The 57,671-nt window shown below is 67.7% G+C and carries 39 protein-coding genes (2 of these 39 cut by a window edge); 30 read left to right on the forward strand and 9 right to left on the reverse strand.

The window, feature by feature from the left end:
• Both AC1DCT_RS12580 and AC1DCT_RS12585 read left to right on the forward strand, forming a co-directional pair.
• Positions 1-197, forward strand: the 3' end of a protein-coding gene (locus AC1DCT_RS12580; RefSeq protein ID WP_441977435.1) for a sensor histidine kinase. Its footprint begins 814 nt before the window's first position; the window shows 197 of its 1,011 coding nt (coding positions 815-1,011); its start codon lies beyond the left edge, outside the window; the stop codon is at positions 195-197.
• On the forward strand, positions 194-853 hold the full coding sequence (locus AC1DCT_RS12585; RefSeq protein ID WP_440733001.1) for a response regulator transcription factor: 660 nt from the start codon (positions 194-196) through the stop codon (positions 851-853). The genes AC1DCT_RS12580 and AC1DCT_RS12585 overlap by 4 nt, the downstream gene beginning before the upstream one ends.
• A 26-nt stretch (positions 854-879) precedes the next feature.
• Here AC1DCT_RS12585 and AC1DCT_RS12590 read toward each other — a convergent pair whose 3' ends face one another.
• The 3 genes from AC1DCT_RS12590 to AC1DCT_RS12600 form a co-directional block, all read right to left on the reverse strand.
• The gene (locus tag AC1DCT_RS12590) at positions 880-2,169 is read right to left on the reverse strand and encodes a COG4705 family protein (RefSeq protein ID WP_441977434.1); all 1,290 of its coding nucleotides are present in this window, start codon (positions 2,167-2,169) and stop codon (positions 880-882) included.
• 58 nt (positions 2,170-2,227) lie between these two features.
• A complete protein-coding gene (locus AC1DCT_RS12595; protein WP_477429561.1) occupies positions 2,228-6,943 on the reverse strand; it encodes an NAD-glutamate dehydrogenase in 4,716 nt (1,571 codons plus the stop codon).
• 98 nt (positions 6,944-7,041) lie between these two features.
• Positions 7,042-9,123 (reverse strand): APC family permease, encoded by a 2,082-nt coding sequence (locus AC1DCT_RS12600; protein WP_441977432.1) that lies wholly within the window; start codon positions 9,121-9,123, stop codon positions 7,042-7,044.
• A 309-nt stretch (positions 9,124-9,432) separates the two neighbouring features.
• Here AC1DCT_RS12600 and AC1DCT_RS12605 point away from each other — a divergent pair, with 309 nt between their 5' ends.
• On the forward strand, positions 9,433-11,865 hold the full coding sequence (locus AC1DCT_RS12605; protein ID WP_477429563.1) for a discoidin domain-containing protein: 2,433 nt from the start codon (positions 9,433-9,435) through the stop codon (positions 11,863-11,865).
• 51 nt (positions 11,866-11,916) lie between these two features.
• On the opposite strand, the gene AC1DCT_RS12610 is transcribed toward AC1DCT_RS12605, so the two are convergent.
• Positions 11,917-13,083, reverse strand: coding sequence for an ROK family transcriptional regulator (locus tag AC1DCT_RS12610; protein ID WP_441977430.1), 1,167 nt, complete (start codon positions 13,081-13,083; stop codon positions 11,917-11,919).
• A gap of 71 nt (positions 13,084-13,154) precedes the next feature.
• On the opposite strand from AC1DCT_RS12610, the gene AC1DCT_RS12615 reads away from it, so the two are divergent.
• The 13 genes from AC1DCT_RS12615 (at position 13,155) to AC1DCT_RS12675 (ending at position 32,954) form a co-directional block, all read left to right on the forward strand.
• Positions 13,155-14,399, forward strand: a complete 1,245-nt coding sequence (locus tag AC1DCT_RS12615; RefSeq protein WP_477229793.1) for a Gfo/Idh/MocA family protein — start codon at positions 13,155-13,157, stop codon at positions 14,397-14,399.
• A complete protein-coding gene (locus AC1DCT_RS12620) occupies positions 14,396-16,174 on the forward strand; it encodes a glycoside hydrolase family 35 protein (protein ID WP_477429565.1) in 1,779 nt (592 codons plus the stop codon). Before AC1DCT_RS12615 ends, AC1DCT_RS12620 begins: the two co-directional genes overlap by 4 nt.
• A 108-nt stretch (positions 16,175-16,282) precedes the next feature.
• Entirely contained in the window at positions 16,283-17,593 is a 1,311-nt protein-coding gene (locus AC1DCT_RS12625; protein ID WP_440733009.1) for an ABC transporter substrate-binding protein, read from the forward strand.
• A 71-nt stretch (positions 17,594-17,664) separates the two neighbouring features.
• Positions 17,665-18,474, forward strand: a complete 810-nt coding sequence (locus tag AC1DCT_RS12630) for a carbohydrate ABC transporter permease (RefSeq protein ID WP_477229791.1) — start codon at positions 17,665-17,667, stop codon at positions 18,472-18,474.
• An 83-nt stretch (positions 18,475-18,557) separates the two neighbouring features.
• Entirely contained in the window at positions 18,558-19,397 is an 840-nt protein-coding gene (locus AC1DCT_RS12635) for a carbohydrate ABC transporter permease (protein ID WP_440733011.1), read from the forward strand.
• A 202-nt stretch (positions 19,398-19,599) separates the two neighbouring features.
• A complete protein-coding gene (locus AC1DCT_RS12640; protein ID WP_477429567.1) occupies positions 19,600-21,777 on the forward strand; it encodes an alpha-N-acetylglucosaminidase in 2,178 nt (725 codons plus the stop codon).
• Between the two features lie 796 nt (positions 21,778-22,573).
• On the forward strand, positions 22,574-23,869 hold the full coding sequence (locus AC1DCT_RS12645; RefSeq protein WP_477229789.1) for an ABC transporter substrate-binding protein: 1,296 nt from the start codon (positions 22,574-22,576) through the stop codon (positions 23,867-23,869).
• Entirely contained in the window at positions 23,866-24,822 is a 957-nt protein-coding gene (locus AC1DCT_RS12650) for a carbohydrate ABC transporter permease (RefSeq protein ID WP_441977424.1), read from the forward strand. The genes AC1DCT_RS12645 and AC1DCT_RS12650 overlap by 4 nt, the downstream gene beginning before the upstream one ends.
• Positions 24,823-24,923: 101 nt before the next feature.
• Positions 24,924-25,736, forward strand: a complete 813-nt coding sequence (locus AC1DCT_RS12655) for a carbohydrate ABC transporter permease (protein ID WP_441977423.1) — start codon at positions 24,924-24,926, stop codon at positions 25,734-25,736.
• On the forward strand, positions 25,733-27,037 hold the full coding sequence (locus AC1DCT_RS12660; protein ID WP_441977422.1) for an alpha-L-fucosidase: 1,305 nt from the start codon (positions 25,733-25,735) through the stop codon (positions 27,035-27,037). Before AC1DCT_RS12655 ends, AC1DCT_RS12660 begins: the two co-directional genes overlap by 4 nt.
• Positions 27,038-27,236: 199 nt before the next feature.
• Positions 27,237-29,774, forward strand: a complete 2,538-nt coding sequence (locus tag AC1DCT_RS12665; RefSeq protein WP_441977421.1) for a ricin-type beta-trefoil lectin domain protein — start codon at positions 27,237-27,239, stop codon at positions 29,772-29,774.
• A gap of 290 nt (positions 29,775-30,064) precedes the next feature.
• Positions 30,065-31,204 carry an ROK family transcriptional regulator gene (locus AC1DCT_RS12670; protein ID WP_477229787.1) on the forward strand — a complete coding sequence of 380 codons (1,140 nt, stop codon included), beginning with the start codon at positions 30,065-30,067 and terminating at the stop codon, positions 31,202-31,204.
• A gap of 88 nt (positions 31,205-31,292) precedes the next feature.
• Positions 31,293-32,954, forward strand: coding sequence for a beta-N-acetylhexosaminidase (locus AC1DCT_RS12675; RefSeq protein ID WP_477429569.1), 1,662 nt, complete (start codon positions 31,293-31,295; stop codon positions 32,952-32,954).
• Positions 32,955-33,120: 166 nt separating this feature from the next.
• On the opposite strand, the gene AC1DCT_RS12680 is transcribed toward AC1DCT_RS12675, so the two are convergent.
• The gene (locus tag AC1DCT_RS12680; protein ID WP_477429571.1) at positions 33,121-34,308 is read right to left on the reverse strand and encodes an RICIN domain-containing protein; all 1,188 of its coding nucleotides are present in this window, start codon (positions 34,306-34,308) and stop codon (positions 33,121-33,123) included.
• A 325-nt stretch (positions 34,309-34,633) separates the two neighbouring features.
• Between AC1DCT_RS12680 and AC1DCT_RS12685 the strand changes: the two genes are divergently transcribed.
• The 6 genes from AC1DCT_RS12685 (at position 34,634) to AC1DCT_RS12710 (ending at position 42,941) form a co-directional block, all read left to right on the forward strand.
• The gene (locus AC1DCT_RS12685; protein ID WP_477429572.1) at positions 34,634-35,278 is read left to right on the forward strand and encodes an MBL fold metallo-hydrolase; all 645 of its coding nucleotides are present in this window, start codon (positions 34,634-34,636) and stop codon (positions 35,276-35,278) included.
• A gap of 208 nt (positions 35,279-35,486) precedes the next feature.
• Positions 35,487-36,746, forward strand: a complete 1,260-nt coding sequence (locus tag AC1DCT_RS12690) for an MFS transporter (protein WP_440733021.1) — start codon at positions 35,487-35,489, stop codon at positions 36,744-36,746.
• Between the two features lie 97 nt (positions 36,747-36,843).
• Positions 36,844-37,536 (forward strand): GTP pyrophosphokinase, encoded by a 693-nt coding sequence (locus AC1DCT_RS12695; protein ID WP_477429574.1) that lies wholly within the window; start codon positions 36,844-36,846, stop codon positions 37,534-37,536.
• Between the two features lie 406 nt (positions 37,537-37,942).
• Positions 37,943-40,318 (forward strand): SpaA isopeptide-forming pilin-related protein, encoded by a 2,376-nt coding sequence (locus tag AC1DCT_RS12700; RefSeq protein ID WP_477429576.1) that lies wholly within the window; start codon positions 37,943-37,945, stop codon positions 40,316-40,318.
• A gap of 84 nt (positions 40,319-40,402) precedes the next feature.
• Positions 40,403-41,809: a SpaH/EbpB family LPXTG-anchored major pilin gene (locus tag AC1DCT_RS12705; protein WP_477229782.1), complete on the forward strand. Its 1,407-nt coding sequence runs from the start codon at positions 40,403-40,405 to the stop codon at positions 41,807-41,809.
• Between the two features lie 169 nt (positions 41,810-41,978).
• Complete coding sequence (locus tag AC1DCT_RS12710) at positions 41,979-42,941, forward strand: class C sortase (RefSeq protein ID WP_441977413.1); 963 nt, start codon at positions 41,979-41,981, stop codon at positions 42,939-42,941.
• Here the strand turns inward: AC1DCT_RS12710 and AC1DCT_RS12715 are convergent.
• Together AC1DCT_RS12715 and AC1DCT_RS12720 are read right to left on the reverse strand one after the other, a co-directional pair.
• A complete protein-coding gene (locus AC1DCT_RS12715) occupies positions 42,910-44,124 on the reverse strand; it encodes an amidohydrolase (RefSeq protein ID WP_441977412.1) in 1,215 nt (404 codons plus the stop codon). The two genes, AC1DCT_RS12710 and AC1DCT_RS12715, sit on opposite strands and share 32 nt — an antisense overlap.
• Positions 44,125-44,167: 43 nt before the next feature.
• A complete protein-coding gene (locus AC1DCT_RS12720) occupies positions 44,168-44,815 on the reverse strand; it encodes a TetR/AcrR family transcriptional regulator (protein WP_441977411.1) in 648 nt (215 codons plus the stop codon).
• A gap of 143 nt (positions 44,816-44,958) precedes the next feature.
• Between AC1DCT_RS12720 and AC1DCT_RS12725 the strand changes: the two genes are divergently transcribed.
• From AC1DCT_RS12725 to AC1DCT_RS12755, 7 genes are all read left to right on the forward strand, one after another.
• Entirely contained in the window at positions 44,959-46,632 is a 1,674-nt protein-coding gene (locus AC1DCT_RS12725; protein WP_477429578.1) for an ABC transporter substrate-binding protein, read from the forward strand.
• A 154-nt stretch (positions 46,633-46,786) separates the two neighbouring features.
• Positions 46,787-47,611: an ABC transporter ATP-binding protein gene (locus tag AC1DCT_RS12730; protein WP_441977409.1), complete on the forward strand. Its 825-nt coding sequence runs from the start codon at positions 46,787-46,789 to the stop codon at positions 47,609-47,611.
• Positions 47,608-48,420, forward strand: coding sequence for an ABC transporter ATP-binding protein (locus tag AC1DCT_RS12735; protein WP_441977408.1), 813 nt, complete (start codon positions 47,608-47,610; stop codon positions 48,418-48,420). Before AC1DCT_RS12730 ends, AC1DCT_RS12735 begins: the two co-directional genes overlap by 4 nt.
• Before the next feature lie 104 nt (positions 48,421-48,524).
• Positions 48,525-49,520: an ABC transporter permease gene (locus AC1DCT_RS12740; protein WP_477230349.1), complete on the forward strand. Its 996-nt coding sequence runs from the start codon at positions 48,525-48,527 to the stop codon at positions 49,518-49,520.
• A gap of 2 nt (positions 49,521-49,522) precedes the next feature.
• The gene (locus tag AC1DCT_RS12745) at positions 49,523-50,605 is read left to right on the forward strand and encodes an ABC transporter permease (protein ID WP_441977407.1); all 1,083 of its coding nucleotides are present in this window, start codon (positions 49,523-49,525) and stop codon (positions 50,603-50,605) included.
• On the forward strand, positions 50,602-52,854 hold the full coding sequence (locus tag AC1DCT_RS12750) for an exo-beta-d-1,3/1,6-glucosidase (protein ID WP_477429580.1): 2,253 nt from the start codon (positions 50,602-50,604) through the stop codon (positions 52,852-52,854). Before AC1DCT_RS12745 ends, AC1DCT_RS12750 begins: the two co-directional genes overlap by 4 nt.
• Positions 52,855-52,930: 76 nt before the next feature.
• A complete protein-coding gene (locus tag AC1DCT_RS12755) occupies positions 52,931-54,202 on the forward strand; it encodes an MFS transporter (protein WP_477429582.1) in 1,272 nt (423 codons plus the stop codon).
• A 194-nt stretch (positions 54,203-54,396) separates the two neighbouring features.
• On the opposite strand, the gene AC1DCT_RS12760 is transcribed toward AC1DCT_RS12755, so the two are convergent.
• Positions 54,397-56,058 carry a glycoside hydrolase family 13 protein gene (locus tag AC1DCT_RS12760; protein ID WP_477429584.1) on the reverse strand — a complete coding sequence of 554 codons (1,662 nt, stop codon included), beginning with the start codon at positions 56,056-56,058 and terminating at the stop codon, positions 54,397-54,399.
• Positions 56,059-56,340: 282 nt separating this feature from the next.
• The gene (locus tag AC1DCT_RS12765) at positions 56,341-57,270 is read right to left on the reverse strand and encodes an NAD(P)-dependent oxidoreductase (protein WP_477429586.1); all 930 of its coding nucleotides are present in this window, start codon (positions 57,268-57,270) and stop codon (positions 56,341-56,343) included.
• 268 nt (positions 57,271-57,538) lie between these two features.
• Here AC1DCT_RS12765 and AC1DCT_RS12770 point away from each other — a divergent pair, with 268 nt between their 5' ends.
• Positions 57,539-57,671: the beginning of an ABC transporter substrate-binding protein gene (locus AC1DCT_RS12770; RefSeq protein WP_441977402.1), read on the forward strand. It continues 1,175 nt past the right edge of the window; only the first 133 of its 1,308 coding nucleotides appear in the window; its start codon is at positions 57,539-57,541; its stop codon lies beyond the right edge, outside the window.

Here is a 57,671-nt window from a genome sequence, read left to right on the forward strand (position 1 = left end):
GCATCTTCGACCGCTTCGCTCATGGCGCGGCGACGGCGCGGGAATCCGACGACGTCGCACGCACACGGTCCGGCATCGGACTTTCGCTGGTGAAGGAGGTCGTCGAGCGCCACGGCGGAGACGTGCGGGTCGTGCGCACCGGGCCCGAGGGCACCGCGTTCGCGCTGAGGGTGCCGCTCGCGGAGGGTGCGCGATGACGGGGCGGCTGCTGCTGGTCGAGGACGATCCGCGTCTCGGGCCGATCATGGGTGACGTGCTCGGATCCGAATGGCGCGTCGATCTGAAGGGGACCGCCGAGGAGGGGCTGGCGGCGGCGCTCGCCGCGCGCTACGACGTGATCGTCACGGATCGGCGGCTGCCCGGCATGAGCGGCGAGGAGCTGGTGCGCGAGCTGCGCCGGCGCCGGGTGGCGACGCCGATCCTGATGCTCACAGCGCTGGGCGAGGTGCGTGACCGGGTCGATGGCCTCGACGCCGGCGCCAACGACTACCTCGTCAAGCCCTTCGAGTTCGAGGAGCTGAGCGCGCGGCTGCGGGCGCTGACCCGCGACTACGGCGGACCGGAGGAGGGCCTCGCGATCGGCAGCTGGGTCTTCCACCCCGACGATCAGAGCATCGAGTCGCCGTACGCGGGGCGGATCCTGCTCACCGAGGCCGAGAGCGCGTTCCTGCACGTGCTGGCCGCCGAACCGGAGCGGACGTTCTCCCGCGAGTATCTGCTGCAGGCCGTGTTCGCCCGCGGCGAGAGCCTCACCACGGTGGAGACCTACGTGCACTACCTGCGACGCAAGACCGATCGCGACCTCATCCAGACCGTCCGCGGCGCCGGCTACCGCCTCGGCACACCGGCCTGATCGACGGCGACCCAGACGATCCCGGCTCAGGCGCCGAGATCCTTCAGCAGGGTCGCGAGCTCGGCCTGCTGCGCGGCGGGCGCCGCGGCTTTCACCCCCGGATGATCGATCGCGTAGGTCTTGAGGATCGCGTCCATCTGCTGATCCAGGAACGTCCAGGCGGTCTGGTCGGCGGCCTGCAGCGCGTTCGCGTCGGCGTCCCACGCGTCGCGCATCTTCTGAACGGTGGCATGCGATGCGGACGTATCGCCCGCCGCATCCTGCTTCGTCGCGGTCTGCGCGAGCGCGATGTACTTGGCGACCGCCTCCTTCGGCAGATGCGCGGTGACCTGCTGCGGCGAGAGAGAGGCGACCGGACCGGTCGAAGCGCCGTCGTCGGCTGCCGCGGCCGCCTGGTGGGGCGCGAGTGAGGCGACGGTGAGGATCACGGCGGTGGCGACGCCGAGGGCGACGAATCCGATCAGGCCGATCCGTTCGCGCTGCGGGCTGGTGAACACTCGGGAGACGTGGGTCGCGTCGTAGGTCTCCACCACGTCGCGGCGGCTGATCGCGAGGTAGATCACGGTGGCCAGGATCAGCCCGAGGAAGATGATGCTCGTGGCGAAGGTGCCGAGGCCCAGGCCGACCGGCTCGCCCGGGTTCGCGGCCTGCGTCGGGGAGCCGAGGAAGTCGCCGATGTTGGCGCCGAGCGGCCGCGTCAGGATGTAGGCCAGCCAGAACGACAGCACGGGGTTCGCTCCACCACGCCACAGCGCGGTGATCGCGAGGATCAGTCCGAGCGGCAGCAGCACGGCGACCCCGGGGCTCCAGCCGGTCAGCTCCAGCGTCCAGTCCCCGGTCGCGGTGCCGAGTGCGAACGTCACGAGCACGGTGAGCCAGTAGAACGCCTCGCGCGGGCGGGTGTCGATGGAATGGATCGACAGCGTGCGCTCCCGGGCCCACCAGATCCCGAACACGGCCGCCAGCAGCACCGAGAACACGGCGGAGGAGACCCACAGGGGCACGCCCAGCTGGTCGGTCAGGATGTCGGTGTACAGGGTGCCGGTGATCGAGATGACCACGACCGTCAGCCAGTACGGGAACGGCGAATACCGCTTGAGGCTCAGCTGCACCGCGAGGACCACGACGAGCACGCCCGTGAAGATCCACGCAGTGTTGCCCAGGCCGACGCCGAGTGTGAGGTTGATCCAGTCCGCGAAGCTCTCGCCGACCGTGGTGCACAGGATCTTGATGATCCAGAACCAGATCGTGACCTCGGGGACCTTGTTCAGCAGGCGTCCCGCGGTCGCCGCTCTCGCAGTGCTCGTCGTCGTCATGCTTCGACGCTAGGAGCGAGGCACCAAGGACCCGCCAAGGATCCGATGACGCCCCGGGTCAGCGCACGAGCGAGCGCAGTCGACGCAGGGCGACCGAGAGCACGGCGATCCCCGGCCGGGGGACTGCGGAGGCAGCGGCGAGGGCTGACGCGGCACGCTGCGCCGTGCTGCCGCCGCCCTCGAGCCACCGGGCGTACCGCTGGTCGAGCTCGACGTCGCCCGCATGGGTCTGCACCGACGCGGTCAGGTCCACGAGCACGGCGTACAGGTCGTCGCGCAGGGACGCGCGGGCCATCGACTGCCAGCTGTCGTCCTGCGGCAGCCCCGAGACGCTGGTCAGCAGATCGTCGAAGCGGATCTCCCCGGAGAGCAGGAAGTAGGTGCGCGCGACGTCTTCGAGATCCCAGCCTCTGGCCTGGGCGAGCTCGATCACGTCGAGCAGTCGCAGCGCCTCGAGCAGCCGGGCGCCGCGGTGCGCGAGATCCTCGGGCACTCCCGCGTCGGAGAGTGCCGCCTGCCGTGCGGCGAACTGAGCCGCCTCGTCGCCGTGGAAGAAGTCGGGGAGCCGCTCGGAGAGGATCCGCACCGGCTCTGCGAACCGGGCGATCTCCGCGCCGATGTCGACGCCTTCGGAGCGATGCTGCACGAACCAGCGCGCCGCGCGGTCGAGCAGGCGCCGGAAATCCAGATACAGCCGAGTCTGAGTGCCGGTGTCGACGAGGTTGTCGGTGGCCTCGACCGCGACGACGAAGCCGCGCAGGTCGAAGATCTCCCGCGCCGCGACATAGGCCCGGGCGATCTGCTCGGCGGTGGCCCCGGTCTCCGCGGCCGCGCGGTCGGCGAACGTGATCCCGCCGCGGTTGACCATCGAGTTCACGACCGTGTTCACGATGATCTCCCGGCGCAGCGGATGCTCGGCCAGGCGCTCGCCGAACCGCTCGCGCAGCGCGCTCGGGAAGTACTCCGCGAGGGTCTCCGCGAACCAGGGGTCGTCGGCGAGGTCGGTCGCGGCCAAGTCGGTCTTGAGGGCGAGCTTCGCGTACGCGACGAGCACGGCGAACTCCGGTCGGGTCAGCCCCTCGCCGGCCTCCACGCGCTCCTGCACCGTGAGCCGGTCGGGCAGGAACTCGATGTCGCGGTCGAGCTCGTCGCGCGCCTCCAGGGTCTCCATCAGCCGCTCGTGCACGGGCAGCATGATCGCGGCGTTGGCGCGGGAGTTGCCGAGGAGCACGTTCTGCTCGTAGTTGTCGCGCAGCACCTGCACGGCCACCTCGTCCGTCATCGACGCGAGCAGGGCGTTGCGGTCCTCGATGCTCAGCACGCCCTCGCGCACGAGCGCGCCGAGCAGGATCTTGATGTTGACCTCGCGGTCGGAGGTGCCCACGCCGGCGGAGTTGTCGATGGCGTCGGTGTTGATCTGCACGCCCGCGTGCGCCGCCTCGATGCGGCCGCGCTGACTGACCCCGAGGTTGCCGCCCTCGCCGACGACGCGCACCCGGAGGCTGCGCCCGTCGACGCGGATCGCGTCGTTGGCGCGATCGCCGATCTCGGCGTGCGACTCGGTCGACGCCTTCACGTAGGTGCCGATGCCGCCGTTCCAGAGCAGGTCGACGGGGGCGAGCAGCACCGCGCGCTTGAGCTCGTTCGGAGTGAGCGCCGTCACCGCGTCGTCGAGTCCGAGCGCCGCCCGCATCTGCGGCGACACCGGGATCGACTTCGCGCTGAGCGGGAAGGCGCCGCCGCCCGCGGAGATCAGCGCCGGGTCGTAATCGCCCCAGGACGAGCCGGGCAGGCGGAACAGCCGCAGTCGCTCCGCGAAGGACACGGCGGGATCCGGATCCGGATCGATGAAGACGTGACGGTGGTCGAACGCGGCGATCAGCCGGATGTGCTCGGACAGCAGCATCCCGTTGCCGAACACGTCGCCGGACATGTCGCCGATGCCGACGACGGTGAAGTCCTCGGTCTGGGTGTCCGTGCCCAGCTCACGGAAGTGCCGCTTGACCGACTCCCACGCGCCGCGCGCCGTGATACCCATCGCCTTGTGGTCGTAGCCGACGGAGCCGCCCGAGGCGAAGGCGTCGTCGAGCCAGAAGCCGTACTCCTGGGAGATTCCGTTCGCGATGTCCGAGAACGTGGCGGTGCCCTTGTCGGCGGCCACGACGAGGTACGGGTCGTCGCCATCACGTCGCACCACGCGATCGGGCGGCAGGATCCCGTCGGCCGTGCGGTTGTCGGTGAGGTCGAGCAGCCCGCGGATGAACGTCCGATAGGCGGCCTTGCCCGCCTCCAGCCACGCACCGCGATCGGCGGCGGAGTCGGGCAGCCGCTTGCCGACGAACCCGCCTTTCGAGCCGGTCGGCACGATCACGGCGTTCTTCACCATCTGCGCCTTGACCAGCCCGAGCACCTCGGTGCGGAAGTCCTCGCGCCGGTCGCTCCAGCGCAGGCCGCCGCGGGCGACCGCGCCGAAGCGCAGATGCACGCCCTCGACCTCGGGGGAGTAGACCCAGATCTCGACCATCGGCCGGGGCGCGGGAAGATCCGGCACCCGCTTGCTGTCCAGCTTCATCGACACCCACGGCTTCGGCTGCCCGTCGGCGCCCTGCTGGTAGAAGTTGGTGCGCAGGGTCGCGTCGATCACGCCCAGGAACGCCCGCAGGATCCGGTCGTGGTCGAGGCTCGCGACACCGTCCAGCCCCTGGAGCACGCGCTCCCGGATGCGGGCCTGCGCGTCCGGATCCGCGGCGTCCGGGGCGAAGCTCGCCGCGAAGAGGTGCACCAGCGACACCGCGATCGTCGGGTTCGTGATCAGCGCTTGGTCGATGTAGCCCGTCGAGAACGCGGATCCGATCTGCCGCAGATAGCCGCCGATCGCGCGCAGGATGACGATGTCGCGCCAGTCCAGCCCCGCGTGCACGACCAGCGCGTTGAGGTTGTCGTTCTCCGCGGCGCCCGTCCAGATCGCGAGGAACGCCTCCTCGAACTGCGCCGCCCGCGTCTCGTCGCCCCAGAGTGCCGCATCGGACAGCCGCAGGCCGAAGTCGGAGATGTGCCGCCGGGTGCCTTCCGGGAGTGTGACGGTGTGCGGGCGGTCGTCGACGACCTCGACGCCGAGCGCGGTGAGCATGGGCAGCACCTCGGCGAGCGGGCGCGGATCCACGCTCACCACGGTCAGGAAGCGGCGCGTCTCATCGTCGCCCTCGGCGTACAGGTGCACGGCGACGCCTCCGGAATCGTCGAGCCGTTCCAGTCGCTGCACATCGCCGACGGCCTCCTCGGGCGTCGCGAACTCCTTGTACGACTCCGGGAAGGCCGCGCTGTAGCGGGCGTGCAGGGTTCCGGCGGTCTCCTCGTCGTATGCGCCGTGCAGCGCGTCAACGAACTCCGAGTCCCACGTGCGCAGGGCGGCCGCGAGGCGCGCGTCCAGGTCGGCCGGGTCGATCGCGGGGATATCGCGGTCCTTCGGCATCCGCATCACGACGTGCAGCTGAGCGAGCGGCGACTCGCCCACCTTGGCGGTGTACTCCAGGGCATCGACGCCGTAGGCGTCCTTCAGCAGCGCCTCGATCCGCAGCCGCACGGGGGTGTTGTAGCGGTCGCGCGGCAGCAGGACCAGCGCCGACACGAACCGGCCGAACTCGTCGCTGCGCGCGAAGATCGCCGCGCCGCGCCGCTCACGCAGCCGGCTGATCCGGGTGGCGACCGCGAGCAGGTGCTCCGGGGAGTCCTGGAACAGCTCGTCGCGGGGGTAGTCCTCGAGGATCTGCTCCAGCTCCTTGGCCGAGTGCGACCCCGGCGCATGGCCGGAGGCCGCCAGCACCTCGGTCACCTTCGCGGCGACGATCGGCAGGGCGGTCACGGAGGAGGCGTAGGTGATCGACGTGAACAGGCCCAGGAAGCGGTGCTCCCCGGTCACGTTCCCCGCCTCGTCGAACGAGCGCACGCCGATGTAGTCGAGGTACACGGGCCTGTGCACGGTGGATCGCGAGTTGGCCTTCGTGATCGTCAGGATCCGCGGCTCATGCGCGGTCGCGCGGGCCTCGGGGCGCAGATGGACGACGCGGCTCGGCGCGTCGCGGAGGATGCCGAGGCCGGTGTCGTCGATGGGGCGGAGCACGTCCTCCCCGTCGATCGCGTCGAGCGCGTAGGCGCGGTAGCCGAGGAACGTGAAGTGGTCGTCGGCGAGCCAGCTCAGGAACTCGGTGCTGCGGGCGATCTCCGCGGGAGCGGCGGCCGGCGGCGGGGACGTGCGCAGCGCGGTGACGATGTCGAGGCAGGTGCGTCGCAGCACGCTCCAGTCCGCGACCGCGGCGTGCACGTCGGCGACGACGGAGAGGATCCGGGAACGCAGCGCCTCCCGCTGCTCGACGGTCGGGATCCGGTCGGTCTCGAGGTGCATCCACGACTCGGATCGGCCGCCCAGGCCGCCGACCTCGAGCAGCCGGCCCTCGTCGTCGCGGCGGACGGCGACGACCGGGTGCAGGAGCAGGTGGACGGTGGGCCCCTCCTCGGCGATGGCCGCGGCGACGGAGTCGACCAGGAAGGGCACGTCGTCAGTGCAGATCTGCACGATCGTCCGCCGCGAGGTCCAGCCGTTCTCCGCGATGGTCGGCGTGAAGACGGCGACCCGCGTCTCGCCGGGGCGACGCCCCTCAGCGAGGTCGACCATCGCGGTCAGCGCCCCCGTGACGTCGCGGGGATCCCGGTCCTCCAGGCCGTCCTGCGGGAGCCTGCTGCGGAGCCGGTCGATCAGAGCAGTGGTCTCGGGCATCGTCGTCCTTCCGCCGCCGCGCGGTGGTCGTTCACCCGCGGTCAGCCCGAGTGTCCCGCCGGGCGGGCGTCATGTCAACGGCTGCCCGGCGCCGGCGCTCAGCCCAGCTCGGGCGGGCCCGCCGGGCGCTGCACCCGACGCGCCGGCTTCGTGTTGTCGTCGCCGTAGAGGGGGCGACCGCCGCGCTGCTGGCCGGGCACCGGCCGGGAGCGGCGTCCGTAGATGAGCTCGGACGAGTCGAGCAGCCAGGGCACGAGCGTGATCGTGACGCCGTGCACCATCATCAGCTGGTTGGCCACACGCCGGGCGCGCCGGTTGTGCAGGATCGACTCCCACCAGTGCCCCACGATGTACTGCGGCAGATACACGGTGACCACGGCCGGACCGTGCTTCTGCCGGTACTTGCTGATGTAGGCCTCGACGGGGGCCGCGTAGTGGCGGAACGGAGACTCCACGATCACCAGCGGGATCGGGATCCGATGCTGCTGCCAGTCCTTCTGCAGCTGCACGCCGTCCTCCGGATTGGCGGCCACGTGCAGTGCGATCGTCTTCTGGTGCTTGGCCGCGATGGCGTAGTCGATCGCCTTGATCACCGGCTTCTGCAGCCGGTTGACGAGGATGATCGCGACGTCGCCCTCGGATCCGAAGTGGGTCGTGTCGTCGATCGCGATCTCGTGCTCGACGTCGCGGTAGTAGCGCTTCACACCCATCATGAGGAGGGCCAGCAGCGGGATCGCGATGAACACCATCCATGCGCCGTGCGTGAACTTGGTGATGGTGACGATCACGAGCACCGCGATCGTCATCGACGCGCCGAGGGAGTTGATCGCAAGACCCGTGTAGGCCGTGCGGCGTACAGGCAGCGCATCCTTCACGCTCATGGTCTTGGTGCCGGCCAGCAGCCGTCGCCAGTGCCGCACCATGCCGACCTGGCCGAGCGAGAACGACACGAACACGCCGATGATGTACAGCTGGATGAGGTTCGTCAGATTCGCCTGGAACAGCACCAGCACGCCGATCGCGGCGATGCCGAGCAGGATCATGCCGTTCGAGAACACCAGGCGGTCGCCGCGGGTGTTCAGCGCCTTGGGAGCGTAGCCGTCGCGCGCGAGGACGGCGCCGAGCAGCGGGAAGCCGTTGAACGCCGTGTTGGCGGCGAGCAGCAGCACGCAGGCGGTCGCGGCCTGGATGATGAAGAACGGCAAGGATCCGCCGCCGAACACCGCCGAGGCGATCTGCGCCATGAGGCTCTGCTGCGGAGTCCCGCAGGCGTAGCCGACCAGGTCGCGGCAGGGGTTCTCCGCGTAGTGCACCTGCGTGATCAGGCCGAGGGCGGTGAGTCCGGTGAACAGCAGGATGGCGATGCCGCCCATCATGGCGAGTGTCGCCTGCGCGTTGCCGATCTTGGGGATGCGGAAGGCCTGCACGCCGTTGGAGACGGCCTCGACGCCGGTCAGGGCCGAACAGCCGCTGGAGAAGGCGCGCAGCACGAGCAGGATGACCGCCGCGTTCGCGAGCTGGTCGCCGTGCATCGCGTACTGCGAGCTCGCGGCGACCGGCACGTCGCCGAGGAACGTGCGCACCAGGCCGGTGACGATCATGACGCCGACGGATCCGATGAAGATGTAGGTCGGGACCGCGAAGAACGTCGAGGCCTCGCGCACGCCGCGCAGGTTCACGATCACGATGAGGATCACGAAGCCCACGGCGAGCTCGACGCGGAACGGATCGAGCTGCGGCACCGCGGAGATGATGTTGTCCACGCCGGACGCGATCGACACCGACACCGTCAGGATGTAGTCCACGAGCAGCGCCGCCGCCACCACGACGGCCGGGATCTCGCCGAGATTCTTGGCCGCGACCTCGTAGTCGCCGCCGCCCGAGGGGTAGGCCTGGATGAGCTTGCGATAGCTCAGCACGATGACGATCAGCAGCAGCACCACCGCTGCCGCGACCCACGGGGCGAACGTGAGGAACGCCAGACCGCCGAGGCCGAGGGTCATCAACATCTCCTGCGGACCGTAGGCCACGGAGGAGAGCGCGTCGGATGCGAAGATCGGCAGCGCCATCCGTTTCGGGAGGAGCTGTTCGTTCGCCTTCTCTGTGCTGAGCGGTTCGCCCAGCAGGATGCGTTTGGCTACCTGCGGGGCGTCGGCGCTCTCACGGCTGTCATTTGCCACGAGCGGCAAAGTTACGCCTGCAACGGGGCAGACGCAATTTCACGCGCGGGTTGTTGCATCACTGTTCCATCACTCTTTGCCCGCGACGGAGCTCGGGCGTATCCGGCGACGGTAATGGAGGGCGTTCTCCCGTCGTGCCGAAGTCCACGGAACTGTCGGCCATGTGTCGCTGACGCGACTGACCCTAGGTATTTACGAAATGGCCCTATATATTGTCTCGCAACCACACCGTCCGACGAAGGGCAGGACATGAGTTATCCACGCACGCGGCCGTTGAGCCGCAGAAGACTGACCGCGGCAACCATTGCCGTGGTCCTGGCCGCAGCCGGTTCCAGCCTGCTCGGCGCAATGCCGGGATACGCCGCCGGTGGCACCACCTATTACGTCGATGCGGCGGCGGGCGACGACACCGCGGCGGGTACGAGCGCGGCATCGCCCTGGCGTTCGCTTGACAAGGTCAATGCGACGAGCCTCTCGCCGGGCGACAGCGTTCTGTTCAAGGGGGGCTCGGTCTGGACCGGCAGCTTGACGGTGACGTCATCAGGAACCGCTAGCGCGCCGATCACGATCGGGTCCTACGGCGCGGGTCGAGGACGCATCGATGGAGGCGGCTCCGTGACCAACACGTTGACCGTGCGCAACGCGAGTTATGTGACCGTGCAGAACCTTGAGGTCACGAACTCCAGCTCGATCACGACGTCGACATCCAGCATCCGACGCGGCATCTATGTCGAGGCGAAGGACATCGGCGAGGTGGACGGCATCTCCATCCTGAACAACTTCGTCCACCTCGTCGACGGACAGGGAAAGTCGGGCGGCATCGGGGAGGGTGGCATCGCTGTCGGAGTGCGAGGGAACAGCGTGCAGACGTGGTTCGCCGGCACGCGCATCTCCGGGAACGAGGTCAGCGACGTCAATGCGTACGGCATCTCCACCTTCACGACCTGGTGCGGGGGGTGCGAAATCTACTCCGGGGAGACCGGGATTCCATCGACAGAGGTCTCGGGCACGCGCAAGCCGTTCACCGGCCTCAAAGTGGACCAGAACTACGTCCACGACGTCACCGGGGGCGGCATCACGCCGCAGTACGCCGACAACGCCGTGGTCGAGTGGAACACAGTCGATCGCGCCGCAAGCCACCAGCTCGTCGCCGGCGGGGGCAATGTCGGCATCTGGTGGCAGGGGACCAAGGGCATCGTCGTGCAGTACAACACTGTTCGCCGGACAGCTTTCGAGGGAATCTATTCCAACGCAGACGGACTCGCTTTCGACGCCGACATGGGCTCCCAGAACAGCGTGGTGCAGTACAACATCAGCGACAGCAACAACGGCGGGTTCTTCATGTGCTTGATCTCGGCCTACCAGAACCAGGTTCGCTACAACCTCAGCGTGAACGACAAGCGCCTCATCTTCCGCTTCCTCTCCGGCTGTGGCGGAACGCGAGCGCACAACAACACCATCTGGACATCGGCCGACCCCGGTCCGACGCTCACTTCGCCGGGGGTGAACAGCGCCCCCAAGCAGCTCGCCGGGATCGTGGCGACGGACACCTCGGGCAACTCGATCGCCCGCGGACAGGCCGTCGTCGACAACATCATCTACAACCCGTCCAACGCTCCGTACAACGTCTCCGGTGAGGTTGTCACTCCGTATTCGAACAACCTCTACTGGAACGGCACGTCGTCCACGACTCCGGCCTCCAACGACACGAGCGCGACCGTCGGCGACCCGCAACTGGCGAACACGTCCGCCACGCTGCCCTCTGGCGGGTTCATTACTTCCGCACAGTTCAACGCCTACATGGCGGCGTTCAGCCCTGCGGGCACATCGCCGGTGCGGAACAAGGGCGTCTCCGAGTGGGGGCAGACGAAGGACGCGCTCGGCAGCACGGTCCCCGTGGGGGCCGTCGACCTGGGTGCGATCCAGCACGTGGTCGGCGCGACCGCGACGTCTTCTCTCGGCACGTCGGCAGGTACCGTGGCGAATGTCGCCGACGGCGACGTGTCGACGTCATGGGCCACTGCGAATGGCGCGACCTTCCCCGGGGACGTCACGGTGCAGTACAACGACCCGCGCACGCTCGATGCAGTCACACTGGCGGTCGCGTTCGGGCAGGGACAGGGTCCCACCGCCGTGGACGTGCAGACGTGGAACGGGACCGGATGGCAGACGCAACTCTCCAATGCGGCGATCAGCTGGTCGACCAACACCTCCGCCGTCGAGTACAAGCGGCTGACGCTCCCGGCCGCGGTGACCACCAGTCAGCTCCGGGTCATCATCAAGGCGGCGAACCTGACCTGGGGTCACGCGGCACTGAACGAGCTGTCGGCCTCCTACCGAGGCGTGGCGGCGACGAGCATGGGTGAGCTGTCGAACACCAACGTCACGTCTGCGCTGGTCGACAACAACCCCGCGACCTCCTGGGCTTCGGAGGGATCGACGCTCGGATACCTGCAGATCGACGGCCCGCCGGTGACGGCGAGCTCCATCACGCTGAGCGCGGCGTTCGGACAAGGGCAGGGCCCGACTCAGGTGTTCGTGCAGGCGCTGAACGGCGACACGGGAACATGGCAGACCGTCCTGCCGACGACCGCCGTCACGTGGTCCACCAACACGTCGACGGTCGAGTCCCGGACGCTCACGTTCATGGCCCCCGTCACGGCGACGAGGTTCGAAGTGCAGTTCTCCGCGGCGAACCTCACGTGGGGGCACGTGGCGGTGAACGACATCAGGCTGCAGTAGCGGTCGATCGGAGGGGGAGGGGTGTGGCCGGCGGCGCCCCTCCCCCTCTCGTCAGCCGATCTGCATGACCGTCGCGGTCACGTATTCCCGGCACAGTGCGATGCCGCCGAGTGCCACCGCGGACTGTCCCAGCTGTGAGATGCGCAGTTCGATCGGGAAGAGCGTGAGCGCTGCCACGGCTGCGCGCAGTGGGGCGAGCAGCCGCTCGCCGAGCTGCGCCACGCCGCCGCCGATCACGACGACCTCCGGATCGAGGGCGAGGCAGAGTGCCGCGATTCCTCGGGCGAGGTCGTCCGCGAACTTCTGCAGTTGTCGGAGTGCTTGCGGGTCGTCATGCGCGATGGCGTCGAGCGTCTGGTCCATGGATCCAGTTGCGTCCGCGAGCCTCCGGTGCGCGCTCGCCCAGCGGGTCGAAGGAAGGGCGCCGATCTCGCCGGCGCCGCCGTGCACACCGCGCGCGAGTCGACCGTCGATGATCATTCCCGCAGCCACCCGGTGCCCGACCAGCACGTTCACTGCGCTCTGCGTGCCCGCGGCGCTGCCCCAGGCGTGTTCACCGACGGTGGCGAGTTTGGCGTCGTTCTCGAAGATCACCCGCATCGAGCCGTATCGTCCCCGAATGCGAGCCGGCAGGTCGAACGTCTGCCATTGCGGTACGACCACCGTCAGGGCGATCCCGCCGTCTGCGCCGACGATCGCCGGCAGGCCCACGGTTAGGGCGACGACATCCTGTTCCTGGGCGTCCGCATCGGCCAGTGCGCTCGCCATCGCCTGCTGCACCGCGTCGAAGGCCGTCTCACCGTCCGTGAGGTCGATCTCAGAAGACCGCACGCTCGCCAGCGGCTCCCCGCGCAGGGTCGTGACGACGCACACGAATCCGTGGGGGCCCAGGTCGAGGCCGACCAGCACGTTGGCGCGGTCAGCGAGGGAATAGCGCTTGGCTGGCCGACCGGCGCGCTGGCCCAGCGGTTGTGCAGCCGTTTCGAGGATCCATCCGTCCTGAACAAGCTGCGCGAGAGCTCCCTCCACGGTGGGGCGGCTGAGGGCACATGCTGCGGCGATCTCGGCGACGGAGTGCTCACCGGGCTTGTCGAACAGGAACCGGAGCACGGCTCGCTCATTGATGCGTCTCAGCGTGGAGACTTCGCTTCCGTCCAGTTCCTGCACGAATCTCAGTATGTCGTGCGGGAGCGGCGGCTTTCGCGAAGAGGTCGTCATTCCGAAATTATACAAGGGCCCTATATAATTTGAGCGTTCGCCAGGAATGGAAGGCCAGCAAGAGGAGTCGCATGTCCACCCCAGTCCGTCTCGCTGTGGTCGGCGCAGGATCGCGCGGAACCAATTACGCGCGGCTCGCCGCGAACGTCGGTGCCGTCGTCGTCGCGGTCGCCGAACCTGATCCGGTACGTCGGGAGCTCTTCGCCGCGGAGTTCTCCCTTTCGCCCGAGGCTGTGTTCGTCACATGGGAGGACCTGGTGGTCGCGCCTCGGTCTGCCGACGCGGTCGTCATCGCCACACAGGACCGCGGCCACACGGCCCCTGCGGTCGCGTTCGCGCATGCAGGTTTCGACATCCTGCTCGAGAAGCCGATCGCACCGACGGAGGGCGAAGCGACGCAGATCGTCGAGGCTGTCGAGGCGACGGGCGTGATCATGGCGGTGGGGCACGTGATGCGTTACAGCGACTACACGCGAGCCCTGAAAGAGCTGTTGAGGGCTGGCGCCATCGGAAAGATCGTGTCAGTGGAACACCTCGAGCCGATCGGATGGTGGCATTTCGCCCACTCGTACGTCCGAGGCAACTGGCGTCGCGAGGAGACATCGAGTTCCATGCTCATGGCCAAGTCGTCTCACGACCTTGACTGGCTCTCGTACATCGTGGGGCGTCCGGTGCGACGGGTCTCCTCCTTCGGGGGGCTGTATTGGTTCCGGCCCGAGAACAAGCCGGCCAAGGCGGCGAACCGTTGTGTCGACTGCCCGCTTCAGAAGACCTGCGCCTACTCGGCGACGCAGATCTACGAGGGCTTCCTCGAGGATCCTTCGTATCGCGTGTGGCCCCTCGGCGTGCTCACGCCGAACCCCACCGCCGAGACCGTGCGGAACGCTCTGGAGACAGGACCCTACGGCGCATGCGTCTACAACGGTCAGAACGATGTCGCCGATCACCAGGTCGTGAATCTCGAGTTCGACGATGGATCGACGGCCGCCTTCACCGCGGTCGCGTTCACGCAGCTCGAGTTTCGCAAGACCCGCATCTTCGGGACGGAGGGATCCATCGACGGCGACGGCCAGAACCTCACGATCCTCGACTTCGCAACGGGACAGACGCGGATCCTGGACACGATGCCTGCAGGAGGCGCAAGCGCGGCGGATGGGCATGGCGGCGCCGATGGTCGTCTGGTGGAGGCGTTCCTGCATGCTGTCGCGGCCCGCGACGGTAGCGGCCTCTCGCCCGCACGTGAGAGTCTCGAGTCGCACCAGCTGGTGTGGGCGGCCGAACGCGCGCGCGAGCGCGGCGAGGTGGTGACGCTGTGACGACGGACGCACGTACGTGGATCGACGACGGCCAGGTGCTGTCCGGTGCTGTCCACTACTTCCGCATACATCCCGACCTGTGGACCGATCGCCTGAAGCGCCTTGCGGCGATGGGTGCGACCCATGTCGAGACCTACGTCGCGTGGAACTTCCACGAGCGCGAGCGGGGGCAGGTCGATTTCGACGAGTGGCGGGACCTGCCGCGATTCATCCGTCTCGCCGAGAACGAGGGGCTTTCGGTCATCGTTCGGCCGGGGCCGTTCATCTGCGCCGAGTGGGACAACGGAGGCCTGCCCACCTGGCTGTTGTACGACGGAACAACCCCGCTGCGAACCAGCGACCCACGCTTCCTCGAGCCCGTCGACGCCTGGTTCGACATTCTGATTCCCCTTCTGGTGCCGCTGCAGAGGTCGCACGGGGGACCGGTCGTCGCGGTGCAGGTCGAGAACGAGTACGGATCCTTCGGTACGGATCGCGCGTATCTGGAGCATCTGCGCGACGGACTGAGATCGCGCGGCATCGACGTGCCGCTGTTCACCTCGGACGGACCGACGGACCTCATGCTCGACGCGGGGACTTTGCCTGACGTGGCCGCCACCGCGAACTTCGGGAGCGCTGCGAGTGAGGCAATGCGCGTCCTCGAGCGGCGCAGACCCGGTGAGCCGTTCCTGTGCGCCGAGTTCTGGGGCGGATGGTTCGATCACTGGGGTCGCGAGCACCACACGCGCCCCGCCGACGACTTGGCTGCGGCGATCGAGCCTCTCCTTGCCTCCGGTGGCTCCATCAACGTCTACATGGCGCACGGCGGCACAAGTTTCGGCACGTGGCCCGGGGCCAACATCGACCAGGGGATCTACCTGTCCACCGTGACCTCCTACGACTCGGATGCGCCCATCGGCGAAGCGGGGGAACTGACCGAGAAGTTCTGGGCGCTGCGGCGACTGTTCGGCCCCGCGACAGGCGCGTCCCTGCCCGAACCGCCACCGCTCCCCGAGCGTCAGCGAGCGCAGACCGCCCCGCTCGCCCCCGGAGCGGCGCTCCTCACTGCGCTCAGGGCTGCGTCATCCGGCGAGATCACTTCTCATCTGCCGCTCAGTCAGGAGGCGTTGCACCAAGCATCCGGTTTGACTCTCTACGAGGCGGATGTGCGAATACCTCTCGGCGACAGCACGCTGCGAGTACACGAGCCGCGTGATCGCGCCTGGGTTTTCGTGGACGGGGTGCTGCGGCATCGCGTAGACCGGAATGCCCTCGACGAGGGTCTGTCGTTGGTGGGGAACGGCGCGATCTCGCAAGTCTCGGTCGTTGTCGAGAACGAGGGGCGGGTGAACTTCGGGCGGCATATCGGCGAGGCGAAGGGGCTGCTGGGCGGGGTGAGTATCGATGCGCATGGCGTTTCGCGCCTCGTTCACGGCTGGACCCAGCGAGCCATCGACGTGCAGGCGCTGACCTCGCTCCCTGAGCTCCCGGCGCCCTCCGCGCAGGGCGGTCCCGGGACCTATCGCGCCGAGCTGATCTGCGCGCAGAGAGCCGACGCCTTCATCTCACTCCCGGGATGGGAGAAAGCCTACGTCTGGCTCAATGGTTTCCTGTTGGGACGCCTCGACGCTCGGGGGCCGCAACAGACGCTCTACGCGCCGGGGCCGTTGTGGGCGCTCGGACCGAACGTGGTCGAGGTCCTTTCGCTGGGGCGTCCCGGGGGTGACCTTCACGTTGTGGGACATCCCGTTCTCGATGGAAAGATCCCCGAGCTTTCATCCCTTGAACTGGGATAAATAGTTCCTCTTGTATTACGTAAGCCCCTTATGTAATACTTCCAGTGCAGGCCTCCCCGATGGTCTGCATGACCCAGCACTTCATATCCTCATAGGAAGGAGCGCGCGATGAGGTTGTCGCGACGCACTGCATCATTCATGGCCATCGGCACCATCGCCATCGCTACCGTCGCCCTTTCTGGCTGCGGCCAGAAGGTCGGCGGAGGCGATGCCGGAGAGAAGTCCGGCGGTACGGTGACGTATCTGACGGCCTGGCCGGCAGATACCCCCCAGGCGAAGATCTTCGCCCAGGCGGCGAAGGACTACACCAGCAAGACCGGTGTCAAGGTCGACATCAAGCAGCTCGGCAACGGCGGCTCGACGGCGATCATCAATGCTTCAAACTCGGGTACCGGGCCCGACATGTTCGACGACTCGCCCGACAACGCTCCGGCGTACCGCTCGGCGGGCCTGATCGCGGACCTATCCGATGTGCTGTCCTCGAAAGCTGAGGGTGAGAGCACGACGATCAAGGAGGACTACCCGAAGTCCGTGATCGATGCCGCTTCCGACAAGGACGGCCTGGCATTCATCCCGCACACCATCCTTTCCGGAGGCGTGTGGTACGACGCGAACGCTCACCCGGAGCTGGTCTCGAAGGCTCCCGCGAGCTGGGACGATCTGAAGGCGGAGTTCGCGAAGCTCAAGGAATCCGGGAAAGTCCCGATCGCGCAGGAGGGCGGCAACGCCTCCTACAACGTGCTCTGGTTCTACTGGCTGATGCTGCGCTCGCACGGTCCGGGAGCGATCTTGAACCTGAGCAAGTCGGCTGATGCGTGGAGCGATCCCGCGGTCCTCGCCGCCGCACAGGAAGTCGCATCCATCCGCCCGTATTTCCAGAGCGGATACGATGGCTCGCGCTATCCGAACGCGCAGAACGCGTGGGCTCAGGGCGACTACGTCTTCGACCTGAACGGCTCGTGGCTCGCCGGCGAGGTCAAGTCGGTCGTCCCCAGCAGCGCCAAGCTCAGCACCTTCCCGTTCCCGACCTACGGCGCTGATTCGAAGTCGGTCGAGGAACTCAACGTCCTCGGCTGGACCGTCAACGCCAAGGGCAAGAACGCCAAGGGCGCCAAGGAGTTCATCAAGTTCCTGGTGCAGAAGAAGTACATCGAGAAGATCGGTTCCGATGCGCTGAACATCCCGGCCCGCTCCGACGTCAAGGCGCCCAGCGCCCTGGCCGCCATGCAGAAGGCCGTGCTCGACAGCAGCGCGACCACCGGCTACATGGACAATGCCGCGGCCAATGCGCCGACGTGGTACAAGGATGTTCTGCTTGCGCTGGATGACCAGCTCGTCTTCGGCAAGATCACGCCCGAGGAGTTCGTCGCTCAGGGCAAGGAGAAGACCGCGGCGTACATCGCGAGCGGCACTCGGTGAGTATGACTTCTCGCAAGGGAGGACTGCGGGCCTTCATCTGGCCCGCAGTCCTCGTCTACACGCTGTTGTTCGTGGTGCCGGCGATCTACGGCGCAGCCATCAGTCTGTTCGACTGGAGCGGTATCGGAACGAAGGCCACATTCCGGGGCTTCGGCAATTACCTCTTCATCCTGACGGACGACGCCTTCCGGCAGTCCTTCATCAACACTTTGGTGCTCGCCGTCAGCGGAGGCATTCTCATCTTCCTCGTGGCGTTCTGCTGCATGGCGGTACTGCGACAGATGAAGGGCCGCGGTTTCATACGCTCCGTGGTCTACCTGCCCAACATCATCTCTCCGATCGCCATCGGCGCCGCATTGAGCTTCGCTCTGGATTCGCGTGGAGCGCTGAACCAGGTGCTCTCCTGGATCGGCCTCCCGCCGCAGTCCTGGCTGGGCCCCGATCTCGTCTTCCGTTGCATCATCGCGGGTCTCGCGTGGTCCGCGGCCGGCTTCTACGTGATCCTTCTCATGTCGGCCGTCGATGGCATTCCGGAGGATCTGTATGAGGCGGCCTCCCTTGAAGGCGTCACCAAGGTGCAGGCCTTCCGGATGATCACCCTTCCTCTTTCATGGGACGTGTTCGCGACCTGCGCGGTCCTGTGGGTCATCGGTTCCCTCAAGGTCTTCGAGATCGTCCTCGCGTTCACCGGCAGCGCGAATTCGGGTGTGCCGCTCTCGGCTCGGACCGTCGCCATTCAGCAATACATGGCGTTCAACGATCCGTCCGGTCTTCCACATCTGGGCGTCGTCTCTGCGATCGGCGTGCTCATGTTCCTCCTATCCCTTGTTCTCGTGGGCCTCACCCGGCGCCTGACGAGAAGAGAGGCTCTCGAGCTGTGACTTCACATATCGCACATACTCCCTGGCACCGACCCCCAGAGTCTTGGGGGCGGAAGGTCAGTCGACTCTTCGGCGATCACATCGTGCCCTCTGCGATCAAGGCCGGTATCTGGCTCTGGGTCGCGTTCAATCTGGGCTTGCTCGCCTGGGTCCTGATGACGAGTCTGAAGTCCACCCGTGACATTCTGCTCGGCCCGTTTGCACTGCCCACGCACATCGAGTGGGAAAACTACGTCACCGCATGGGACACGGCGGGTTTCGGGCAGGCGACGCTCGTCACGCTGATCTTCGTCTTCTCCAGCCTGGTGCTCGTCATGGGATTCTCCCTCCCCGCCGCCTATGGACTTGCCCGTCGCATGGATCGCACGGCGTCGACTCTGACGGCGTACTTCGCCATGGGCATCGCTCTGCCCATGCAAACGGTGCTGATCCCTTACTTCGTCGTCAACACGAGCGTCGGTCAGTTCATGACCGACTGGGTGACCGGGGCGTGGGATCCCCGTATCGGCCTGGTGGTCTTCTACTCGGCGACCGCTATTCCATGGACGGTCTTCGTCCTCACCGCCTACTTCCGCTCGCTCCCCAGTTCTCTTGAGGAGGCGGCGCAGCTCGACGGTGCTGGGCCTTGGCTCATCTTCCGCAAGATCATGCTTCCCGTGGCTCGCGGACCTGTCACGACCATCGCCATCATCACGGGCCTCGGTGCCTGGAACGAAACACTGCTCGTCTTGTTCCTCGTTCCCGACGGCGCCCAGCGAACCCTGCCCGCCGCGTTGCTGAACATGTACTACGGCCTTCAGTACACCTCGAACTGGGGTGCGCTGTTCGCCGGAGTCGTATTGCTCGTCGGCCCCATCGTCGCGGTGTTCCTCTGGCTGGGACGCCGGATCATCGAAGGCGCAACCCTCGGCGCCAACAAGTAGTAGCCGAAAACACGCGTGCGCCGACGCAGGCCTCGGGCGGCGTTTTCAGGCTTCCCGGGAGCGCTCGAGCGCCGTGCGGCGGCAAAGCACGGAAGCCTGCCTGTCCCACCGCCCTGGGTCGTGGGACAGGCGACGCCATCCCCGGACTCGTGCGCGCCATCGATGGCGCGCACGGGGCAATCCATTCATGTGAAGGGCTCTGATGAATCACGACCAGCGCGCAGCGCAGCGACTCCCCGCCCCCAAGGCGGGTGTCACCGCGAGTGCACAGCAGGTTGCCCGAGATGCGTTCGACCGCGTCCTGGGCAAGGCGGCGGGCAATGTCCTGGTCGACATCGCCCCCATGTCGGAAGACGGGTTCGTCGTTTCTGCCACGGAGGGGCTTCCGCACATCACCGCCTCTTCGCCTGCGACGGCGCTGATGGGTTTGCGATCGGTTCTGGCCAAGACGGGCGAGCCTTTCGACGAGATTCTGTCCGCGGTCTCCGGGATCGGTCCGATCGCCCCTGAGGCGCCGATCGTCGCAAGGGCGCGCTTGCAGCATCGGTTCTACGGCAACGACACCGAGGACTCGTACGTCGGCGCATACCGGACCTTCGAGGACTGGGAGCGGCTGATCGATGGTCTCGTCGCGAGGGGGTTCAACGAGATCTTCGTTCCTGTAGGCATCGAAGGCGCATATGTGGATCTGCTCACGAGGTTCGGGTATTCGCGTGACGAGGCGCTCGACTGGATCCCGTTGCCATCGCATCAGCCGTGGTGGCTGCTGCAGAACATGTCGTCCTATCCCGGCGGGATGTCGGAGGAACTGCTCGCGAAACGCATCCAACTCGGTCGGCGGATCATCGCCCGCCTGCGTGAGCTGGGCGTGGAGCCCGTCGTGCCCGGATTCGGCGGCGTCGTTCCCCGTGACTTCGGCACCCCTGACGATGCCTTCGTGGACGTGCCGGGCAACGACTGGCAGGGGTTCGACCGGCCTGCCTGGCTCGATCCTCGCTCCACGCTCTTCACGGAAGCCGCGTCCGTCTTCTACGATGCTGTCGACAGGCTCCTCGGCCCCGTCGATATGTTCAAGATCGACCCGCTGCACGAAGGCGGGACGACGACGATCGACATTGCCGAGGCCGGCCGCGGCATTGAAAGGGCCATGCAGCGGGCTCGTCCTGGTGCGACGTGGGTGCTCCTGGCCTGGCAGGACAACCCGCGGAGGGAGCTTCTTGACGCGCTGGACCCGCGCAGGGTGCTGGTCGTCGACGGTGTCTCCGATCGTCATCTTGCGCTCGATCGCGAGGAGGACTTCCGCGGAGTCGATTACGCGTTCGGTGCGATCTGGAACTTCGGCGGCGACACAGCCCTCGGTGCCCAGCTTGCGACATGGAACGACCGGGTCGAGGAATGGCTGAAGGTTCCTTCATCACGACTGCGTGGGATCGCCGCGCTCCCGGAGGGGGGACTGAACAACCCGCTGGCGATGGACTTCTTCGCCTCGCTGGCGTGGCGGGACGGTCGCGTGGATGTGGACGATTGGGTGCGGCAGTGGACGATCGCGCGTTACGGCCGGGCGGTTCCGGCAGCGGTCTCTGCCTGGCAGCGGATCGTTGCAACGGCGTACTCCCTCCCGGACGACAACGATTTCTCGGAACCGCATGACTCGCTGTTCGCCGCCTGGCCGTCGTTCAGTGCGTCGACGTCATCGTTGTTCTCACCGCGCACTGCGACGTACGACCTGAGCGCATTCGCCGAGGCGCTGCCTTTGATGAGCGATGCCGCCGACGACCTCGGTCGCCATCGCGCGTTCCGGTTCGACCTCGCCGACGTGGCTCGGCAGACGGTGACGAACACTGCGCGCCAACTGCTGCCTGCTATTGCCGACGCGTACGGGGCGTGCGACGGCGTGAGGTATGACGAACTCACCCGGATGTGGATCCAAGGCATGGAACTGCTCGATGCCATCGCCGGCACGGAGCCGCTCTGGCTACTCGGGCGATTTCTTGACGAGGCCCGCGCCGCAGGCAGCGACCCCGAGGAACGAGATCGCCTCGAGCGCAGTCAACGATTGATCCTCAGTACCTGGGGTCCGCTGGTTCCCGCGACCACCGGTGCGCTGAGCAACTACGCCGGACGCGATTGGCAGGGTCTGATAGGTACTCTTTACCTGCCGCGCTGGCGGGAGTTCTTCACGGGGAATCATCCGGACCGGCCGAGGGCCCGTGAGATCACGGATGCGGACTGGTGGCACCGTGACCAGGACTGGGTCGATAGCACCGACCGTGCAGGCATCCGTTCGGAGCCGTCCGGAGACATCGTCGCCCTTTCCGGCCTGGCGAGCGTGTTCATCGAGCGCGTCCAGGGGGCGCTTTCACAGCGCGTCGCGGGGTGAGGGAGCCGATCTGAGGTTCCCCGCGCACGCCGCACCGGGAGCGACCGGGCTTTGGTGTCCGGGGTTTCGTGGGCTCGGAGCGTGCCCCAGGGATCGCCTGAACCCGCGCCTTGGTCGTGCCGTCGAAGGGCCTCGCGCTGTGGGCGGGTGACGATTGGATCACGTTCTGGAGAACGGGATGTTTCGACGTTCTCGTCGCTCGACATGGGCACTGACCTTCGTCGCGCGTCGACTGTCCTCCGCCGGGGGTGCGTGCGAGGTCTGACGGACGGTTGCGCACGCCCAAGAGGCGTCGTCTTGACGCGGTTTCTAGCGCTTCTTGTGCCTGCGTGGCAGTCCTCGTGTGGGCGCGTCACGTCGCTCAGCATTTAGTTTTCAAAGTTGACGTATCCGCGTTAGGTTCTATCGGTGCCCCCACTAGGCCTGATATTCCAGGGTTGCGGTTAGTTTGAAAGTCTGCTTTATTATTGCCAACTCAATCGCGCCGGCCCGAATGTGGAGCGGTGAGGAGAGCGTGAGGCAGCGGGGGCAAGGTGGCCCCGTCCAGCATCAGGCGCTGAGTGAACATCGACACGGAACCCGAACCTTCGATACAGAACCAAGATCCTCGAGAACAGATCCAGAATCCGCGCGACATCGTCCCCCGGACCTGGCCGTGCTCCGACGTCCGTTTGGGACGTCCGGGTCGGACCGGGCAGGCCACCGCCAGCAGTGGCCGCGCCTCTCTGCGGGAGGTCCGCGCGATGCGGTGCGATTCACACCATGCAAGTCCCTATTCAACGCAGTGAGGAACAACATGAATCTCAAGGGAGTTCGCGGCATCGCCGTCGCACTCGTCGCCGTCGGAGCGCTCGCGCTTGCCGGCTGCTCAGGCGCTGGAGGCGGATCCGACGCCAAGGGTGGAAGCTTCACCTACTGGTCCATGTGGAGCGAGAAGGAACCGCAGGCCAAGGTCATCGACGCAGCGATCAAGGCGTACGAGAAGGAGACCGGCGCCAAGGTCACGGTGCAGTGGCAGGGGCGCAACGTGCTCGACCAGGTGACCGCCGGACTCGCCGCAGGCAAGACCCCGGACCTGGTGGACCAGGGATACGACAAGCTCGGTACCGCCCTGAACAGCCAGGACGCTCTTGCCGACCTCAGCGATGTCTGGGGCATGACGAACGCCGACGGCAAGAAGGTTGCCGACGTCGTGAACAAGTCCTATGTCGAGAAGATCCCGGCGTACGGCGGCTCCAGTAACAAGTACCTCATCCCGTACACCGTCTCGACGGTCTCGTTGTTCTACAACGCGAACAGCCCGTACGTGAAGGAAGCGCCCGCGTCGTATGACGATCTGCTCAAGGACTGCGCCGCGGCGAAGGCTGCCGGCGTCGGCTGCATCGTCAGCGACAGCGACGCCATCTGGGCTGCGGAGTACTGGTTCGACTATCTTCTGAACCGCAACGCGGGCGACGGAGCCATGAAGAAGCTCGCTGAAGACAAGACCGGCGCTGAGTGGGACTCCGCCGCGGTGAAGAAGACCGCGGAGCAGGTGCACCAGCTGATCACCGACGGCTACATGGTCTCGGGCTACGACGCCAGCCAGTATCCGGCCGGCGAGACCGCCTGGGCGCAGGGCCAGGGCGTGTTCTACCTGACGGGTAGCTGGGTCACGGCCGAGACGGCGAAGACCATCGGCGCGGACTGGAAGTACGCCGGTGCGAACTTCCCCTCCACGGGCGGTTCCTCGGCGGACGGCGTCTCCGTGCTGCCCTTCGGCTTCGCCGTTCCGACCGCGGCCAAGAACGCGGATGCGGCCAAGGCGTTCATCGCGTACTTCTCGTCGGAGAAGTACGAGGGCAAGATCACGACAGAAGCCTCCAACCTGACCGCGCTGAAGGACGGCCAGGCGCCGGCCGAGCTCGCCAGCGTCAAGGAAGTCCTTTCCAAGGCGGCACCGCGCGTGACGTTCGACGGCGAGGGCGGCAACTACTTCAGCAAGGTCTTCGACCCCGCGTTCGGCGACCTCTGGCTCGGTAAGACCACGGCGGACCAGTTCGTCGCCAACGGCAAGGCCGCGCACGTCCAGTACTGGAAGGCACAGGGTTGACGACGTCATCCACCACGCTTGCCGCGGGCGGTTCGCCCGCCCGCGGCAAGCGGTTCCCGACCCACTCGCCCATGGAGCGCGTGCGTCGCCGCGTGTTCTGGCCGTTCGTGCTCCCCGCACTCGCCGGCATGGTCATCTTCTACTTCGCCCCGATCGTGTTCGTGGCATGGCTGAGCCTGAACAAGTGGTCCGGCTTCGGCCCCATGCGCTTCGTCGGCACGGCGAATTATCAGCAGCTCTGGCTCGACCCCACTTTCACGACGTCGATCGTGAACACGTTCAAGATCCTCGTGATCGTCGGAGTCATCACCTTCGTCCTCGCCTTCGCGCTCACGCTCGTACTGCGCCAGATGACGGGCAAGCACTTCGTGCGTTCGGTGCTGTTCTTCCCGAACCTGATCAACGCGCTGATCTTCGCCATCTTCGCCGGGATGCTGTTCAACCCGAACGGTCTCGTCAACACCGCGCTGCACTGGGTGGGCATCACCGACGCGCCCAAATGGCTGGCGCCCGATAACCAGTTCACCCTGATCATGGCGATCCTCATCTGGTCCTCCACGGGCTACTTCACGAGCATCATCATGTCGGGCGTCGACCAGATCCCGCCCTACTACTACGAGGCGGCATCGCTGGACGGCGCCGGCCCCATCCGTCAGTTCTTCACGGTCACCCTTCCGCTCTCCTGGGACGTCGTGTCCGTCTGCGCCATCCTGTGGACGATGAGCTCGGTGAAGGTGTTCGAGCTGATCCTCGTCTTCGGTGGAACGCGTGCGTCGTCGCCGAACAGCCAGAACTGGACGACTGCGATCTACGTGTACCTGAGCGCGTTCCAGGCCAACGCAGGACGTGCTTTCGGGCTCGCCGCGGCTGCCGCGCTCGTCAGCCTCGCACTGGTCGCCGTGCTCACCCTCGGCCTGCGCCGACTTCTGCGCCGGGAGGCGATCGAACTATGACCTCTGTCACCCGTGCCCTGACGACAGCGGGTTCCCGCCGGAGGCGGACGTTGCGTTCGTCAGGGAGCAAGACGGGCGTTGCCGGTTGGATCGGACGCGCGATGGTCTGGCTCGTCGTCGCGTTCAACATCTTCCTCATCGCGTGGATGGTGGTCTCGTCGCTGCGCAGCACGGTGGACTATCTGCGCCAGCCCTTGGGTCTCCCCGTCCCTCCCCATCTGGAGAACTACGCCAACGCCTGGACGATCGGCGACTTCGGCGTCGCGTTCCTGAACTCCGCGTCCGTCACTCTCATCTCAGCCTTCTTCGCGGTCGCGATCGCGGCACCCGCCGCGTATGCCCTGAGCCGCTCGACGCGATGGATCGCTCCGAAGATCACGGCGGCGTTCGCCCTCGGTCTGGGCGTGCCGGGTCAGGTCCTGCTGATCCCGATCTATATCGGGCTCGCGCAGGTCCAGCAGAACACCGGCATCCCCCTCATCGATAGCCAGCTCGGCCTCACGATCGTGCTGATCGGCCTCAATCTCCCGTTCACCGTGTTCCTGCTGACGGGCTTCTTCGCGTCCCTCCCCGGCGAGATCGAAGAGGCTGCCGCGCTCGACGGCGCATCCGGGATCCGCACGTTCGTGACGATCATGCTCCCTCTGGCGCGACCGGGGCTGACGACGGCGATGACTCTCGCGGCAATCGGCTCGTGGAACGAGACGCTGTTCTCGCTCGTGCTGCTCACGGACAAGTCGACCCGGACGCTGCCCATCGCGCTCATTCAGATCATGAACTCCGCGGCGTTCAACGGAGCCGACTGGGGATCGATCTTCGCAGGCATGACGCTCATGGTGCTGCCGCTGCTCATCGTTTACACCTGGCTCGGTCGCCGCATCGTCGCCGGCATGACGGTGGGCGCCGGAAAATGAGTACCGTCGACACGGCGGCGTCGAACGCGGACACGGGCTGGTTCGTCCATGACCGCTTCGGGATGTTCGTGCACTTCGGGCTGTACTCGATCGCTGCGCGGCACGAATGGGTCATGACACGGGAGAAGATCAGCGCCAGCGACTACCGGCGTTACTTCGAGCACTTCGATCCCGATCTGTTCGACGCGGCCGAGCTGGTAGATCGGGCGGTGCGCGGTGGTATGCGATACGTCGTGCTCACGACGAAGCATCACGAGGGATTCTGCCTCTGGGATTCGAAGGTGACCGACTACACCTCGGTGAACGCACCGTGCGGGCGCGATCTGGTGCGGGAGTTCGTCGATGCCGCACGTGCCGCCGGCTTGCGCGTGGGGCTGTACTACTCGCTGATCGACTGGCATCACGAGCAGTTCCCGATCGACGGGATCCATCCGCTGCGTGACGAACCGGCGGAGAAGGTCCGCGCGATCAACGAGGAGCGTCGCATCCGTCTCTATGCGGACTACCTCCACGCCCAGGTGCGGGAGCTGCTCACCTCGTACGGCACGATCGACTATCTCTTCTTCGACTACTCCTACGCGGAAGGCGCCATACCGCCGGTGTGGGGTGGAAAGGGTGCCGCGGAGTGGCAGTCCGAGCAGCTCCTCACGATGGTTCGCGGGCTGCAGCCGGGCATCGTCGTGAACGATCGCCTCGGTATCCCGGGCGATGTCACGACCCCGGAGCAGTATCAGCCGACTTCGCCCATGGAGAAGGATGGACAGCTCGTCACCTGGGAAGCCTGCCAGACGATGAACGGATCATGGGGCTACGACCGGGACAACCATGACATGAAGTCTCCGGAACTCGTTGCGCGCATGCTCATAGACACCGTCGCGATGAACGGGAACATGTTGCTGAACGTCGGCCCGGACGGGCGGGGCCGGGTGGACCCGGAATCGGGGCGCGTCATCGACACGGTCGGGTCCTGGGTCGGTGTGCACTCGCGCGCCGTCTACGGCGCGGGGCCGGCGTCCTGGGCGGCGCCGACCGATGTGCGTTACACCCAGCGCGGTCGGCGCTTGTATGTGCATCTGTTCGCCTGGCCGTTCGGTGCACTGCATCTGCCTGACCTGGCGGACCAGGCGACCTATGCGCAGTTCCTGCACGATGCGTCCGAAGTGCGCATGGTCATCCGACCGCCGGAAGCCGAGGCGTTCAACACGGTACCCGGTGGGCAGCCGGCCGGAACACTCACGCTGGAGCTGCCTGTTCAGCGCCCGGACGTGCTTGTGCCGGTCATCGAGATCTTCCTGAGCTGAGCGCGCGGCGGTCGTCGTGCACGTCGGCATCGTGAACAGCGCAGGAAAGGTGTCCTCCCCAGAGGCGACACCTTTCGCGTCACGCACTATCCCCTCTCAAGCGCTACGCAGACCGTCACCCGCAGAGAACGCACATACGTCACGCACACGAACCGCAGCGGGAATCCATCACATGCACCACAAACAGGAGGAGACGAAGATGACAACCCCTCACGTGCTACAACGACGGCCCTGGGCCGTGATAGCGGTGATCATCGCCGTGGTCTTCGGGCTGCTGATCAGCGCTCAGCCCGCATCCGCGGCGACACCCGGTCAGATCACGATCGGCGCAAAGTGCCTCGACGACAGAAACTCGAGCACTCAGGACGGCAACATCATCCAGCTGTTCTCGTGCAACGGCGCTTCCGCGCAGTCCTGGACGCTCTCCTCCGACGGCACGGTCCGCGTGCTCGGCAAGTGTTTGAGCATCAGCGGTCAGGCAGTGGCGAACGGCACGGTCGTGGAGCTGTGGAGCTGTGTCAGCAGCGGCAGCGACCAGAAATGGGTGGCACTCCCGAACGGTACGATCTCGAACCTCAAGTCGGGCAAGTGCCTGAGCGTGACCGGACAGGCGATCGTCGACGGGGCGCGGCTGGAGCTTCAACCCTGCCAGCCCAGCGCGGCCTTTCAGCAGTGGACGGTTCCGGCGACCGATCCGCCCGCGATCGCGGCGATCTCGACGCAGACATCCACCATCGGCGTGGCCACCGGCCTGACGCCCTCGGCAACTGGAGGGGTGGGGCGCGTCGATTGGACGGCCACGAACCTGCCCGACGGCCTGCTCATCAATTACGCGACGGGGATGGTCATGGGAACCCCGCGGAAAGCGGGCTCGTGGACCACGACGCTCACGGCAACCGATTCGCGCCTGCACGCATCGAGCATCACGTTCACGTGGACGGTTCAGGCGGCCGCCGTCGGCACGGCGTGGTACGTCGACTGCAGTGCTGCGAGCAACGGATCGGGGACGAGCACCAGCCCGTGGAATTCCTTGAGTGGTCCTAACGGCAACACGTTCTCGCCGGGAGATCAACTTCTCCTCAAGCGCGGGGTCACTTGCTCCGGCCGGCTCTTCCCGCAAGGCAACGGCAGCGCCAGCGCTCCGATCACGATCACCGGCTACGGGTCGGGCGCCAAGCCGATCATTGCCGGCGGTGCAGTCGCGGAAAGCGCGGTGCTCCTGCAGAACCAGTCCTATTGGATCGTGGACGGACTCGAGGTCACGAACTCCTCGGCGACCGAGGCGCGTCGATCCGGCATCCTGGTCACGATCAACAGCGCTGCCACCTACTCGGGTATCACCATTCGCAACAACGACGTCCACGACGTGATGGGTGTCTCCGATCGTGGTGCTGACGCCAACGGCTTCTACATGTCGCACGGGATCGGGCTCAACGTTCCGCTCGATGGCGCGCTCATGGCGGGGCTGACGATCTCGGACAACTATGTCCATGACATGCGCGGCAACGGTATCGGTCTGTACGGCACCGACGGCTCCAACACGAATGTCGTGAAGAACCGCTACGTGCTCGTCCAGGGCAACAAGGTGGTGCGCAACAGCAACGACGGCATCGTGGTCTGCGGAACCGACTCGCCCCTGATCGATCACAACATCTCCGACGGCGCGGGGACGAATGCGATCAACCCGCAGAACATCGCGGCGATCTGGGGATGGAACGACGACAACCCCACCTTCCAGTACAACGAGGCGATGAACCTCGTGGCGCACACGTTCGACAGTGAGGCGTGGGACTGCGACGGCTACATGACCGGCCGGTGCACCTATCAGTACAACTACGACCACAACAACTACGGTGGGATCCTGCTGGATTGCGTCGGTTGCGGCGGAGGAAAGCCGACGTCGATCGTGTACCGGTACAACGTCTCCGTGGGTGATTGCCGCGTCGTCGACAACCCCGGCAATCTGACGGACTTCGCGTTCTACAACAACACGATCGACTGCGGTTCGGCTTCGCCGGATCTGGGATTCGCCAGCCTCACGTATCTTGCGAACAACATCTTCATCGGTCCGTCAGGCGCGTCGATGCCGAACAACGCGTACTACTCGAACAACGTCTATCGCGGCTTCACGCCGCCGAGCGACCTGTTCGCGTCCACAGCAGACCCGAAGATCATCGCTCAGGGTACGGCGGCCACGGGCTATCAGACGGTGGGCGGATACCAGATCGCCTCCGGTTCCTCCGGCGCCAACAACGGGATCGCCGTGGCGAACCCGCCGGCAGTGGACTACTGGGGCAACGTGATCTCAACCACTGTTCCGAACAGGGGGGCGTTCGGCGGTAGCCCGCTGGGCGCGACGACGTTCACGGACGATTCGTCGAGCAGCATCAGCTACTCCGGTACATGGACCACGGAGAATGTGGTGGCGTCCCGCAACGGATCTGATCACGTCGCCGGTTCGACCACGGCCACGGCGGCGTTCTCGTTCAGCGGACGTCATCTCTCCATCTGGGCCACGCAGGCACCGGACGGGGGCCTGATCCGAGTGGTGATCGACGGCACCGTGGTGGCCGACGCGTCGCTCTACGCGGTGTCCGCAGCCCCGGGGACGCGCGTGTACACGAGCCCGCAGCTACTCTCGGGTTCGCACACGGTCACACTCTCGGTGAGCCCGGCGTCGGACCCGCGTTCGAGTGGATCGAAAGTCACCTTCGACGGCCTTGAAGTGCGTCCGTGACATCGTGCGCTGAATGATCACCGGCGGGCAGCGCAGCGCGTAGAGCATGCTGATGCACTGCGCTGCCTGCCGGAATGCGCGAGGACGACCCGAGAACGCCTGGGCGTTCAGAGATATCTTAAAACTCATTACTAATGCCGGGTGGCCGCGATCTCGGACTCGTTCTCGTTGCTGACCTTGCTCCCTGGGGCTCGGCTCGAGCTCTCGTTTCGTCTTGTTTGATATTTGTAATCTTGTCTGCTTTATTTGGATCGCGCCGACGTTCGTTCGGCGGGAAGGACGCAGCCACAATGGCGAACACCGAACACCCTTCGCCTCTGCGCGCGCTGCGTGTCACAGAGAATGCATCCCCCGAGCGCAGTCGCAAGACCAACCGGACGCTGCTGTTGCAGGCGCTGATCCAGCATGGTCCGCTCAGCCGAGCAGACCTGGCGCGACAGTCCAGCCTCTCCAAGCCCCTGGTTTCCGATCTCGTCGGGGAGCTTCTCGACAAGGGGGTCATCGAGCAGATCGGCACCCGCCGCCGTACGAGCGCCGGAAAGCCGGCGACGATGCTCGCCGTTCGCGACGACTCGTTCCAGATCATCGCGCTCGATCTGTCGGATGAGAAGCGTTTCACCGGTGTGGTGACCAACCTTCGTGGGAAGGTGCTGCACCGGGCCGAGGGCGCAGTGGCGGGGAGAGCGGGTGAGGCAGCGCTCGACCTCGTCGCTGACCTCCTGGGTCGCCTGATCCAGCTGTCGACGGCACCGTTGCTCGGCGTGGGTATCGGAACCCCGGGAATCGTCGAAAGCAAGCGGGTCGTTCGGCTAGCGTCTTCGCTTCGCTGGGAGAACGTGGACCTGGCGGCGGGCGTCCGCGGTGACTACGAAGGTGCCATCCATGTCGCCAACGATGCGAATGCCGCTGTGCTCGGAATGTACGCGTACCGGGGTGCCGAGCGTTCTTCTCTTCTTCTGGTCACCCTCGAGCACGGCATCGGGGCGGGGCTGATCATCGGCGGATCTCTTGTCGAAGGGCCGCAGTTCGCGGCGGGTGAGATCGGACACATCGTCGTCGACGATGATGGCGACAGGTGCTCGTGCGGACTGCGGGGGTGCCTCGATCTCGCGGCGTCCGCTCCCAATCTGCGCCTCAGGCTGGAGCGCGACCCGAGCGATCGCGACCGGATCCTCTCTGATGCAGCGCTCGCTCTAGGGCGAGCTCTCACGCCGATGATCGCGCTGACAGGGGTGAAGGATGTCGTGATCGCGGGGCCCGTGGATCTCGTCAGCGATCACTTCCTGCGCGCGGTCGAGGAGACGATCGTTCAGCGGTCCATCCCCGCTGTGAATGCCGGGCTCAGAGTGGTCTCCGCGCCAGGAGGAGAGGATCTCGTCCTGCTCGGTGCCGCCGCCATGGTGCTGTCGGCCGAGCTGGGCGTGACGTAGCAGGGCCGTACTTCTGACGACAGACGCAATTCCTCCGGCCCTCGTCTCTCATACCGCCGAGCGCCGCCATCACTGCTTTAGGAACCCGATGATCTCTCTCTTGCCCTTGCCTCAGTCGGTATCGTTCTCCGACGGGTTGTTCGTGCTCCGTGCCGGGATGGCTGTCGAGGCATGTACGGAGTTGGAGCGCGTCGCGACCTGGCTCACGACCGCTGTGGGGCGAGCGGGCGTGCCTTTGACCCCTGTGAGCGCCGGAGAGGAATCCCGGGCGAATCGGGCTGTCGGTGTTCGCTTGACAGTCGCGGAAGATCTTCCGGCCGAGGCCTACCGGCTCGATGTCGATGCGAACGGCATCGGCATTTCTGGAGGTGACGAGGCAGGGGTCTTCTACGGCGCTCAGGCCTTGCTGCAGCTGCTGCCGGAACGCGTCTTTCGCTCGGCTGCTGTCGCTGATGTGGAATCGATGTCGGTCCCTTTCTCGCAGATCCGCGACGAACCGCGTTTCGGCTGGAGGGGTGTGCTCCTCGATGTCGCTCGACACTTCATGCCGAAGCATGATCTTCTTCGCTTCATCGACCTGATGGCGATGCATCGACTCAACCTGCTCCATCTCCATCTCACCGACGATCAGGGATGGCGGGTAGAGATCGTCTCGCGTCCGGGGTTGACCGAGATCGGCGGTTGGAGGGCTGAATCGCAGGTCGGACCGCCGCCGCACTCGCCGGTGAACGGACGCCCGCACGGCGGCTTCTACACCCAGGACGACATCCGTGAGATCGTGGCCTACGCTCGGCAGCGCTTCATCGAGATCGTGCCCGAGATCGATATCCCGGGGCACTCCCGTGCAGCCATCGCCGCATATCCTGAGTTGGGCATAGGTGTGGACGACGATGCATCGGCAACGCCAGCGCCCGCCGTCGCGACCACGTGGGGCGTTCATCCTGAGGTGCTGAACCTCGAGGACTCCACCGTGCAGTTCTTCCGTGACGTCTTCACGGAGATCATGGATCTGTTCCCGAGTGCCTATATCGGGCTCGGCGGCGACGAGTGCCCGACCGACCTGTGGCGCGAGGACGCGCGAACCCAGGAACTCATGCGGGCTCGCGGCATCGCGTCGGAAGACGGAGCCCGGGAGTGGTTCGTCGAGCAGATCGCGGAGCACATCATCGCCCGCGGACGTCGGCCCTATGGGTGGGATGAGCTGCTGGAGGGAACCCCGCCTCCTGGGACGGTCGTCGCCTCCTGGAGGGGCATGAGAGGCGCGCTTGCCGGCGTGCGACGAGGCTATGACGTGGTCGCCTGCCCCGACGACAAGGCGTATCTCGACTATCGCCAGTCTGACGATCCTGACGAGCCGATTCCCTTCGGAGCGCTGCTGTCGTTGCGCGACACCTATTCGTTCGAGCCGATCCCGGCGGATGCCACGCCCGAGGAAGCCCGACGGGTCCTCGGCGGACAGGCGAACCTCTGGACCGAGCACATGGATTCCCCGCGCACGGTCGACTACTACGCCTACCCCCGGTTGTGCGCGATCGCGGAGGTGCTGTGGAGTCGGCGACGCGCGACCTTCGAGGCGTTCTCCGCTCGGTTGGATGATCATCTGCGCAGGCTTGACGCGCTGGGAGTCGAGTATCGGCGTCCGACGGGGCCGCTGCCCTGGCAAAGACGTCCCGAGGTCGAAGGTCAGCCCCTGACGGCCGAACAGCATGCCGAGCATGTGGCCGCGTTGGTGTCAGGAATCGCCGTTTGACTCCACGGGGTCCAGGTCGCTCACCGCGAGCTATCAGGCGGGTCCGCGAAGGTCCGACAGACGGCTGTGACCGAACGCCCCGCGGAGGGTCGCCCCGATTGTGACGAGGAGACCCTCCGTGGTGACGTCGTGGTGTTGCACTCTCCGGCGCCCGTTGCGACGGATGTCACCCGGTCGTGGTGAAGCTCCAGGTAGCACCCGGCCCGCTCTGCTGTACGAGTCCGGATCCCGCAGACGTCCCCCTCGGGCCGACCGCGAGGCCGCTCCACTGGTTGAGCAATTGGTATCCCGCGGTCGCGGCACGGAGCGTCCACTTCTGGTTGGCACCGCCGGTGCAATCCCACTGGATGATCGCGCTGCCTGCCGTGGTCGACGACGCAGCATCGTCGAGGCACAGGCCCGAGTGCTGATTCACCAGCGCGTAGCTGCCGTCGCTGTTGGCGTGGGCCGTCCACAGTTGGTTGGCACCGCCGTTGACGGTCCAGACGGCGATCTGCGTGCCGGTCGTCGTGGACCATGCGGGGTCGTCGATCACCTGGTTCGTGGACGTGTCGCGGATCTGGTAGGTCGATCCGTCGGACAGAGGGGCGGGAGAGGACGTGGCTCCCCACCCGCGCGTGATCTCCACGCCCGTCCCGACCAACTGAGCCTGATAGTTCGCCTGTCCGAGGCAAGCCCCGTACTCGTAGGGGCTGCTCACTTGCCCGCTCAGCCCGCCGCCTGCGGTGGATGTCGGCCCGCCGAAGGTCACGTGCACCGGGGGCAGCTCGCTGCAGGACGCCGGGGCGTCGTAGTACTCGACGAATCCGGCCTGGCCGCCGACCAGGTCGCCACTCCCCGACGGCAGCCGGTAGCTGCCGATGTGGGTGCTTCTCCCCGTCGCCGTGTCGGTGGCGGTTCCGCTCCAAGTGTCAGCGGCGATCCGCTTCACCGTGAGCGCATACCGGTGGCCATATGCGCCATCGAAGTCGACGCCGCAACTGACGCCCGCGCCCCCGTCGGCCCCGTCGGTGCAGTTCGCGTCCGTGCTGGTCGTGCCGCTGATGAAGCTCGAGAAGACGCCGTGGAGTCTGGGTGCGCCGTTGAGCGGAGCACGGGGCTGGAGTCCGGTATAGCCGACGTCCGCGGCCTTCGCGAAGCCGAATTGCTGGGCGAAGTAGGTGCCTGCCTGCTGCACCGTGTCGCTTCCGATCGTCTCGTAGAACGTCACGTCGGGAAGCCCTGTCGAGGGCGCCCCCGGAATCGACCACGTGACGCTGACATTGCCTCCGAACGTCTGAGCCGACGCGGAAGCGGCGAACCCCGTGATGACCAGGGCGGCCATCGCCACACCGCCGGCGACCGAGCGTGCCAAAGCCCGCCACCCGGTGTGACTGGGCCAGCGGGATCGTTGTGGACGGGACAACCTCCGGGCTTGTTCATCATGCATTGCAGAACCCCCTCGAATATCGCTAAATCGGAGCGGGCCGTGCCTCGGAGCGGGAATCACGGGGGCGCGGCCTGCGTTTACATCGGAGATGCTAAAGGGCATTATGAAATATCGGGTTCACTGTGAGCAAGCGATAGATGAACTCGGTTGAAGAACGACCGTCGCGCCTCGAGACCGGCGTGAAGAGGCGGTCGACTCAGCGGTTCGCACTCACGGAGTGGGGCCGTTCATCGTGACGAAGGAGCAGGACATGACGACGATCTCTACCTGGCGGCATTCGGCGGTCTCGCTGGAGAAGGGGGGAAGCAGGCTCGTGATCGACCCGGGCGTCTACAGCGACCTGCAGGCGTTGCGGAACGCCTCCGCCGTGCTGATCACCCACGATCACCAGGACCACGTTGATGCCGCCGCGGTGGTGGACAGCGGGGCGCCGGTGTGGACGACGGGAGCCGTTGCGGCGATGTTGCGGAAGGCGGGCGCTGACGGCAGCCGCCTACATGTCGTCGCGCCGGGAGAGCACTTCTCGGCGGCCGGATTCGACGTCGTCGCCTTGGGGGGCGCTCACGCCGTGATCCACCCGGACCTCCCGGACGAGGAGAACCTCGCCTTCCTCATCGACGGGACGCTTCTGCATCCGGGTGACTCTCTCACGCCCGCACCGACCGACAGCCGAGTCCGAGTGCTCTTCCTGCCGATCGCCGCGCCGTGGCTGAATCTCGAGTCCGCCGTCGAGTACGCCCGCGCCGTCAACCCCGAGGTCGTCGTGCCGATCCATGACGGCACGCTCAGCGAGGCTGGCGCTCAGCTGACCAACTGGATCACGGAGCAACTTCTGCCGGGGATCGAATACCGCCGGCTCGACAGTGGGGCGGGCTTCGACGTCGTGCCGGACTGAGGTGCGCACGCTGACATCGCCTTCTTGTTTCCGGATGATGTCGGTGCGAAGAGCATTCGTAGATGAGTTTTACTTCTGAAGGCACATTGTGTAATCCCTGAGAAACAGTCGATTCCTAGCGTGAAGCATGCACGGAGCAATACCTAGGCTCCGTGTAAATCGCGCTCCCGATGGTGTGGGCATCCGCTTATACCCGAAGGAGTACGAAATGGACGCACTGACTCGAGTGCGCAGCATCCCCTTGTTCGCCGTCGCGGCGCTCGCCCTGGGCGGTTTCGCGATCGGCGCCAGCGAGTTCACGGGGATGGGACTCGTTTCGAATCTCGCCCAGGCTCTCCTGCCGACTCTCTATGAGAGCGAACCTGCGCGCGCGTTGGCGGCTACGGCGTGGGTGACGACGGCGTACGCCACCGGCGTCGTGGTCGGCGCGCCGGCGATCGCCTCACTCACTGCACGGCTCCCCGTGCGGCGCGTGCTCATCGCGCTGCTCGCGATGTTCGTGCTGGGAAGCGTGCTGTCTGCGACGTCGACGACATTGCCGATGCTCGTCGGTGCGAGGTTCCTGGCCGGCCTGCCCCATGGGGCGTACTTCGGTCTCGCCGTTCTCGCCGCGAGACGGCTCCTGGGTGAGGCTCGCCGCGGGCTCGGCGCCGCAGCCGTCATCGGCGGCCTCACCATCTCGAACATCGTCGGGATCCCTGTCGTGACCGGCCTCGGCCAGCGTTTCGGGTGGGCCAGCGCCTACATCGTGATCTCGGGGCTGTTCGCGGTGGCGCTCGCGCTCGTCTTCGTCTTCGTGCCTGCGCTGCCGGCCGACCCTCGGGCGACCGTGCGCAGCGAGATCCGTGCGCTGCGTCGGCCGCAGGTGTGGCTCGCGCTGGGCATGGGAGCCGTGGGCTTCGGAGGGCTTTTCGCGGTCTACTCGTTCATCAGCCCGCTATCGCGTGAGATCACAGGACTGGCGCCGAACCTGCTCCCGTTCTTGCTCGCCACCGTGGGCGTCGGCATGACGACGGGCAACTTCGCCGGGGGCTGGGCCGCAGACCGCAGTGTGCGGCGCACTAGCTACGCGGCGCTCGGGCTGCTTTCGGTCGGTCTGATCTGTCTGGCGCTCACCGCGCGCTGGCCCGTCGGGCTCTTCGCGAGTGCCTTCCTCATCGGAGCGGGCGCGGCCGCTCTCGGGCCGACGATACAGACGCGCCTGATGGATGTGGCCCACGAGGGGCAGACGTTGGTCGCAGCGCTGAACCATTCCGCCTTCAACGTCGCCAACGGCCTCGGCGCCGCCCTCGGCGGAATCGTCATCGCGTCGGGGATGGGTCTGCTCGCCCCCACCTGGGTAGGAATCGTCCTCACGGCCGGCGGGGCTGTGCTGGCCGCCACCTCGTTCAGCATCGATCGCAGCCATCGTCGTCGCGGGCGCGTGCTGCCCTACGGAACGGGCAGGATCTCGACGATCCCCGCGTGAAATGTCGAACACGGACCTCTCGAAGCGGCTGCTTCGAGAGGTCCGCTCAGAACGAACACACAGGAGATCCGAACACCTGTTGCGTAGCGTCGCAGGCATGAGCACGGTCCCCCTCGATGACGACGCGCTGAACCAGACCCTGTCCGAGGCGCGAGAGCTGCGAGACGAGTTCCAGCGCTTCCTGCACGAGTACGAGTTCGGGATGCGCGAGATCGAGACGAAGATCTCGATCCTGCGCGACGAGTTCACCCACCATCACTCCTACAACCCGATCGAGCACGTGAAGAGCCGGGTGAAGTCGCCCGACAGCATCGTCGAGAAGGTGGCCCGACGGGGGATCGAGCCCGACTTCGACACGATCCGCGAGCGCATCACCGACATTGCGGGCGTGCGCGTGACCTGCAGCTTCGTCGCCGACGTGTACCGCCTGTTCGATCTGCTCACCGCGCAGGACGACATCACCGTGCGCATCGTGAAGGACTACATCGCGACGCCGAAGGCCAACGGCTACCGCAGTCTGCATGCGATCCTCGAGGTGCCGGTGTTCCTCTCCTCCGGCCCGATCATGGTGCCCGTCGAGGTGCAGTTCCGCACGATCGCGATGGACTTCTGGGCGAGCCTGGAGCACAAGATCCACTACAAGTTCCAGGGCCAGGTGCCCGCCCGCCTCGTCGACGACCTCACCGCGGCGGCCGACGCCGCGAGCGAGCTCGACGAGCGCATGGAGCGGCTGCACCATGAGGCGCACGCCCCTCTCGCCGCGCTCCCGCCGGTGCGCGTCGACGTCTGAGATGTCCGGCAGGAGAACCCCCGGTCGCGGCTGAAATCGATTGCCCGCTCACTCAGGCAGGCGCCTGGCATGCCGGTGCGAAGCGCCGCGTCAGGCCACGGCTGCGTCAGCGGGCGTTGCGACGTGCCATCCAGGGGCGATTTTGTGAATCCCCCGAACGTGTCGTAGCGTTTCGAGAAGATTCACCGTTCACGCGCAGTCATATATCCAACCCTGGGGTCGGATGCGGGCGTGGAGGGTGTCGAAGGTCGTCAGGGGATTGGCGGCCGTAGGGGACTCACGGGAAATGGGTTCCCGACAGCGGGCCAGGGGATGGTCCGATGGGGAGGAGAGAGCCGAGCGATCGGCTCTCGTGAAGGACGATCCGCGGGGAGCGGACGGCCTTCTTCTGTGGCTGGGGAGCACAATGAAGCTTGGGGACCACTTTGCGCGCGCCGTCGTGGCGCTGGGGGCGAGCATCGCGCTGGCATTCGTCGCAACGCCCGCCGCGCAGGCCGCACCCGCCTCGCTCTCGCTGAGCGGCTCGCCGGCGACGAACTCGGTGCACTCTGCCGCGCTGGGCCCGCTGGCGGCGCGCACCGCACCGGCGACCAGCGCTGGCCTGGTCTGCGCGACCGGAACCTTCTACGCGCTGTCGGGCACCGGCCAACTGCAGCGCGTCGCGAACGGCGCCGTCACGTCAGTCGGCACGCCGGCCGTCGGGGTCTCGTCGTTCAACGGTCTCGGCATCGGCGCGAACGGCTCCACCGCGGTCGCGTACGAGCGCACCAACAACAACCGCACCGCGACCATCTGGTACTTCGACGGATCCACGTGGAAGCCCACGGGGGACAGCTACACCACGTCCGCATCGCTCATCGCGGGTGCGATCGACCTGAAGACGGGTGACTACTTCTTCGGCGGATTCGCGTCCGGCAGCTTCTACATCTACAAGTACGTGCTGAGCACCGGCGCCTTCTCGCTCGTCGGCACGATCGACACCTCGGCCGCGGGCGGCACCAACGGCGACATGGCCTTCGACGCGAACGGCAACCTGTACGTGGTCGGCAGCGCGTCCACGACGACCGTCTACTCCGTCACCGCCGCCGCGCTCGCCACGGGCACCGGCGGGCAGCTCGCGTCGTCGCCGTCGTTCTCCTTCACACCGGCCGGGTTCTCCAGCATCAACGGCATGGCGTTCAACACGACCGGGTCGATGTACCTCGGCAACGCCTCGACCGTCCGTGAGTACAACGCGTCGACTGGCGCCCAGATCGGCGGCGACGTCACCAACAGCCTCTCCAGCACGGATCTGGCGAGCTGCAATTCGCCCGCGAACCTCACGGTCAAGAAGAATGTCGTCGCCCGCGCCCACGTCGGCGACCAGTTCCGCCTGTCCGTCAAGAGCGGTACGACCGAGTCCGCGACCGCGACGACGACCGGCGCCGCCACCGGGATCCAGACCGCGCAGATCGGCCCGCTGCCGGTGATCCAGAACAACGCCTACACGGTGTCCGAGGCGATCGCCGCCGGATCGCCCGGCACGCTCTCCGACTACGCGAGCTCGCTCGCCTGCGTCGACGACCTCGGTGCGACCGTGCCGACCAACGCCGCCGGCCAGCTCACGATCCCGAACCGCTCGGGCGCCAGCGTCGTCTGCACCATCACGAACGCGCCGCTGCTGGCGACCGTTGCGGTGCACAAGACCGTGCTCGACATCGCCGGCAACAACCCGGGGCCGGGTGCCGGCTGGACCCTCGGCGCGGCGACCACCGCGACCACCGGGACCGCCACCTCGACGCCGTCCGCGTCCACGCAGACGACCCCGGCTTCGGGCGATGTGAACTGGACCGTCGCGTTCGACAAGACGACCTCGCGGGCGACCGTGCGGGTCTCCGAGACGCAGAAGAGCGGATGGGACTTCGTCAGCGGCAGCTGCACGGTCACCTCGCTCGGCGGCGCGCAGCGCTCCGTGACTCTGCCCGGCGCCGCCGGTGCGGACGTCACCGGCGTGGCTCCCGGTGACGCGGTCGCCTGCACCCTCACGAACAAGCCCTCCGCGGCGAACCTGACCCTCAAGAAGCAGGTCGACAACACCTACGGCGGCACGTCCACGATCTCCGATTGGACGCTCACCGCGACGGGCACGCAGACGATCACCGGCAAGACCGGCGACGCGAGCGTGACGGGCGCGATCGTGGCCCCCGGGACCTACGCGCTCTCCGAGAGCGGCAGCCCCGCGGGCTACGCCGCGGGTGCGTGGATCTGCACCGGCGCGACCGTGAGCGGGTCCTCCGTCATCATCGCGGCGAACGCGAAGGCGGTCTGCACGATCACCAATGCGAGCAAGCCCGGATCCGTCGTCTGGACAAAGACGTCCAAGGCGACCGGCGGCCAGCTCGCCGGATCCGAGTGGACGCTCACCGGCCCCGGCCTGCCCGCCCAGGGACTCGTCGTCAAGGACTGCACCGCAGCTCCCTGCACCGGCCCCGACCTCGACCCGGCACCCGGCGCCTTCCGCCTCGGCAAGCTCGTCTGGGGGACCTACTCGGCGAAGGAGACGCTGGCTCCCGCCGGCTACATCGCGGCCGGATCGTTCACCTTCACGGTGAGCGCGGCCAACGCCGGCACGACGCTCGACATCGGCGCCCAGCCGAACGAGCAGCAGCCCGGCGCGGTGCTCCCGCTGACCGGCGGCATCGGAAGCGACGCATTCCTCCTCGCGGGCGGCGCGATCGTGTTCGCCGCACTCGCGCTCCTCGGATTCCTCCGCCTGCGCCGCACCGCGCGCCGCACCTCCTGACCCCTCACCCACCTCAACCGACAGCACGACAACTGTCGGCCGACGGGTGTCGGTCGACGAACCACAAAGAAAGCAGGAACGGAAATGACCAGCAGGTCTCTCGGGCTGCGCAAGCTTGCAGCCGGGCTCGGAGTCGCGGCTCTCGCCGCCCTCGGCGCCCTCGCGGTGTCGCCGGCCGCCAACGCCGCCGACACCCTGAGCCCGTCGAACATCACGGGCACCACGGGCACCCTCACCATCCACAAGCACGCCGGTGACCCCGGCGCCGCGGGTGACGGCACCCAGATCACCGACCCGGCGAAGATCGCCGCGCTCGGTCAGGGTCTGCAGGGCGTTCAGTTCAGCGTCCAGCGCGTGAGCGCGAACGGCACCCCGATCGACCTCACCACCGCTGCCGGCTGGGACCAGGCGAAGACCGCGACGCCCGCGAACGTGTCGTCGGCGCCGTTCTCGCTCGGCACCGGCACCACCGCGACCACCGATGCCTCCGGCCAGGCCGTGGTGTCGAACCTGCCGTACGGCCTGTACCTGGTGACGGAGACCAGCCCCGGCGCGAACCCCATCGTCTCGCCGGTGCAGCCGTTCCTGGTGTCCGTGCCGTACCCGAACCAGGGCACCTGGCTCTACAACGTGCACGTCTACCCGAAGAACAAGCTGAACAACACGCAGCCGACCAAGACCGTCGCCGACCCGAAGGCGCCGGTGCTGGGCTCGCAGATCGTGTGGACGGTCAACGCCCCGATCCCCGCCCTGGCCGCCGGTGACACCTACCGCAGCTTCTCGATCACCGACACCCTCGACCCGCGCCTGACCTACGTCGGCGCCGTGGTCAAGGTCGACGGCACCACCCTCACCGAGGGCACGGACTACACCGTCTCCGGCAACACCGTGATCACGTTCACCGCGACCGGCCTCGGCAAGCTCGTAGGCAAGACCGCGGTGACCGCGGACATCACCACGACGGTGACCTCGCTCGGTGCCGACGGCCAGATCCTGAACACGGCCGTCGTCAACACCAACGGCTCCGACCGCACCACCAACACGCCGCAGACCAACTGGGGTCCGCTGAAGGTCGTCAAGCAGGACGGCAACACGAAGAACACGCTGCAGGGCGCGATCTTCGAGGTCTACGACGCCAAGAACGGCACCAAGGTCGCCGGTCCCGTCACCACCGACGCCAACGGCCAGATCCTGGTCGACGGTCTGTGGGTCGGAAACAACGACGTGAAGAGCAAGGACTACTGGCTCAAGGAGGTCCAGGCCCCGGCCGGCTACGTGCTCCCCGCCGACCCGTGGACCCAGGTCACCGTGACCGCCAACGGTCAGGCCAGCCCGACCAGCATCACCATCTCCAACACCCAGCAGTTCGGCCCGAACCTGCCGCTGACCGGTGGTGCGGGCAGCACGCTGTTCGCCGTCATCGGCGGCCTGCTCGTCGTGGCCGGCATCAGCGCGATCCTGGTGCGCCGCGTGCGCGCCCGTCGCCACTGATGATCCGACGTCCGTGAGCGATCCCGTCGAGGATCGCTGACGGACCCGAGGAGGGCAGGGGGCCCCAGAACCCCTGCCCTCCTCTTCTCTTTCCCGCCCTGCCCGGCGCCTGCCGGCATCCGGAGCCGGGATCCCTTCACCCCGCACATCCAGACCGAGAGGAGCCGTCGTGACACAGACCGTGCCGCTGCGCCGTCGCGACGTGAGGCCCGCACCCCGCCCGCGATGGCGGATGCCCTGGGCGACGGCCATCCTTGCGGCTGTCGCCTTCGTCGGCGTCCTCGTGCTGATGTACCCGACGGTGGCGAGCTGGTGGTCGCAGTACAACCAGTCGCAGTTGATCGTGAAGGTCGACTCCGAGGTCGGAGGATCCGCAGCCGATGCGCGACAGCAGGCGCTCGATCAGGCGACGGCGTACAACAGGGCACTGGTCGGCGGGGCGCTCCTCGCACCGGGATCCCGCATCCCCACGAGCACCGCGGCTGCGCCCGGTTTCGACTACTCCCGCATGCTCAGGGCGGATGCGGATGGAGTCATGGCCCGGCTGCGCATCCCCACGATCGGCGTGGACCTGCCGATCTATCACGGCACCTCCGACACCACCCTCACCAAGGGTGTCGGACACCTCGAGGGCACGTCCCTCCCCATCGGCGGCGTCGACCAGCATTCGGTGCTCACGGCCCACCGCGGTCTCGCCGGTGCGACCCTGTTCGACAACCTCGACCAGCTGAAGATCGGCGACACGTTCACCGTCGAGGTGTTCGGCGAGGTGCTGACCTATCGGGTGCGCGACACCAAGGTCGTTCTGCCCGAGGAGACGAAGGCGCTGAGTGCGCAGCCGGGGGAGGACCTCGTCACCCTCGTGACCTGCACCCCGCTCGGCATCAACACGCACCGGATCCTGGTCACGGGCGAGCGCGTGACGCCGACTCCGCAGAAGGACCTGGACGCCGCCGGTGCGGCGCCGGACATCCCGGGCTTCCCCTGGTGGACGGTCGTGATCGGTGCGGCGTTCCTCGTGCTGGCCGGCGTCGTCACGGCCGCAGGGCGCCCCCGTCGTGAGGCTCCGCGCGAGGCGGACGCCCCCGTCGTGCCGCCCGTCAGCCTAGGAACTCGCGCGCCGCGACGGTGAGGGCCTTGACGCCGACCTCGATCGTGGGGTGGATCTCCACGGCGAAGTACGGGGAGTGGTTCGTGGCGATCTCGCTGTCGACGGTGCCCTGCGCGACGGCCGCGGCGTAGCGGGCCGGAGCGATGCCGCCCCAGAACCAGAACACCAGCGGCACGCCGGCGTCCCGGGCGAACCACGACACGTCCTCGCTGCCGGTGAAGAGGCCGGGATCGATCACGTTCTCCTCGCCGAACGCGGCGCGGAAGGCCGCGGTCGCGCGCTCGGTCGCCGCGTCGTCGTTGATCGTGGCGGGCAGCGTATGCAGCGTCTCGATCGTCGGATCCTGCGTCGCCCCGCTCGCCATCGCCTCGGCCTTGATCACGCGCTCGACCTTGGCCAGCACCCTGGTGCGCAGCGCGTCGTCGGGGTAGCGCAGGCTGAGGTCGAGCGTGGCCTCGGCGGGGATGATGTTGTTCTTGGTGCCGGCGTGGATGGCGCCCACCGTGACCACGGCGAGGTCGTGCGGGTCCACCTCGCGCGAGACCACGGTCTGCAGGCGCATCACGGTGGCGGCGGCCATGACGACGGGGTCGATCGTGGAATGCGGACGCGAGCCGTGTCCGCCGCGGCCGTGCAGCACCACGTGCAGGCCGTCGGACGCCGACATCTGGGGTCCTGGGCGCACGCCGATCACGCCGGCCGGGAACGGGGTCACGTGCTGGCCGATGACGACATCGGGCCGCGGGAAGCGGTCCAGGGCGCCGTCGTCGAGCATCGCGCGAGCTCCGGCGCCGAACTCCTCCGCGGGCTGGATCACGACGACCAGGGTGCCCGACCACTCGTCCCTGGTGCGGACGAGCTCCTCCACCGCGCCGATCATCGCGGTCACGTGCATGTCGTGGCCGCACGCGTGCATGATGCCGACCTCGTGGCCCTCGGCGTCGACGCCCTTGGCGGTGCTGGCGTAGGGCAGCCCCGACTCCTCGACGACGGGCAGCGCATCCATGTCGGCGCGCGCCCACACGACAGGGCCCTCGCCGTTGCGGAGCACTCCGATGACGCCGGTGCGCCCGACGCCCTCGGTGACCTCCAGCCCCAGGTCGCGCAGGTGCCCGGCGGCGATGCCGGCGGTGCGCACCTCCTGGAACGAGAGCTCGGGGTTGCGGTGCAGGTCGATGAAGAGCGCTTCGAGGTCGATCGTCATGGCCCCGAGCCTACGCGGATCCCGGTGCCGACCGGATCCGCGATCAGCGTCCCGCGTAGGTCTCCAGCGCGGGCCCGGGGTGCAGCACGCCGTTCACGATCGCCCGGATCGCGAAGGAGCTGGTCTCGGCGAGCCCGACGGCGGAGGGATCCAGCAGCCATTGCAGCTGCAGGCCGTCCATGACCGCGAGGATCGACGCCGAGGCCTTGCCGATCGCGGCGGTGTCCGTCACGCCCTCCTGCGTGCACAGCTCGCGGAACGCCGCGGACACCTCGGTGCGGAGCTTCTCGTAGCGGTGCTCGAAGAAGCCGCGCGCGGGATGGCCGTCCGTCACCGACTCGTTGGACAGCACGGTGTAGGTCTGCACGATGCCCGGACGGTGCTCGTTCGCGAACGCCGTCTTCACCAGGTGCAGGAACAGCTCGGGGCCGTCGGGGATGTGCTGATCGGCGAGCTGGGCGACATCGCTCTTGTCCCGGTAGTCGAGCACTTCGAGCAGGAGCTTCTGCTTCGACCCGAAATGGTGCAGCACCCCGGCGTGCGTCATGCCGACCTGCTCGGCGATGTCGGCGAGGGTGCCGTTGGTGGATCCTTTCGCGCCGAAGATCTCGATCGCCGCGTCCAGGATCTCGGTGCGCTTGCGCTCGGTCTCGGGCCGCGATTTCACGCGCGCCGACGTCGTCGTGACCATTTCGTCCCCTTCGCCGCTTGTCATCCAGCTTACTCGTCGGTAACCTCACTTCTACTTACTTTCTCGCTAGTAAGTAAAGTTCCCCGGAAGCGAGACCCCGCACCAGGTGGGCGCACGATGGCCGTGCCCCAGAAGGAGAAGCAATGAGGCTCACCAAGACCCTGCTCGTCGTCTCGGCGATCGCGGCCCTCAGCGCCGTCGCGCTGACCGGCTGCTCGTCGGGCTCCACCGCCGGCGCGTCCGGCGGCGGCTCGCTCACCGTCGCCAAGCCGGACGGCGCCGCGATCCTGTCGACCCAGACCAACAACCCGTTCATCTCCACCGGCTCGGGGATGTCGCTCGGATACGACCGGATGATCTACGAGCCCCTCGCGATCGTGAACCCCGTCGGCAAGAACGAGACGACGCCGTGGCTGGCCTCCAAAGTGGAGTGGAACGCCGACTACACCCAGCTCACCGTCACTCCGCGCGCCGACGTGAAGTGGAGCGACGGCAAGCCGTTCACCGCCGACGACATCGTCTTCACGTACACGATGATCAAGAACACGCCGGCCCTCGACCTGGCCGGCCTCAAGCTCGCCGACGTCAAGAAGGACGGCGGGAACGTGGTGCTCTCCTTCAGCGAGTCGAAGTTCGTGAAGCAGGGCGACGTGCTGCAGGTCGCCATCGTCCCCGAGCACCAGTGGAAGGGGATCTCCGACCCGTCGAAGGACCCGGTCAAGGACGCGGTCGGCACCGGCCCGTACACGATCAAGAGCTTCTCCTCGCAGGGCGTGGTGCTGAAGGCGCGCACCGATTACTGGGGCGGCAAGGTGCCGGTCGGCCAGCTCAAGTACCTCGAGTACAACGACAACACGGGACTCCTGCGCGCGCTGCAGAGCAAGGAGGCCGACTGGGCGCAGATCTTCATCACCGACTATCAGAAGAACTACGTCGACAAGGATCCGAAGCACAACGTGTTCTGGGGCGCGAACGTGCTGAGCCCCGACATGGTCCTGGTCAACACCACGAAGGCGCCGTTCAACGACGTGGCCTTCCGCAAGGCCGTGAACATGGTCGTCGACCGCAAGGCGCACGCAGAAAAGGCGCGCAGCAACGCCGGCCCCGAGCTCACCAGCGTCACCGGCATCCCGCAGCCCACGGGCGACCAGTACATCGCGCCCGAGTACAAGGACAAGACCTTCTCGATCGACGTCGACGGCGCCAAGAAGGTGCTCACCGACGCGGGCTACACCTGGAAGGACGGCGCGCTGATCGATCCCTCCGGCAACCCCGTCTCGTTCACGCTGCAGGATCCGCAGGGCTGGAACGACTACGTCACCGGGATCCAGCTCGTGGCGACGCAGATCAAGAGCACGCTGGGCGCGGACGCCAAGGTGGCTACGCCGGACGCCGACACCTGGTTCACGAACATGGCGACCGGGAACTTCGACGCGGCGCTGCACTGGTCGGGCTCCGGCTCCAACCCGTGGCACATCTATGACGACGTCATGAACGGGGCGTACCTGGAGCAGGCCGCCGACGGCAAGGTCTCGGACAACTTCGGCCGCTACAACAACCCGGAGGCGACCGCGCTGCTCAAGCAGTACGCGCAGGCCTCCGACGACGCCACCCGCACCGAAGCGCTCAACAAGATCCAGAAGATCTTCGTCGAGGACGTCCCCGCCATCCCGATCGGCACGCACCCGCAGCTGGGCGAGTACAACACCCGCACCTTCACGGGCTGGCCGAGCGAGAAGGACCAGTACGCCACCGCCGACCCGACGCAGCCCTCCGCCGTCCAGGTCATCATGAAGCTGAAGCCGGCCGGCAAGTAGCACTGATCGGTCGTTGAGCGACACTTCGACTCGCTGCGCTCGCTCAGTGCGGGTCTCCGCGAGACGAAACGTCGTGACGTTCTTCGAGAACGGCACCGCGTTTCGTCTCGCCTGCGGCTCGCTCAACGACCGGCGTCCCCACACGAGGAACCTCATGACAGACACCCTTCTCTCCGTGCGCGACTTCTCGGTCGTGTACGACGTGGATCCGCCCGTCCGAGCGGTGAAGAACGTCACGATCGACATCCGCCGCGGTGAGATCGTCGGTCTCGCCGGCGAGAGCGGCAGTGGCAAGACCACGCTCGCGTACGGCGTGCAGCGGCTGCTCAAGCCGCCGGCTGTGATCACCGGCGGCAGCGTGGTCTTCCACGACGCCGACGGCACGGACGTCGACCTGCACGCCCTCGACACCGAGCAGATGCGCCGGTTCCGCTGGGACAAGGTGTCGATGGTGTTCCAGGGCGCGATGAACGCCCTGAACCCCGTGGCGACGATCGGCGCGCAGCTCGACGACGTGTTCCGTGTGCACCGCCCAGGCATGAGCCGCGCGCAGCGTCGTGCGGAGGTGATCGACCTGCTCGAGATCGTGAAGGTCGGCGGCCAGCGGATCCGGTCCTACCCGCACGAGCTGTCCGGAGGCATGCGTCAGCGCGTGATGATCGCGATGGCGCTCGCCTTGCGGCCGCAGCTCATGGTCATGGACGAGCCCACCACCGCGCTCGACGTGCTGGTGCAGCGCGAGATCCTGAAGCAGATCTCCCAGCTGCGCCACGAGTTCGGCTTCTCGGTCGTTTTCATCACCCACGACCTGCCGCTGCTGCTGGAGATCAGCGACCGCATCGCGGTGATGCGCGAGGGCGAGATCGTCGAGCTCGCCGACGCCGAGCGGCTGTGGACGGATCCGCAGCACGAGTACACGCGCGATCTGCTGCGCTCGTTCCCGCGCCTGACCGGCGAGCGGGGGGTGGTGGTGCGATGACCACGCTCGAGTTCCGCGGCGTCACGAAGATCTACAACGTCCGCGGTTCCGGCCAGTTGAAGGCCCTGGACGACGTCAGCTTCACCCTGAACTCCCGCCAGACGATCGGACTGGTCGGCCAGTCCGGCAGCGGCAAGTCCACGATCGCCAAGATCCTCACCCAGCTCGAGACCCCCACGCACGGAGACGTGCTGCTCGACGGGGCGCCGATCCCGCGGCGGGGCAAGGGCCTGCGCACCTACCGGCAGCAGCTGCGCATGGTGTTCCAGGATCCGTTCGCCTCGCTGAACCCGTACCACTCGATCCGCCATCACGTGGAGCGCCCGCTGCGCCTGGACCGCGTCGTCCCGCGCGACCAGGTCGACGCCGAGGTGCGCCGCCTGCTCGAGCGGGTGCGGCTGGATCCGGACGCCGTGATGGAGCGGCGCCCGCACGAGCTCTCCGGCGGTCAGCGCCAGCGCGTCGCCATCGCTCGGGCGCTCGCCTCGCGGCCCGCGCTGCTCGTCGCCGACGAGCCGGTGTCGATGCTGGACGTGTCGATCCGCCTCGGAGTGCTCAACCTTCTCGCCGATCTGCAGCGCGAGGAGGGGCTCGGCGTGCTCTACATCACCCACGACCTGGCGACCGCGCGCCACTTCAGCGACGAGATCATGGTGCTCAACCAGGGCAGGGTCGTGGAGCGCGGGCCCGCGGACGACGTCATCCTGCGCCCTCGCGACCCGTACACGCGGGAGCTGCGCGCCGCGTCGCCCGATCCGGAGGAGTTCTTCCGCCGCCGGGCGGCACAGACCACGGGAGGTGCGCGATGAGCGCCGACACGTCCGCACCCGCGACCCAGGCGTCGCCCGCCGCACCCGAGCCGGTGGATCCGACGCTCGTCGGCACCACCGCGACCCGGGCCGAGCGAGGCCGCATGCGCGTGCCCTGGCGCTTCATCGGCGGCAGGGCGGCCTTCTACCTGTTCACGGCCTGGGCCGCGATCACCATCAACTTCTTCATCCCGCGACTGATGAAGGGGGATGCGGTGGACGCCTACATGGCGCGCAGCCAGGGCCAGCTCACCCCCGACGCCGAGAAGGCACTGCGCCTCATGTTCGGCCTGGACCACTCGGTGCCGCTGTGGCAGCAGTACCTCGACTACTGGGGCATGCTGCTGCGCGGCGACCTCGGCGTCTCCATCTCGACAGGCATGGCCCCGGTCGGGGACGCGATCGCGGCCGCGCTGCCCTGGACCCTGGGGCTGGTCGGATTCGCCACGATCGTCTCCTTCCTGGTCGGCACCGTGCTGGGCGCCGTGATCGGATGGCGGCGCGGCGGCCGGCTGGACGTGCTCGTGCCGGTGACGACGTTCCTCGGCACGATCCCCTACTTCTGGCTCGGCCTGATCTTCATCGCCGCGTTCTCGTCGGTGCTGGGCTGGTTCCCCGCCGGGCACGCCTACGAGGTCGGCGTGGATCCGGGCTGGAACGCCGAGTTCGTCGGGCAGGTGCTCTCGCACGCCGCGCTACCGGTGATCACGATCGTGATCGCCTCGCTCGGCGGCTGGGTGCTCGGGATGCGCAACATGATGCTCACCGTGCTGGACGAGGACTACATCACCGTCGCCCAGGCCAAGGGCATGCCGAACCGACGCGTGCTCTGGCGCTACGCGGCGCGCAACGCGGTGCTGCCGCAGATCCAGAGCTTCGCCCTGTCGCTCGGCTTCATCGTCGGCGGCACAATCGTCATGGAGATGGTGTTCTCCTATCCCGGCATCGGGTTGCTGCTGCTCGGCGCGACCAACGCGAAGGACTACGCGCTCATGCAGGGCATCTTCCTGGTGCTCGTGATGGCAGTGCTCGTCGCGAACATCATCGCCGACATCGCCTACGCCATCCTCGACCCGCGCACCCGGCAGACGGAGGCCTGATCATGTCGATTCCCGTTCCCCCCGAGGTCGCGCAGCCGGCCGCCGGCGCGCCCGAGACCGCGGCTCTGCTCACCGCCGAGCGGCGTCCCGCGCCCCGGCGCACCTTCTGGACCCAGCTCAAGGCGTCGCTGGCGATGTTCGGCAACCGCAAGTCCGCCGCGGGCCTGATCATCCTCGGCGTGTTCACGCTCGTGGCGGTCTTCGCGCCGTGGATCGCGCCGTACAGCCCGACCGCGCAGCACCTCGACGCGACGCTGCAGCCGCCGTCCTGGCAGCACCTGCTCGGCACGACGCACATCGGCGAGGACGTGTTCAGCCAGCTCGTCTACGGCACGCGCGGCGTGCTCGTGGTCGGCTTCCTCGCGACGATCATGGCGACCGTGGTGGCGATCCTGGTCGGCGTGACCGCCGGCTATCTGCGCGGCTGGAAGAGCGAGTCGCTGTCCGCGCTGTCGAACGTGTTCCTCGTGCTCCCGGGGTTGCCGCTGATGATCATCATCGCCTCGCAATTCCAGGATCCGCCGCTGTGGATCATCGCCGCGGTGCTGGGACTGACCGGCTGGGCGTGGGGAGCGCGGGTGCTGCGGGCGCAGACGATGTCACTGCGCAACCGAGACTTCATCCAGGCGGCGCGCGCGAACGGCGAGCCGCTGCACCGGATCATCCTGGTCGAGATGCTGCCGAACCTCATGGCGATCATCGCGTCGAGCTTCGTCGGCACCATGACCGCCGCGGTGCTCGGCCTCACGACCCTCGCCTTCATCGGCGTCATCCCGGTATCGAACCTGAACTGGGGGACCATCTTGTTCTGGGCCCAGCAGAACAGCGCCTTCCCCGACTACTGGTGGTGGTACGTGCCGGCGGGCCTCTGCATCGCGCTGCTCGGCGTCGCGCTCGCACTGATCAACTTCGGCATCGACGAGTATGTGAACCCGCGGCTGCGTTCCGCCGGAGAGCGGGCCCGCGCCCTGAAGAAGCGCGGCATCGATGCGAACGCCGCCGTGACCGCGGTGCGCACGACCGCATCCCCGACCTCCTTCCCCGCGGCCCGAGCAGCCGCCGACCCAGAGAGCACCACCGCATGAGCGACGCCCTGCCCTTCCGCGACCCCCGACTCAGCACCGCCGCGCGTGTGGCGGATCTCCTCAGCCGGATGTCGGTGGAGGAGAAGGCGGGTCAGATGCTGCAGCTGGACGCGCGCGACGATCTGCACGATCACGTGCTGCGACGCCATGCCGGGTCGATCCTGCACACCTCGCCCGAGCGGATCCTGGAGGCGAACCGGCTGACGGCCGAGACGCGGTTGCGGATCCCCCTGCTGGTCGGGGAGGACTGCATCCACGGCCACTCGTTCTGGGAGGGCGCGACCATCTATCCGACGCAGCTGGGGATGGCCGCGACCTGGGATCCGGTCCTGGTGGAGCAGGTGGCGCGGGCGACGGCGGTGGAGGTCTCGGCGACCGGGATCCACTGGACGTTCTCCCCGGTGCTGTGCATCGCGCGGGACCTGCGCTGGGGGAGGGTGGGCGAAACGTTCGGCGAGGATCCGTTCCTGATCGGCGAGCTCGCGAGCGCGATGGTCCGCGGTTATCAGGGGGCGGGGCTTTCGGATCCGACGGCGATCCTGGCGACGGCGAAGCACTTCGCGGGGTACTCGGAGACCCAGGGCGGGCGGGATGCGTCCGAGGCGGACATCTCGCGCCGCAAGCTCCGGTCCTGGTTCCTGCCGCCGTTCGAGCGGGTCGCCAGGGAGGGGTGCCGGACGTTCATGCTCGGGTACCAGAGCATGGACGGGGTGCCGATCACCGTCAATGACTGGCTGCTGTCGGACGTGCTGCGCGGCGAGTGGGGGTACACGGGCACGCTCATCACGGACTGGGACAACGTCGGCCGGATGGTGTGGGAGCAGAAGGTGCAGCCCGACCACGCGCACGCCGCCGCGGCCGCGGTGCGCGCCGGGAATGACATGGTGATGACCACGCCGGGCTTCTACGAGGGTGCTCTCGAGGCCGTGCAGAACGGCATGCTCGCACCCGACGCCTTCGATGCCGCCGTCGCGCGGATCCTGACCCTGAAGTTCGACCTCGGACTCTTCGAGGATCCCCGCCTGCCCGCGCAGGACCTCGGCGCCGTCATCGGCGCTGCCGCGCACGCCGACCTCAACCTCGAGGTGGCCCGCCGCTCTCTCGTGCTGCTGGAGAACGACGGGGTACTGCCTCTGATCCCTGCGACCGCGGCCGCGACGGCGGATCCGGTCCGCGTCGCCGTGATCGGCCCTCTCGCCGACGACGCGCAGACGCAGCTCGGCGACTGGGCCGGCGGATCCGGCCAGGCGGGCTGGCTCGACGGCCAGCCGCGGGAGATGATCACCACCGTGCTCGACGGTCTCCGTGCCGTCGACGGCCTTGCCGTGCGGTACGCGCAGGGCGCCGATATCCTCACGCTCGCGGAGGACCCGCTCGGCGCGACCTTCCCGGACGGGCAGCCCCGACCGGCGGTGGTGGCGCCGGCCGCGCCTGATCCGGACCTCCTCGCCGAGGCGGTGCAGGCTGCGGAGGCCGCGGACGTCGTGGTGGCGGTGGTCGGGGATCGGATCGAGCTCGTCGGCGAGGGACGCTCCACCGCGACCCTGGAGCTCGTGGGCGGCCAGAACGCCCTGCTGGACGCGCTGATCGCGACGGGCACGCCCGTGGTGGTCGTGCTCCTCGCCTCCAAGCCGCTCGTGCTGCCCGCCTCGACGGCGAAAGCCGCCGCCGTGCTCTGGGCCGCGAACCCCGGCATGCGAGGCGGCACGGCGATCGCCGAGCTCATCACCGGCGCCATCGAGCCGTCCGGGCGCCTGCCGATCTCCTTCGCCCGGCACGCCGGGCAGCAGCCGACGTACTACAACCAGATCCGCGGTCAGCACGGCACGCGCTACGCCGACCTCACCCAGGCGCCTGCCTGGGCGTTCGGCGACGGGCTCTCGTTCACGACCGTGGAGTACTCCGCACTCGAGCTGATGTCGTCGACGCTCGGTGCGGACGACACGATCGTCGCCGACGTCACCGTGGCCAACACCGGATCCCGTCCGGTGCGCGAGACGGTGCAGGTGTACGTGCGCGACGTCGTCACGAGCGCGAGCTGGACCGACAAGGAGCTCAAGGCGTATCGCCAGGTGCAGCTCGCGCCGGGGGAGTCCGCCCGGGTGCGGCTGGAACTGCCGGTCGCCGACTGCACGATCGTCGACGCCGCGGGGATCCGCCGGGTCGAGCCCGGCGCCTTCGAGCTGCTGGTGGGGCCCTCGTCGCGCGACGAGACGCTGCTGGCAGCCGCGTTCGAGGTGGTGCCCTGACGGCGCATCCGACGATTCGTCCGGAATCCTCACAAAAAGGGAGCGCGGAGCGGATCCGCTCTGATTGGATGACCTGGTGCGAACGACTGCTGACGACACCGGCTTCCGGCCCGGAGCGCTGATCTGGCTCGCCGTCGCGACCTTCTCGATGGGGATCGACGGCTACGTGCTGGCGGGTCTGCTGCCTCAGATCGCGACCGATCTCGACGTGGACGCGGCCGCCGCCGGTCAGCTCATGAGCGTGTTCGCGGCGACCGGCGCGATCGCCGGGCCCGTGCTCGGCGCACTCACCGGGCGGTGGGAGCGCAAGGCGACGATCGTGCTGTCCCTCGGCGTCTTCGTGCTCGGCAACCTGATGGTGGGGCTCGCACCGACCTACTTCTGGGCGATGAGCGGCCGGGTGATCTCCGCGCTCGGCGGTGCGCTGCTGAACGCCGTGATCGGCTCCTACGTCATCGCGCGCACTCCCGAGCAGTACCGCGGCCGCGCACTCTCGCTCGTGATGGGCGGGTTCCTGTTCGCGACCGCCCTCGGCGTGCCCGTCGGGCTGGTGATCGGACAGACCGACTGGCGGATCCCGCTGTTCCTCGTGGTCGGCGTCGGGGCCGCCGCGCTCGTGGGGATCCTCATCAAGGTGCGACCGCTGCATCTGCCGCCGCTGTCGCTGCGCCAGGCGCTGAGCCCTCTTACGCGCCCGGCGATCCTGGCCGTGCTGCTGGTGCCGATGGGCCTCATGTGCGCGAGCTATCTCTGCTTCACCTACGCCACGCTCATCCTGGGTCCGCGGATCGGCGAGGGGTACCCGATCATCGGCGCGCTGTTCGGCTACGGCATCGTGAGCCTGGTCGGCAACATCGTCTCCGGGCGCGTGACCGACCGCCGGGGTCCGGTCGCCGTGCTCACCGTCATCGTCGCCACCGTACTCGCCGCCGCGCTGCTCGGCTGGGCGGGGCTCATGCTGCCCGGCATCGCCGGAGCCGTCGCCGGGCTCGTCTGGTTCCTGGTCTGCGCGTTCTTCAACGGTGGATCGGGCGTGGCGGCGCAGACCAGGCTCGCCACGATGGTGCCGCCGGCGGTCGCCGCCCTCGTGCTCGCACTCAACAACAGCGCCATGATGCTGGGCAGCGCACTGGGCAGCGCGCTCGGCGGACTCGCGCTCGCCGAGGGCGCCCTGCCGGATCAGCTCCTGCTGCTGTCGGGCATCGTGCTCGCGGTGACGCTCGGGGTGCAGCTGGTCACCGCGGCGACGCATCGGCGCCGCTCCCGCGTGCTCGTCGAGGTCGGCCCGATCGGCTCGGGGCCGGTCGGCCCCGCCGAGCCGCCGATGGGCGCGGTCGAGCCCGCCTGAGGGCGCAGGTCTGCGGCGCCGTGACCGAGGCCGGGAGCGCGCATCCGCGAGACTGCAACTGAGTCGCGAGACTGCGCGACAATCGTGCAGTCTCGCAACAGGGTTGCAGTCTCGCGGTCGGGAACGGCCCGGGGCCGGCTCCGGAGTCGGCCACAGGGGCGCGCCAGAAGGGCGGTCCGCCGCAAGGAGCGGGCTCAGCCGATCGTGTACCAGGCCGCCGCGTTCGGCGGCAGCACGGTCCCGGAGCCCGGTGCGCTGTGCACCACGACCGCGGCACCCGCGGGGAGCGGCAGGGGTGCGTCGCCGAGGTTCGCCACGACGTGCAGGTCGCCGCGCCGGAACGCGACCGCGTCGGATCCGAGGTCCTCCCACACGAGGGATCCGGATCCGAGCCCGCGCTCATTGCGCAGTCCGAGCAGCGTCTTGTACAGCTCCAGCGTGGAGCCGTCATCGCCCTCCTCGGCGGCGCGCGCGTGCTCCGCCCACTCCGCCGGCTGCGGCAGCCACGAAGCGCCGGTGTCGTTGAAGCCGTACGACGGTGCGGTGCCGCTCCACGGCAGCGGCACCCGGCAGCCGTCGCGCCCGTAGCGCTCGCCGCTCGTGCGGAACCAGGTCGGATCCTGCCGGAACTCGTCGGGGATCTCCATGGCCTCCGGCAGGCCCAGCTCCTCGCCCTGGTACAGGTAGGCGGATCCGGGCAGCGACAGCATCACCGTGCTCGCGGCGCGGGCACGGGCGAGTCCGACCGCGCGGTCGGGCTTGGGCTCGTCCCGCGGACCGATGCCGTCGCCCTGCGGGTTGTCCCATGTGAGCGCCAGGCGCGAGGCGTGGCGCACCACGTCGTGGTTGGACAGCACCCAGGTGCTCGGCGCGCCGACCGCGCCGAACGCGTCCAGGGAGTCGCGGATCACGGTGCGCAGCTCGTCGGCGTTCCACGGCGTCATCAGGTAGTTGAAGTTGAACGCCTGGTTCATCTCATCGGGGCGCACCCACAGCGCGATCTGCTCGAGCGTGGGCATCCATGCCTCGGCGCACAGGGCGCGGTCGCCGTCGTAGGCGGCGAGCACATCGTGCCAGTCGCGGTAGATCTCGTGCACGCCGGGCTGGCCCCAGTACGGCACGTCCTCCTGGTCGCCGCCCATGGAGTCGGCGCCCTCGTCGGGCGTGTAGTCGGGCAGCCCCGCCTTCTTGATCATGCCGTGCGCGACATCCACCCGGAAGCCGTCGACACCGCGGTCGAGCCAGAACCGCAGCACGCCGCGGAACTCCTCGCGCACCTCCTCGTTCGTCCAGTCGAAGTCGGGCTGGCTGGTGTCGAAGATGTGCAGGTACCACTGGCCGGGGGTGCCGTCGGCCTCGGTCACGCGGGTCCACATGCCGCCGCCGAACACGCTCTGCCAGTTGTTGGGCGGCAGCTCGCCGTGCTCGCCCTTGCCGTCGCGGAAGATGTAGCGGGCGCGCTCGGGGCTGCCCGGGGCGGCCTTCAGCGCCTCCTGGAACCAGCGGTGCTGGTCGGACGAGTGGTTCGGCACGAGGTCGACGATCACGCGGATGCTGCGGGCGTGCGCTGCGGCGAGCATCGCGTCGAAGTCCTCGAGCGTGCCGAACAGCGGATCCACTCCGCGGTAGTCCGAGACGTCGTAGCCCGCATCTTTCTGCGGACTCGGCATGAACGGGCTCAGCCAGATCGCGTCGACGCCGAGCTCCTGCAGCGCATCCAGCCGGGAGGTGATACCGGGCAGATCGCCGATGCCGTCGCCGTTCGCGTCGGCGAAGGAGCGCGGGTAGATCTGATAGATGACGGCGGTGCGCCACCACTCGGATCCGGGGGCGGACTGCTGCTCGATCTCGGCCATGCGATCAGGGTACCGGGAGGGCGGCGGATCCCGGAAACGCGCGGATCGAATCGGTTCGAGCGCCCCGGCCCCGCCGCGCCGGAGAGCTACCGCGGTCGAGTCGGTGTCTCGTATTCAGGTTGGATTTCGCAAATCCGCGGAATTCGGATCCGAGAACAGCCGATTCGGTGCATCCATCCTGAACTAGATACGCGCCGACGAGCCATACGCGCGGACGACGCGACGGAAGGCGAGCGGGAGCGGCCCCGGATTCCGCATCGGTCACTGCGGAATCCGCACCGGTCACCGGGGGATGAGGTTCGCCGGCTCCTCGCCGGCGAGCATGCGGTCGATCTGGGTGCGCACCAGCGCAGCGATACGCGGGTTCATCGCGGTCGAGGCGCCGCCGACGTGCGGGGTGAACAGCACGCCGGGGGTGGTCCACAGCGGGTGGCCCTCGGGCAGCGGCTCCGGATCCATGACGTCCAGGGCCGCGCGAATCCGGCCGTTCTCGGCGATCAGGGCGTCCGTGTCGACGAGTGTGCCGCGGCCGACGTTGACGAGCAGCGCTCCGTCGGCCATACGTGCCAGCATGTCCGCGTCGAACAGCTGGTGCGTGGCGGATCCGCCCGGCAGTGACAGGATGACGATCTCCGCGTCGGGCAGGAGCGCGGGCAGGTCGGCGAGCGCATGCACGGCGATCTCGCCGACGCCATCGATCATCTCGGTGCGGGCGGTCTGCGCGACCGCGATGATCGAGGTCTCGAACCCGGCGAGGCGTCGGGCCACGGCCCTTCCGACGCCGCCGATGCCGACCAGCAGCACGCGGCGATCCGCGAGGCTCGAGGTGAACGCCCGGTCCCACAGACCCGCGTCCTGTGCCCGCACGAACCGCGGCAGCTCGCGCTGCGCCGCGAGGGTCAGCGCGAGGGCGAGCTCGGCGGTCGCTGGCTCATGCACGCTGGCGGCGTTCGCGAACGGCACGCCCGCGGGCACCCGGTCGATCACGGCTTCGTAGCCGATCATCTGGCCCTGCACGAGGCCCACCTCGACGCCGTCCAGCGCGGAGAAACGCTGCCGGCCGAGGTACGACGGCACGACGATGTCGATCCGAGGCGCGGGTGGGGGTGCGGTCATGTCCCACACCTGCACCTCCACGCCGTCGGGCAGCGGGCCCTGGGCGGCGATGTCAGCGGCGAGTTCGGCGGTGGGGACGGTGACGAGCAGGCTCACCCCTCGAGCGTAGGCCCGTTGATGCACCTCCGGATCAGACCACTCTGCGGCGGGTGGACCTTCCGCTGTGCCGCGTCGTGCATCGGCGATCGTCGGGCGCACGATCATCGCAGGTGCCGCCGCCTCGACGCTGCCTCGGCTACGACCCGTGCGCCGCTCCAGAACGACGAGATCCGACGCGTGGCCGTTGACAAACGTCGTCTGTATACATAATACTGAGTGCGTCCCGACCTCCGAACTGCCCTTCAACGACGAAAGAGGTGGCGTCATGCCCCGCTCGAACCCTCGACTCCTGCGCACGCTCGCGGCAGTGTCCGCCGGCGCACTCATGCTCGGCCTCGCCGCGTGCAGCGGCGGCTCCCACGGAGGCGGTTCGGCCGCCGACGGCAAGGCCACCGTCG

This window comes from Microbacterium sp. 10L49 (assembly GCF_056395125.1).

Coding starts and splice junctions, on each gene's coding strand:
- AC1DCT_RS12645 (WP_477229789.1), top strand. CDS start 22,574: ATGAATCTCAAGGGAGTTCGCGGCATCGCCGTCGCACTCGTCGCCGTC.
- AC1DCT_RS12690 (WP_440733021.1), top strand. CDS start 35,487: ATGGACGCACTGACTCGAGTGCGCAGCATCCCCTTGTTCGCCGTCGCG.
- AC1DCT_RS12735 (WP_441977408.1), top strand. CDS start 47,608: ATGACCACGCTCGAGTTCCGCGGCGTCACGAAGATCTACAACGTCCGC.
- AC1DCT_RS12610 (WP_441977430.1), bottom strand. CDS start 13,083: ATGACGACCTCTTCGCGAAAGCCGCCGCTCCCGCACGACATACTGAGA.
- AC1DCT_RS12655 (WP_441977423.1), top strand. CDS start 24,924: ATGGTCTGGCTCGTCGTCGCGTTCAACATCTTCCTCATCGCGTGGATG.
- AC1DCT_RS12585 (WP_440733001.1), top strand. CDS start 194: ATGACGGGGCGGCTGCTGCTGGTCGAGGACGATCCGCGTCTCGGGCCG.
- AC1DCT_RS12730 (WP_441977409.1), top strand. CDS start 46,787: ATGACAGACACCCTTCTCTCCGTGCGCGACTTCTCGGTCGTGTACGAC.
- AC1DCT_RS12695 (WP_477429574.1), top strand. CDS start 36,844: ATGAGCACGGTCCCCCTCGATGACGACGCGCTGAACCAGACCCTGTCC.
- AC1DCT_RS12670 (WP_477229787.1), top strand. CDS start 30,065: ATGGCGAACACCGAACACCCTTCGCCTCTGCGCGCGCTGCGTGTCACA.
- AC1DCT_RS12760 (WP_477429584.1), bottom strand. CDS start 56,058: ATGGCCGAGATCGAGCAGCAGTCCGCCCCCGGATCCGAGTGGTGGCGC.
- AC1DCT_RS12745 (WP_441977407.1), top strand. CDS start 49,523: ATGTCGATTCCCGTTCCCCCCGAGGTCGCGCAGCCGGCCGCCGGCGCG.
- AC1DCT_RS12675 (WP_477429569.1), top strand. CDS start 31,293: ATGATCTCTCTCTTGCCCTTGCCTCAGTCGGTATCGTTCTCCGACGGG.
- AC1DCT_RS12740 (WP_477230349.1), top strand. CDS start 48,525: ATGCGCGTGCCCTGGCGCTTCATCGGCGGCAGGGCGGCCTTCTACCTG.
- AC1DCT_RS12750 (WP_477429580.1), top strand. CDS start 50,602: ATGAGCGACGCCCTGCCCTTCCGCGACCCCCGACTCAGCACCGCCGCG.
- AC1DCT_RS12640 (WP_477429567.1), top strand. CDS start 19,600: ATGAATCACGACCAGCGCGCAGCGCAGCGACTCCCCGCCCCCAAGGCG.
- AC1DCT_RS12700 (WP_477429576.1), top strand. CDS start 37,943: ATGAAGCTTGGGGACCACTTTGCGCGCGCCGTCGTGGCGCTGGGGGCG.
- AC1DCT_RS12625 (WP_440733009.1), top strand. CDS start 16,283: ATGAGGTTGTCGCGACGCACTGCATCATTCATGGCCATCGGCACCATC.
- AC1DCT_RS12615 (WP_477229793.1), top strand. CDS start 13,155: ATGTCCACCCCAGTCCGTCTCGCTGTGGTCGGCGCAGGATCGCGCGGA.
- AC1DCT_RS12660 (WP_441977422.1), top strand. CDS start 25,733: ATGAGTACCGTCGACACGGCGGCGTCGAACGCGGACACGGGCTGGTTC.
- AC1DCT_RS12685 (WP_477429572.1), top strand. CDS start 34,634: ATGACGACGATCTCTACCTGGCGGCATTCGGCGGTCTCGCTGGAGAAG.
- AC1DCT_RS12590 (WP_441977434.1), bottom strand. CDS start 2,169: ATGACGACGACGAGCACTGCGAGAGCGGCGACCGCGGGACGCCTGCTG.
- AC1DCT_RS12595 (WP_477429561.1), bottom strand. CDS start 6,943: ATGCCCGAGACCACTGCTCTGATCGACCGGCTCCGCAGCAGGCTCCCG.
- AC1DCT_RS12720 (WP_441977411.1), bottom strand. CDS start 44,815: ATGGTCACGACGACGTCGGCGCGCGTGAAATCGCGGCCCGAGACCGAG.
- AC1DCT_RS12725 (WP_477429578.1), top strand. CDS start 44,959: ATGAGGCTCACCAAGACCCTGCTCGTCGTCTCGGCGATCGCGGCCCTC.
- AC1DCT_RS12705 (WP_477229782.1), top strand. CDS start 40,403: ATGACCAGCAGGTCTCTCGGGCTGCGCAAGCTTGCAGCCGGGCTCGGA.
- AC1DCT_RS12665 (WP_441977421.1), top strand. CDS start 27,237: ATGACAACCCCTCACGTGCTACAACGACGGCCCTGGGCCGTGATAGCG.
- AC1DCT_RS12715 (WP_441977412.1), bottom strand. CDS start 44,124: ATGACGATCGACCTCGAAGCGCTCTTCATCGACCTGCACCGCAACCCC.